Origin of the sequence: Enterococcus sp. BWR-S5 (assembly GCF_016745255.1) — a bacterium.
Classification (GTDB): domain Bacteria; phylum Bacillota; class Bacilli; order Lactobacillales; family Enterococcaceae; genus Enterococcus_L.
Map to the genome: position 1 here is coordinate 57672 of NZ_JADOEQ010000011.1, position 57671 is coordinate 115342.

53 protein-coding genes (2 of these 53 cut by a window edge) are annotated in these 57671 nt (G+C 41.4%); 13 read left to right on the top strand and 40 right to left on the bottom strand.

Annotated elements, in window-relative coordinates:
* On the top strand, positions 1-887 hold the 3' portion of the coding sequence (locus IW510_RS13140) for a hypothetical protein (protein WP_202060390.1). 13 nt of this gene lie to the left of the window's left edge; only the last 887 of its 900 coding nucleotides appear in the window; the start codon falls outside the window, past its left edge; the stop codon is at positions 885-887.
* 70 nt (positions 888-957) lie between these two features.
* On the opposite strand, the gene IW510_RS13145 is transcribed toward IW510_RS13140, so the two are convergent.
* A complete protein-coding gene (locus tag IW510_RS13145) occupies positions 958-3663 on the bottom strand; it encodes an ABC transporter permease (RefSeq protein ID WP_202060392.1) in 2706 nt (901 codons plus the stop codon).
* Positions 3664-3675: 12 nt separating this feature from the next.
* Positions 3676-4377: an ABC transporter ATP-binding protein gene (locus IW510_RS13150; RefSeq protein ID WP_202060395.1), complete on the bottom strand. Its 702-nt coding sequence runs from the start codon at positions 4375-4377 to the stop codon at positions 3676-3678.
* Between the two features lie 170 nt (positions 4378-4547).
* Between IW510_RS13150 and IW510_RS13155 the strand changes: the two genes are divergently transcribed.
* Positions 4548-5099, top strand: coding sequence for a TetR/AcrR family transcriptional regulator (locus tag IW510_RS13155; RefSeq protein ID WP_202060397.1), 552 nt, complete (start codon positions 4548-4550; stop codon positions 5097-5099).
* 116 nt (positions 5100-5215) lie between these two features.
* Here IW510_RS13155 and IW510_RS13160 read toward each other — a convergent pair whose 3' ends face one another.
* The 4 genes from IW510_RS13160 to IW510_RS13175 all read right to left on the bottom strand — a co-directional run bounded on the left by IW510_RS13160 (position 5216) and on the right by IW510_RS13175 (position 7403).
* Positions 5216-5602, bottom strand: coding sequence for a ribosomal maturation YjgA family protein (locus IW510_RS13160; protein WP_202060399.1), 387 nt, complete (start codon positions 5600-5602; stop codon positions 5216-5218).
* Between the two features lie 91 nt (positions 5603-5693).
* Positions 5694-6101, bottom strand: a complete 408-nt coding sequence (locus tag IW510_RS13165) for a hypothetical protein (protein ID WP_202060401.1) — start codon at positions 6099-6101, stop codon at positions 5694-5696.
* A 117-nt stretch (positions 6102-6218) separates the two neighbouring features.
* On the bottom strand, positions 6219-6371 hold the full coding sequence (locus IW510_RS13170) for a hypothetical protein (protein WP_202060403.1): 153 nt from the start codon (positions 6369-6371) through the stop codon (positions 6219-6221).
* A gap of 99 nt (positions 6372-6470) precedes the next feature.
* Entirely contained in the window at positions 6471-7403 is a 933-nt protein-coding gene (locus IW510_RS13175) for an LCP family glycopolymer transferase (RefSeq protein ID WP_202060405.1), read from the bottom strand.
* Between the two features lie 367 nt (positions 7404-7770).
* Here IW510_RS13175 and IW510_RS13180 point away from each other — a divergent pair, with 367 nt between their 5' ends.
* Both IW510_RS13180 and IW510_RS13185 read left to right on the top strand, forming a co-directional pair.
* On the top strand, positions 7771-8178 hold the full coding sequence (locus tag IW510_RS13180) for a VOC family protein (RefSeq protein WP_202060407.1): 408 nt from the start codon (positions 7771-7773) through the stop codon (positions 8176-8178).
* A gap of 87 nt (positions 8179-8265) precedes the next feature.
* A complete protein-coding gene (locus tag IW510_RS13185; RefSeq protein WP_202060409.1) occupies positions 8266-8703 on the top strand; it encodes a VOC family protein in 438 nt (145 codons plus the stop codon).
* A gap of 82 nt (positions 8704-8785) precedes the next feature.
* Here IW510_RS13185 and IW510_RS13190 read toward each other — a convergent pair whose 3' ends face one another.
* From IW510_RS13190 to IW510_RS13205, 4 genes are all read right to left on the bottom strand, one after another.
* Complete coding sequence (locus IW510_RS13190; protein ID WP_202060411.1) at positions 8786-9472, bottom strand: hypothetical protein; 687 nt, start codon at positions 9470-9472, stop codon at positions 8786-8788.
* Positions 9473-9643: 171 nt separating this feature from the next.
* Positions 9644-10159, bottom strand: a complete 516-nt coding sequence (locus IW510_RS13195; RefSeq protein WP_202060413.1) for a hypothetical protein — start codon at positions 10157-10159, stop codon at positions 9644-9646.
* 18 nt (positions 10160-10177) lie between these two features.
* Positions 10178-10909 (bottom strand): ABC transporter permease, encoded by a 732-nt coding sequence (locus IW510_RS13200; protein ID WP_202060415.1) that lies wholly within the window; start codon positions 10907-10909, stop codon positions 10178-10180.
* The gene (locus IW510_RS13205; protein WP_202060417.1) at positions 10906-11628 is read right to left on the bottom strand and encodes an ABC transporter ATP-binding protein; all 723 of its coding nucleotides are present in this window, start codon (positions 11626-11628) and stop codon (positions 10906-10908) included. Before IW510_RS13205 ends, IW510_RS13200 begins: the two co-directional genes overlap by 4 nt.
* 181 nt (positions 11629-11809) lie before the next feature.
* Between IW510_RS13205 and IW510_RS13210 the strand changes: the two genes are divergently transcribed.
* The 7 genes from IW510_RS13210 (at position 11810) to IW510_RS13240 (ending at position 18090) form a co-directional block, all read left to right on the top strand.
* Positions 11810-12559: a polysaccharide deacetylase family protein gene (locus IW510_RS13210; RefSeq protein ID WP_330932658.1), complete on the top strand. Its 750-nt coding sequence runs from the start codon at positions 11810-11812 to the stop codon at positions 12557-12559.
* Positions 12560-13534, top strand: a complete 975-nt coding sequence (locus IW510_RS13215; protein ID WP_202060419.1) for an ABC transporter substrate-binding protein — start codon at positions 12560-12562, stop codon at positions 13532-13534.
* Positions 13535-13848: 314 nt separating this feature from the next.
* Entirely contained in the window at positions 13849-15015 is a 1167-nt protein-coding gene (locus tag IW510_RS13220) for a hypothetical protein (protein WP_202060421.1), read from the top strand.
* On the top strand, positions 15012-15629 hold the full coding sequence (locus IW510_RS13225; RefSeq protein ID WP_202060423.1) for an MptD family putative ECF transporter S component: 618 nt from the start codon (positions 15012-15014) through the stop codon (positions 15627-15629). The genes IW510_RS13220 and IW510_RS13225 overlap by 4 nt, the downstream gene beginning before the upstream one ends.
* Positions 15604-16302: an energy-coupling factor transporter transmembrane component T gene (locus IW510_RS13230; RefSeq protein ID WP_202060426.1), complete on the top strand. Its 699-nt coding sequence runs from the start codon at positions 15604-15606 to the stop codon at positions 16300-16302. Before IW510_RS13225 ends, IW510_RS13230 begins: the two co-directional genes overlap by 26 nt.
* Complete coding sequence (locus tag IW510_RS13235; RefSeq protein ID WP_202060428.1) at positions 16299-17714, top strand: ABC transporter ATP-binding protein; 1416 nt, start codon at positions 16299-16301, stop codon at positions 17712-17714. Before IW510_RS13230 ends, IW510_RS13235 begins: the two co-directional genes overlap by 4 nt.
* 46 nt (positions 17715-17760) lie before the next feature.
* A complete protein-coding gene (locus tag IW510_RS13240) occupies positions 17761-18090 on the top strand; it encodes an antibiotic biosynthesis monooxygenase (RefSeq protein ID WP_202060430.1) in 330 nt (109 codons plus the stop codon).
* Positions 18091-18155: 65 nt separating this feature from the next.
* On the opposite strand, the gene IW510_RS13245 is transcribed toward IW510_RS13240, so the two are convergent.
* The 22 genes from IW510_RS13245 to arfA form a co-directional block, all read right to left on the bottom strand.
* A complete protein-coding gene (locus IW510_RS13245) occupies positions 18156-18773 on the bottom strand; it encodes a CPBP family intramembrane glutamic endopeptidase (RefSeq protein WP_202060433.1) in 618 nt (205 codons plus the stop codon).
* A gap of 200 nt (positions 18774-18973) precedes the next feature.
* Positions 18974-19669 (bottom strand): response regulator, encoded by a 696-nt coding sequence (locus IW510_RS13250; protein WP_202060435.1) that lies wholly within the window; start codon positions 19667-19669, stop codon positions 18974-18976.
* On the bottom strand, positions 19644-22319 hold the full coding sequence (locus tag IW510_RS13255) for a sensor histidine kinase (protein WP_202060437.1): 2676 nt from the start codon (positions 22317-22319) through the stop codon (positions 19644-19646). The genes IW510_RS13250 and IW510_RS13255 overlap by 26 nt, the downstream gene beginning before the upstream one ends.
* Before the next feature lie 11 nt (positions 22320-22330).
* Positions 22331-22858, bottom strand: coding sequence for a K(+)-transporting ATPase subunit C (kdpC, locus tag IW510_RS13260; RefSeq protein ID WP_202060440.1), 528 nt, complete (start codon positions 22856-22858; stop codon positions 22331-22333).
* Positions 22859-22875: 17 nt separating this feature from the next.
* Positions 22876-24909 (bottom strand): potassium-transporting ATPase subunit KdpB, encoded by a 2034-nt coding sequence (gene kdpB, locus IW510_RS13265; RefSeq protein ID WP_202060442.1) that lies wholly within the window; start codon positions 24907-24909, stop codon positions 22876-22878.
* A 13-nt stretch (positions 24910-24922) separates the two neighbouring features.
* Positions 24923-26602 carry a potassium-transporting ATPase subunit KdpA gene (gene kdpA / locus IW510_RS13270; RefSeq protein ID WP_202060444.1) on the bottom strand — a complete coding sequence of 560 codons (1680 nt, stop codon included), beginning with the start codon at positions 26600-26602 and terminating at the stop codon, positions 24923-24925.
* Positions 26603-26894: 292 nt separating this feature from the next.
* Positions 26895-29585, bottom strand: coding sequence for a cation-translocating P-type ATPase (locus tag IW510_RS13275; RefSeq protein ID WP_442896428.1), 2691 nt, complete (start codon positions 29583-29585; stop codon positions 26895-26897).
* Between the two features lie 350 nt (positions 29586-29935).
* Positions 29936-30472 (bottom strand): NADPH-dependent FMN reductase, encoded by a 537-nt coding sequence (locus IW510_RS13280; RefSeq protein ID WP_202060448.1) that lies wholly within the window; start codon positions 30470-30472, stop codon positions 29936-29938.
* A gap of 385 nt (positions 30473-30857) precedes the next feature.
* Positions 30858-32159, bottom strand: coding sequence for a serine hydrolase domain-containing protein (locus IW510_RS13285; RefSeq protein WP_202060450.1), 1302 nt, complete (start codon positions 32157-32159; stop codon positions 30858-30860).
* Positions 32160-32306: 147 nt separating this feature from the next.
* Positions 32307-33335: an aldose epimerase family protein gene (locus IW510_RS13290; RefSeq protein WP_202060452.1), complete on the bottom strand. Its 1029-nt coding sequence runs from the start codon at positions 33333-33335 to the stop codon at positions 32307-32309.
* Between the two features lie 190 nt (positions 33336-33525).
* Positions 33526-34950: an L-arabinose isomerase gene (gene araA, locus IW510_RS13295; RefSeq protein ID WP_202060454.1), complete on the bottom strand. Its 1425-nt coding sequence runs from the start codon at positions 34948-34950 to the stop codon at positions 33526-33528.
* Between the two features lie 83 nt (positions 34951-35033).
* Positions 35034-35729 (bottom strand): L-ribulose-5-phosphate 4-epimerase, encoded by a 696-nt coding sequence (locus tag IW510_RS13300; RefSeq protein WP_202060456.1) that lies wholly within the window; start codon positions 35727-35729, stop codon positions 35034-35036.
* 42 nt (positions 35730-35771) lie between these two features.
* On the bottom strand, positions 35772-37373 hold the full coding sequence (locus tag IW510_RS13305) for a xylulokinase (protein WP_202060459.1): 1602 nt from the start codon (positions 37371-37373) through the stop codon (positions 35772-35774).
* 153 nt (positions 37374-37526) lie between these two features.
* Positions 37527-37772 carry a DUF6171 family protein gene (locus IW510_RS21340; RefSeq protein ID WP_330932656.1) on the bottom strand — a complete coding sequence of 82 codons (246 nt, stop codon included), beginning with the start codon at positions 37770-37772 and terminating at the stop codon, positions 37527-37529.
* Complete coding sequence (locus IW510_RS13310; RefSeq protein WP_202060461.1) at positions 37765-39213, bottom strand: alpha-N-arabinofuranosidase; 1449 nt, start codon at positions 39211-39213, stop codon at positions 37765-37767. The genes IW510_RS21340 and IW510_RS13310 overlap by 8 nt, the downstream gene beginning before the upstream one ends.
* Positions 39214-39225: 12 nt before the next feature.
* Positions 39226-40194 carry a glycoside hydrolase family 43 protein gene (locus tag IW510_RS13315; RefSeq protein WP_202060463.1) on the bottom strand — a complete coding sequence of 323 codons (969 nt, stop codon included), beginning with the start codon at positions 40192-40194 and terminating at the stop codon, positions 39226-39228.
* Between the two features lie 9 nt (positions 40195-40203).
* Positions 40204-41724: an alpha-N-arabinofuranosidase gene (locus tag IW510_RS13320; RefSeq protein WP_202060465.1), complete on the bottom strand. Its 1521-nt coding sequence runs from the start codon at positions 41722-41724 to the stop codon at positions 40204-40206.
* Positions 41721-42290 (bottom strand): YesL family protein, encoded by a 570-nt coding sequence (locus tag IW510_RS13325; protein WP_202060467.1) that lies wholly within the window; start codon positions 42288-42290, stop codon positions 41721-41723. The genes IW510_RS13320 and IW510_RS13325 overlap by 4 nt, the downstream gene beginning before the upstream one ends.
* A 10-nt stretch (positions 42291-42300) precedes the next feature.
* Positions 42301-43164, bottom strand: coding sequence for a carbohydrate ABC transporter permease (locus IW510_RS13330; protein WP_202060469.1), 864 nt, complete (start codon positions 43162-43164; stop codon positions 42301-42303).
* Positions 43165-43176: 12 nt separating this feature from the next.
* A complete protein-coding gene (locus tag IW510_RS13335; protein ID WP_202060471.1) occupies positions 43177-44073 on the bottom strand; it encodes a carbohydrate ABC transporter permease in 897 nt (298 codons plus the stop codon).
* A gap of 188 nt (positions 44074-44261) precedes the next feature.
* Positions 44262-45536, bottom strand: coding sequence for an ABC transporter substrate-binding protein (locus IW510_RS13340; RefSeq protein ID WP_202060472.1), 1275 nt, complete (start codon positions 45534-45536; stop codon positions 44262-44264).
* Positions 45537-45563: 27 nt separating this feature from the next.
* Entirely contained in the window at positions 45564-47060 is a 1497-nt protein-coding gene (gene arfA / locus IW510_RS13345; protein ID WP_442896429.1) for an arabinosylfuranosidase ArfA, read from the bottom strand.
* A gap of 203 nt (positions 47061-47263) precedes the next feature.
* On the opposite strand from arfA, the gene IW510_RS13350 reads away from it, so the two are divergent.
* Positions 47264-48154 carry an ArsR/SmtB family transcription factor gene (locus tag IW510_RS13350; RefSeq protein ID WP_202060473.1) on the top strand — a complete coding sequence of 297 codons (891 nt, stop codon included), beginning with the start codon at positions 47264-47266 and terminating at the stop codon, positions 48152-48154.
* A 127-nt stretch (positions 48155-48281) separates the two neighbouring features.
* Here IW510_RS13350 and IW510_RS13355 read toward each other — a convergent pair whose 3' ends face one another.
* From IW510_RS13355 to rpe, 7 genes are all read right to left on the bottom strand, one after another.
* On the bottom strand, positions 48282-48860 hold the full coding sequence (locus IW510_RS13355; protein ID WP_202060474.1) for a hypothetical protein: 579 nt from the start codon (positions 48858-48860) through the stop codon (positions 48282-48284).
* 139 nt (positions 48861-48999) lie between these two features.
* Positions 49000-50082 (bottom strand): GntR family transcriptional regulator, encoded by a 1083-nt coding sequence (locus tag IW510_RS13360; RefSeq protein WP_202060475.1) that lies wholly within the window; start codon positions 50080-50082, stop codon positions 49000-49002.
* Between the two features lie 307 nt (positions 50083-50389).
* A complete protein-coding gene (locus IW510_RS13365; protein ID WP_202060476.1) occupies positions 50390-50779 on the bottom strand; it encodes a DUF805 domain-containing protein in 390 nt (129 codons plus the stop codon).
* Between the two features lie 246 nt (positions 50780-51025).
* On the bottom strand, positions 51026-52870 hold the full coding sequence (locus IW510_RS13370; protein WP_202060477.1) for a beta-glucoside-specific PTS transporter subunit IIABC: 1845 nt from the start codon (positions 52868-52870) through the stop codon (positions 51026-51028).
* 24 nt (positions 52871-52894) lie between these two features.
* A complete protein-coding gene (locus tag IW510_RS13375) occupies positions 52895-53824 on the bottom strand; it encodes a DUF7916 family protein (RefSeq protein ID WP_202060478.1) in 930 nt (309 codons plus the stop codon).
* Positions 53821-54270, bottom strand: a complete 450-nt coding sequence (rpiB, locus tag IW510_RS13380) for a ribose 5-phosphate isomerase B (RefSeq protein ID WP_202060480.1) — start codon at positions 54268-54270, stop codon at positions 53821-53823. The genes IW510_RS13375 and rpiB overlap by 4 nt, the downstream gene beginning before the upstream one ends.
* Before the next feature lie 94 nt (positions 54271-54364).
* A complete protein-coding gene (gene rpe / locus IW510_RS13385; protein ID WP_202060481.1) occupies positions 54365-55030 on the bottom strand; it encodes a ribulose-phosphate 3-epimerase in 666 nt (221 codons plus the stop codon).
* Between the two features lie 222 nt (positions 55031-55252).
* On the opposite strand from rpe, the gene IW510_RS13390 reads away from it, so the two are divergent.
* Positions 55253-56263 carry a LacI family DNA-binding transcriptional regulator gene (locus tag IW510_RS13390; protein WP_202060482.1) on the top strand — a complete coding sequence of 337 codons (1011 nt, stop codon included), beginning with the start codon at positions 55253-55255 and terminating at the stop codon, positions 56261-56263.
* 64 nt (positions 56264-56327) lie between these two features.
* Here the strand turns inward: IW510_RS13390 and IW510_RS13395 are convergent, their stop codons facing one another.
* A protein-coding gene (locus tag IW510_RS13395) for an AbgT family transporter (protein ID WP_202060485.1) crosses the window boundary here: on the bottom strand, positions 56328-57671 show its 3' portion. Its footprint extends 177 nt past the window's final position; the window shows 1344 of its 1521 coding nt (coding positions 178-1521); the start codon falls outside the window, past its right edge; the stop codon is at positions 56328-56330.

Sequence of the window (57671 nt, forward strand, 5' to 3'; positions counted from 1 at the left end):
GTTTATTGGGAACCGGAATAGTTGCACTGGGGATTTTAGGAGGATTGGGATTTGCTGAAACTGCATCAGCTTATTCTGGAAACGAGTATTGGGAGTATGTCAATGAACAAGTTGCAGGTCAGTATATTCAGATACCGTCACTTGATTTACGTTATGTTGTTTCAGGACATAATCGGCATGCCAGTGTCACCAACTCAGATTTATTCAAAAACTACGGCTTGATTACACCGGAATCTGCTTTAGAATATGAAGGGTTATTTTCTGAAGAGGTATGGTATATCGAAAGTCTGGAAGGGCTGGATCACTTCACAAACATCAACTACTTCGGTATCGATGGGTTGCAAGGCGTAACCGATTTTCGTCCATTGAGTAAATTGGTGAACTTGGAACGCTTACATTTAAATCATGCTAGAGTCTCTTCACTAAATTTTGTGAAGGATATGCAGCAGCTGCGTTCATTAAACATAGAGACAGATGGTGACATCTTCACCAGCGGCTATACTCAATCAGTAGAAGAAGCAGAAGAGACGTATAAATATGGCATACCGGAAAGTGTGGTTTTACAGGACCTGTCCCCGTTATCTGATTTGAGCAGCTTAGAATATATCTATATCGAAATGCTTAATGGTGAATTCGAACCTATTAGTATGAAAAACGGCTATAGAAAATATGAGGTGTTTGAACCCATCACCTTATCCACACAATTTGGTGATACCACTCTAACTTATAGCTCAACAGATACCGGCTTCTCTAACACAGATGGCGTGTTAAAATGGAATGCCGTTCCCTATGGGACAAAAGAACTCAACTTATCTTGGCGCGCAGAAACAGAAGACGGCGCTTATAGATATAATGGTTCTGCGGTAATCCCAATTATTTGGAAATAACATGAACCAAAGAAATCGCCTAGCTATCATATTTTGTGATAGCTAGGCGATTTCTTCTATAAACAATTACTTATTCATTTGCCTTCAATGAATCAATCATATCGATATGCTTCAGCTTAAAGTGGGTAACAAGCATCACGATAATCGTGAAGGTAATGGTTAACACGGCAGAAATCACATAGGCAGGCCAATGAATAACCAATGGGAAAATGATACTTTCCATAGAAGCCTGTCTGATGATAAAGCCTGTCAGAACATAACCAATGCCATACCCCACAACAATCCCCAACAGAGTAAAAATGATATTTTCACGAATAATATACATTGTAACTTCTTTATCGAAAAAGCCAAGGACCTTGATTGTAGACAGTTCTCGAACCCGTTCGGAGATATTGATATTTGTCAGATTATACAAAACAACAAAAGCCAGCAAACCAGATAGGACAACGAAGATTAGGACAACCGGATCAAGGTTATTAATCATGCCCTTTTGTGTTTCGATTTGAGAAGATAAGAAGCTAGTGTTCTTGACTTCATCTGTTGCGAGAAGCTGCTCTGCCAGACGATTCTCTTCTTTTGTTGTCATCGTCTCGGTTTTTAGCAGGAATCCATTGTTTTGATACTCTTTGCCGGTTACTTCCTCATAGTATTCCGCTGTGATATACACAAAATGCCCAAGGTAATTTTCTGCGATGGCATGAACCTTCATCTTGATTTCATTTTGATCCTCATCATAAAAAATCAGCTCATCGCCAACCTTTATATCAAACAGTGCCGCCAGTTTTTCAGAAATCACCGCACCATCATTCGATAACTGAATCGTTTTACCCTTCAACGAATTTAAATGTAGATAATCAGAAAAATCCTGCATATTATCAGGGACAGTCATAGTCACACTTTGTGTTGCCTGCCCTGCCTTTTTCAGTTCCAATACCTCGTTAATCACCGATAGTGACTGCTTGACTTTACTATCTTTTTCAAGGATTTCCTCCGTCTTGTCAAACGTACCATCATCCATTGTCACAACTGCCTGATAATCAATGATTGGGCCAAACTGCTTATCGGTCACCGCTTCAAGAGAATTTTTGATACCGAATCCTGCAACCATCAAACCTGTACAGCCCGCAATCCCAATGATTGCCATAATCATCCGTGATTTATAACGGAACAGATTACGATAGCTGACCTTTTGATTGAAGCTTAATCTTGACCACAGAGGGGTTATATATTCTAAAAATATCCGTTTTCCCGGTTTTGGTGCCTTCGGCTGTAGCAGCGCAGATGGCTTTTCAGTCAATTCCTTTATAAGCACGAGGATGACAGAGCCTAATGTTGCAAACAGAAAGGCTGTCCCAGCCTGAATAATCGGCACCCACTCATAGAACACACTAACCTGTTTGAAATTATACTGGTCACTCGACAGCTCAAAGACAATTCGCGGAATCGTATTCGTTCCAATCACAACACCTAGTGCTACTCCGATGACAGCTGCCAATACAGCATAGATGACGTACTTCTGAGAAATTTCATAGCGACTGTAGCCAAGCGCCTTCAATGTACCAATTTCTTTACGGTTCTCCTCTACCATTCGAGTCATTGTAGTAAAGGTGATTAAAGCTGCAATAAAGAAAAAGAATACAGGAAACACATTTGCGATTGCTGCAATCCGATCCGAAAGGTCGCCATAATCTTGAAAACCGATATTCTCCGTTCGTTGATTGAACAGATACGTCGGTGTTTTCAGTTCTGCCATTTCCTTCTCTGCATCACTGATTTCAGTCTCAGCCTCTTCCAGCTTTGTCTCCTGATCCGTAAGCTCCTGCTTGCTCGTATCTAGTTCCTTCTGGGCTTCATCCAATTGAGCGATAGCTGCGGCTGCCTGTGCCTCGGGCAGCTGTGCCAGCATGTCTCGGTTTGTGTCTAATTCCTGCTTTGCAGCAGTCAATTGTTCTTTGGCATCAGCTATCTGAGTTTGACCATCAGCTACTTCTTTTTTCGCCGGTGCTATCTCATCTTCTATCATTGCTTTCAGCTCTGCCAGACGCTCTTTAGAACGGTCTGCAAACTGCGCTTCGACCAGCTCTTGATTTTTCTGCATTAAGTCCTTGTATTCAGTGCCATAAGTATTCAAGCCCTTTACATTATCAAAGGTTATATACAGAACACCCAAAATATCTGAAGTGAAGTTTTTTATTGGAGCATAGGCAAAATAATCGACATTCCCGTCACCGACGTTGGTCATCCCTCGGTCTTTATTGCTAATGAACAAGGGGGAGCTGACAAAGCCAACAACCTTATATTCCTTTGTATCCAGTTGGTCCGCCTCATCAATTGTGTAGGTATCACCAATTTGATACCCTTCTTTTTCAGCAGCACTATCCAAAACCAGCTCATTTGCAGCTTTCGGTAAACGTCCTTTTTCAAGGACCAGCTGATTTTGTTTCTGTGTCTCATCATAAGAAAAAACGTGGACGACCTCGCCCTTTTCATCATCTGCATAATAGAACTGATAGCCGGACTCGACCTCCGCATTTGAAAGCTCTTTAGCTAACGCTTCATCCTTCTCTGTCAGACCACCTGTAGAAATAATCTGTAAATCTGATAAATTTTGCTTTTCCAAATAATCACTGCCGGATGTATTCAGTACCGGTCCGGTTGTTTTTACTCCGACAAATAGCAGTGTCCCTAAAAGAATGATTAAAATGATCGCAATAAAGCGACCTCTTGATTGCCAGATTTCACGAAAGCTGGCTTTTAGATAGGTCTTATTCTTCATCCACTCGGCTCCCTACCACACGATGTCGTCAATCGACATCGGTGAGTCATTAATCTCGATTGAGCGAACCTTCGCGTCATTGATATGGATTACTCGATCAGCAATTGGAGCAATTGCTGAGTTATGGGTAATAAGCAGCACGGTATTTCCTTGTTCTCTGCTGGCATTTTGAAGCAGCTTCAATACTTGTTTTCCTGTTTCAAAATCCAAGGCTCCCGTCGGCTCATCACACAGCAATAATTTAGGATTTTTTGCTAAGGCTCTGGCAATTGATACTCGCTGCTGCTCTCCTCCTGATAATTGAGAAGGAAAATTATTCAAGCGATGCTCTAATCCAACCTGAGTCAGTACCGCAACAGGGTCTAACGCATTCGGTGACACTTCAGTTGCCAGCTCCACGTTTTCCTTCGCTGTTAAATTTGGCACAAGGTTATAGAATTGAAAGACAAAACCGACGTCAGTCCTGCGGTAGCCAGTCAGCTGTTTATCTGAAAATTGCGCAATATCAGTCCCATCAATAATTACCTGCCCTGCATCAGGAGAATCCATTCCTCCTAAAATATTCAGCACTGTTGACTTCCCTGCACCACTCGGCCCAAGAATAACAGCCAGTTCTCCTTTTTCAACCGAAAAAGAAATATCGTTATTTGCTACAATCTCGGATTCTCCCATCTTGTAGCGTCTGTATTCATTCTTTACTTCAACATAACTCATTGTAATCCCTCTTTCGATTTATATTAACTAGACACGCTGTTGATTTTTTAACATGGTGTTAGTATACTAATTGCGTATCATTCGAGCAAGCCTCAATTTTAACGGATTTGTCATTAAATAAACACATATCGATAATCTGTTCAACTAATAAAACGAAGGGTGGCAATGACATGGTCGGTACACCAAATAATCGTCGAACATTGTATACAAAAAAAGTAATCCGAGAAGAATTTCTACAGCTTCTCCAAACGAAGGAGCTGGCCAAAATTACCGTAAAGGAGATTTGTGAAGCAGCCGATGTCAATCGCGGTACCTTCTATAAGTATTATACTGATCCATACGACCTGTTTCAAAAAATTGAAAGCGATCTTCTTGAGGATATATTAGGAAATATAAAAATAAACGAAAAAGAGCTGGACAATTGGCTCGTGAATATTCTTGTGATTCTCAGTGAAAATAAGGATGCCAGCAGGATTATCCTCAGTAGTAAATCAGAAAGCCGTTTAATCAGCTCCATGCTCAACAGAGTAAAGCCTGAAGCCTTTGAAAACTTCGTGTTGATTTTTGATGACTCTTCTCCGGATAAGTTAAATCTGTATTTTACCTATTTTGTCGATGGCACGATTGGCTTGATTGAAAACTGGCTGAAAAATTATTCGTATCTCGAACCAAAGGAAATTGCAGCAATGATTTTAACGATTCTTTCTACTAAAATCAAATAGCTGAAAAGCCATAAAGAAATAACTATTCTCTAAATCTGTTTCCAAAAGATGACGAGCTATCCTGTGTTTTGAAGACTGATATAGTTGAAGTGATTTTCTTTATGGCTTATTTATCATTATTTTTTTCGTCGAATCAAACAATAGTCCAGTAGGACGCCGACTGATGTTCCGATGGTATAGGCAAGAATATCTGACCATAGAAAGCCAAAACCCAGAATGAGCCCGCCCAGTGTTGTCGCTCTGACGGCATCAATCCAAGGGGCATGATACAATTGCGTAATTTCTATAAACCAACAGAAAAGTAATGATACCAACCAGACACGACTAGTTTTCAGTCGTGAAAAAAGAAAGGCCATTCCAAAAAAAATCATCAGTGCCCACAACGCATCGCCTAAATAGATGGTCATAAATTCAGGCAATAGAGTGGACGCTTTTCTTGAAAGAAGCCCCAGCAACATCACGGTAACCGTAGCAAAGGCATACACTTTGCGATTTCTTTTCATCTTTCCAACTCCCTTAATTGATAAATAGCCGCAGCCGTTCACTTCTCAAAAAAAGTTTTCCAAAAACCAACTTTAATCAAAAGACTGTTTGCTAATTTGATAGAAACTGTTTAATCTGCTGAAGCCAGATAGACGGATCTACAGTCTCAGCATTTTCTTGATATTCCGGTATGGTCAAGCGTTGCGCCTGCTCATTTCCTCTTTCTCTGTAGGCGCTAAAAAACTTAAGCATATCTGAAAGCCCAACATTCGTTTCAATACTTTTCTTCAATCTGCTGAACTTTCTGGGAATTGCCGTCAAACGTTTTTCTCGCAACAATTCATTTCTTATTAACCGCAGCGTATGCTCCTGTCTTTCAAATATTCCTTGGGGGTTGCTTTCATCTGACGGATAGGTCATAAACTCGCTTAGCCCTTTTTTATCTACCGTGATTTCGCCCTTGCTAAACGTCGTTTTTCCTGCACCATAAACAAAAGCTTGGGGATTCTCGATAGTCATAGACGTTCTGTCCTTTAGTAGAAAATCGATGATTTTTTCCTTTGTTCCAATGATGTAGTCCTTAACCTCTACATGGGTCATCCCGTGTAGCAAACGTAAAAAGTCTGTAATGGACAGCTACATATATTTCTGCGCCAAGCTCTCTCCGTCCGGTAATTGAAGATTTGGGGAAAAGCGCAGCAGTTTCTTCTTTCCGCCTTGCAGCAAATATAAGTAAAACGTTGTTTGGAGTCCATCTTCAATAACAAAGAGCATTCTCAATCTTCTCACGTCCTTTTCCCTGATTCTATTTATAAGCATGCCTATAGTAAAATCAGACCCGACTGGATGTTCCTGCGAACACAAGTCAGAGCCTGATTTTTTTAATCTCTATTCAGCTAAACCAAGCTGGTCCTTCAATTCAGTTTGAACTCTTTGCAGTTCTTCTGTACTTACTCTCTGATAAGAAACGCCGTCCTGCATGAAGCCCTCGCCCTTCAGCTGGTCCTGTTTAACAGCACCTAATGCTGAACGGTAGTCAAAAGCAATCGTCTTTAGACTATCAAAGCTCAAATCCGTTTTCACGTGATCGCTAAGCGTATCCAGAACACCTTGGTACTGAGTAACACCAGACATAGACAGCATCTTTCTTACAATTGCGTCGACAATTTTCCGTTGCCGTTCCTGACGTCCATAGTCCCCATTCGGGTCTTCATAGCGCATACGAGAATAGGACAGTGCCTGATCCCCATCCAAATCAACTTTCCCTACTTTGAACGTATAATCATCCTGTGTAAATTCTAATGTATTACTGATACTGATTCCGCCGACTGCGTCAACAAGCTCCTTCAAGCCCTCCATATTGATTGACACATAGTGGTCAATCGGAATATCCAGCATTTTTTCTACTGTGTCCATTGACATTGCAGCTCCGCCAAAAGCATACGCATGATTAATTTTATCCTCTGTACCGTATCCGACAATTTCTGTATAGGTATCTCTGGGAATACTGACAATCGTGGTTTGATTGTCTTCTGCATTAACGGTTGCAACCATCATCGTATCTGACCGTCCTTGATCGACACGGCCATCTGTTCCTGTATCAATTCCCATTAAGAGAATTGAAAAAGAATCCTTTTTCTTCAAGTCAGCCGCTTCCTCACGTTTTGTTTCTGCCGGCTGCTGTCTTTCAACTGTTTCATAGGTTTTTGCGGCAGTTTTTGAAATATCTGAATACAGCTTAGCAGCTAAACCAATTGTTCCGACAACTAAAACTACAACAACACCTGTGATGATTAAGGCAATTTTCTTCCCTTTTGACAAATCATTTCCTCCTTGCTTTCTACAACGAAAAGAATACAACAGACCCTTTCCATTAAATTCTACTTTGTAACTCGAGTGAAAGCAATAGCTAGTTTCCGCTGTTAAGACTATATTAACGTTTTCTACGATTTCAACGAAACATTCTTCTCCTTATAACTGATTGGTCATTCTGTCCGCTTAGCCACTGGCTCATTTAAATTTTTCCTTTTTGTTCGCTTGTTAACCCCCGCTTTTCTGTGCTAGCATAAAAGAAAGAGCTTTCAAAAAATGATACGGATAAAAAGAATTTTCGATATCCAGAGTCACAAAAATGGTTATAATCGTCCATTTGATTCATCAGCTCTAATAAAAAACAGGAGGAAACAGAATGAAATTTGATAAAATGACCACACGTATTCTAGTAAGAAAGGATTACGGTGCTTGCTTTGATTTTTATACAGAAAAGCTAGGATTGATAGCCGTCTGGGGCGATCGTAAAGGGCCTTATACTTCTTTTGCAGTGTCTAAGGATGCAGCGCCTTGCTTTGCTATCTTTCTAGGTGACAACATGACCATGTTTTCCGGCTACGAACAGCCGGCACACCAAGAACAATCGGATACGGTTGTCGGAGTTATTCCTTCAGAAAATCTACAGGAAGACTACGAGAAACTAAAGGCTGCCGGTGTAGAATTCTTAGGTGAGCCGCAGTATGTCAACGAATGGTATATGACCTGTGTCTATTTCAGAGATCCTGAAGGAAACCTATTTGAACTGAACGATGCAACAACAGTATAAAAATGAACAGGGAATCAATCATTGAAAAACGGCTGATATCTTTTTCAGCTCTAATTTACTGATTGATACTGGGAAAGGAGCAACTGAATGAATCGAATCAATCTTATTTGTCTCGGTGTGAAAGACATGGCTTGCTCATTAAAATTCTACCGAGCACTAGGTTTTAAAACCTACGAAACTACCGATGCACCACCAATTGTATTTTTTGATACTCAAGGAACCAAGCTTGAGCTTTTTCCGCTGGAATCGTTGGCAAAAGATATCAATGAACAACATCCCCCGGCACTTAGTACAGGGGGCTTTGGCGGTATCACATTAGCAATCAATATGAAATCAGTCGATGAAGTCGATCAATTCTTTGCGCTTGTTGAGCAACAAGGCGGGAAAATTGTTAAGCCTCCGGCTAAGCCCGCTACATGGGATGGCTATAGCGGCTATTTCAGCGACCCAGATGGGTATTATTGGGAGGTCGCTTATGGTAAGAACTGGCGTTTTGACGAGAACAACATGCTGATTATTGATTAAGCTCGGCAGTCAGTCTGCTTAGGATAATCCTTATCAACAGCAAAAAAGAGCAGAAACAGCACCGTTTCTGCTCTTTTGGCTTTTATGGTAAATACTCCAGCATAACATCACTTTCAGATTCCATGACATTCCCTGCATAGTTTGGTGTAGCTAAGGACAGCGTTCCACTGGCGTTCGTAAACACATAAAAATTACCGGCGTCAAGTGCCCCGCTGGAACCAGCCAGATACTCAATAACAAGTTCAGTATTCACGTTTACTGTACGAATATCATTACTACCCGTTCCTCCTGCTGAGAATACTCGAATAGCTGTTGTTGGTATCAATCGATACTGTGCTGTATAGTACTCCGCTCGTCCGCCATTGTAGACAAGACCGACTGAGCCGCTATCTTCTGTAATAAATGATACTAAAATCGTTTGTGGGATGTTCATTCCCGTTTTCGTAAATGTTCCGGCTTTTACAATATCCATCATTGATACGCCAAATGGATAACTGTTTTTATCAATCGTCGGTTCTGCTGGTACATCCGCTGCCGGTACAGAGCTTTCTGTCGTCGCTTCAGCCGATGAGCTGCTGGAAGTTTTTGTTTCTTCCTTTGCCTTCTCTTCACTTGAATCCTTTTTCGCCTCTTCAACAGCCTCATCAAAGGCACCCAACAATGCTTCTTTTTTTTGTTCCGATTTTGAGTCGGACTGACTGCCTATCAACGGCGCACAGCCTGTCAGTAGTAAGGCTAAGCCAACAACTATTATACCCTTCTTCTTCATCCTTTTCTCTTCCTTCCAGCTTGAAATTCCTACGCTATCTACATAGCTATTATAGCATAGGACGCGGTAAAATTTTGTCCGCTTTCCTTATCAAAAATGTCTAATACTTGCTGCATCATTAATAAAAATTCAGCTTGTTTTTAACGATAGATTTTATAGATGAAACTCCATCTACTTATCATTACAGGCATGACAACCGTACAGGCTTAATAATAATTGATGCTCTTCACAACGCGGAAATCCAGTAACAATCGGATCATCCTCTTTAGCCGCCATCAGCCATTCAACTGCTGCCGCCTCTTCGATTAGCTCCTCGGTTAGCTGTTCAGTTAGTTGAATCAATCGATTGACTACAGGAAACAGCAGTTCTTTCTCTGGTTCGTAGTCCAGCGTCTGCCAGCCAAGCTCCTCCTTAATACCTGACAAAGTCTGTAGAAAGAACGCCTTATCCTGTTTAAAGGTCTGTCTCCTCCAAGGCAGCTCCGACAAAGCAAAGCCAACATTGCCCCGTCCAACACAGCTCTGATCCTTCTCCAGCATAAACACCGTCAGTGCTTTTTGAGTCTCCGTCTCCGCAAAAATAGTAGCACTTAAGCCAAAAGTAGTAATAAATACCGCCGTTAAGCCGTTTGACATAGGAATCTCATCAAAAGAATTTTCTTCACTGGTTAATGAAATCCAATTCATACCTTTCCCTCTTTTCTTCTACTGATATCGGCATACTCTTCTTTCAAGAAAATCAAAGAAGCTGAAAAGCAAATAGCCTAGAAAGCCAATCATCAAAATACCGGCAAACATTTCTTCATAGTCCATTTTTGACCACGCACTTAAAATCAAGTAGCCCAGTCCATAGGTTGTATTGTAATTTTCGGCAAAGAAAAGCGAGGCTAATGAAATCCCTGTACTAATCCGCAAACTTGCCAATAAGCCGGGCAACAGTGCCGGTAGAATTAAAAATTGCAGTTCCTGTACTTTACTGCTGTGATAATTTCTCATTACCTGATAATAGCTTTCCGGTATGCGATTCACACTATCTCTAATTGACACAATGACCTGAATGGAAATAATTGAAAAAATCAGTAACACCTTAGAGGTATTACCTAATCCAAAAAATAGCATAAAAACCGGTAAGAAGGCTACTTTAGGTAAGGGATAGAGAAAATAGAGCAGCGGTCCAAACAGTTTATCTGCCACTGAGCGCCGACTGAACATAATTCCTAACGGCACACCGAAAAGCAAAGACAGCAGTAAAGAAATCATAATACGCAGGGTACTCGCTCCCGTGTGTAAAAGCAATTGTTCTTTTATTTCCCAACCACGTTTCAAGGTAATAAATGGATTCGGGACAGCCCGATTGTTCGTAAGGAGTGTCAGGAGCTGCCATAAAAATAGTAAAGACACTACACCAACAATCAAGGAGCCAATTTTTCTTTTCATTGACCGTTCTCCTCTTTTAAAAAGCTTCTAAGCTTGATACAGAATTCATAAAACACGATGGAATCTCGACGTTCTGAATGCTGAAATGTTGGATTTTCAAAAATGGAAAAGCCACCTGCAGTCATAATCAAGATGATTTCACCTAAAAAAACAGCTTCCTCAACATCATGGGTAACTGTTATCACTGTATTCTTTCTCCGTTCCTGTTCTGATAAAATCAACGCTTGTGCCAGCTCCTTGGTCTGAGGGTCCAGTGAAGAGGTTGGTTCATCCAGCAAAAGAAAATCCGGTTCTGTAATCAGACCTCTTGCCATCGCTGTTCGCTGCTTTTGTCCCCCACTCAGTTTAGTGGAAAATTTGTTTGCATAATCTGTCAGCTCCAACTCCTGCAATAGATTTGCTACTTTTTCTTTACGCGCAGTCTTTGGCAGCTTCTTTATTTTTAGCGGCATTTCCACCGCTTGAGAAACTGTCTGCCAAGGAAACAGCTGCTGATCCTGAAAAACAACTTCAACCAGCTCCTCTGAGGTCTGCTCATAGCTGATTTTCCCAGCTTCTGGTTGTTGGAACCCCTTCAGTAAAGAAAGCAAGGTACTTTTTCCAACTCCTGAGCGTCCCAACAAGGTATACGTTTTATTGTTTTCAAATGTAAAGTTTACATGTTCAATAATTTTTTCTGTCCCATAACTGAAGGATACATCTTCCAGCCTGATTCCCATTGCCATTCTCCTTTAACTGTTTTGAACAATTCAATCCATATATTTTTATGTCTACAGCGTTTCATCTTCAGCCGCTATCACTTAGGTATCCCTTTCATTTAAGGCTTCCGCTACACAGCTCCTTATCGTTGCGAGATATGATATACTTAGCTGTATTATTGAAGAAAGTAAGGTGAAAATAGTGTTTAGAACACTTGTATTCCACGAGGTTCGTCCTGTGGAGGAACTGTATGAACAGCCTCGCCCAATCCTTGTTGCTGATGGGTACGAAGATGCACTGCCATTACCTCTTTTTGATAGTTTACCTCTTTTTCAAGAACAAATAAACTATCTAAAGCAAGAAGGCTTCCATTCCTTAAGCATCTCTGAGGTTCGTGCATTTTATGAACAAGGACAGCCGCTTCCGGAAAAATCAGTGTTACTGACCTTTGACGACTGTTACCAATCATTGAAGGAATATGCGTATCCTGTATTGAAAGAAGCCGGATTTCAGGCTACTGTTTTTGTCGCTGCCGGCTGGCTGTTTCAGACCCCGTCACGCTATCAGCCAGAAGTCTCCAAGGTCCTTAGCAAAGAGGAGCTTAAAGAAATAGCAGATGTTTTTGAATATGCCAACCACACGACACACTTCCATGAACGTAGAGGTACCACACAGTCCAGACCGATGTGGGAAACCGCAGAGCACTTCAAAAAGGATCTTCTCTTATGTAACGAGCAGGTCGCTCTTACAGATGTTTTTGCGTATCCTTTTGGACTCTACGACCAGCAGACAGTCGATGTGTTGAGAGAAATGAACTTTTGTTTGGCCTTTACGACAAAATCGGGAATAAACACCCCTGAAACAGCTCCACTGGAACTGCATCGTGAGGTCATTCCATATACAATGCCGATCGAAGTATTCAAAACTATGATGGAAACTGAGGGAAAATAAATGAAAAAGATAATCACTGTTGGCGCACTTCTTTTATTGAGTATAACCGCTTTAGGCGCTTGTGGAAAAAATGAAAAAAAAACAGAAAGCAGTTCTACGGTTGATAGTACAACCGCAGCCGTAACAGACCAGACATTGAATGTTGGTATCTTACCTGCTGAATCAGCTATCCCGATTATTTTGGCAAAGGAAGAAGGCTTTTTTGAGAAACAAGGTCTGAAGGTAGAAATCAAAGCCTTTACCTCGCCAAATGACAGAAATGTTGCTATTCAAGCACAAGAATTAGACGGTACAATCAGTGATGTCATGACCGAAGCAACCTTTAAAAAGAATGGCATTGATTTGACCATCACATCGGACATCTTAGAGGATTTCAAAATTCTGGCTTCTCCCAAGTCAGGGATTACAGACATGAAGGGGCTCAGCGGTAAGAAAATTACGCTCGTGCCTAACTTCATTTTGGAATACATCATGGATGAATTTGCGAAGGAAAATGATTTTACTTATGAAATTGTGGATATTCCGTCCTTTTCTGCTCGTTCTGAAGCCTTGCTGAATGACCAAGTGGATGGCGCTGTTTATACTGAGCCTCAAGCCAGCATGTTGGCACAAGAAGGTGCAATTGTTCTAGGCAGTTCCAAAGCACAAGGAATCAAAGGCGGGACCATTCAATTTACAGATACCGTCCTAAGCGAACGACCACAAGATATCACAGCCTTTTACACAGCGTATAATCAAGCAATTGATTTTATGAATAAACACAAGGCTTCTGAATATGCTGATATTCTATCTAAGTACCAGTTTCCAGATGCCATGAGTCAATATTTAGACAAGCAAACGGAAAAATATCCTTATGCACAGGAAGTACCAAAGGATCAATTTGAAAAAATCATTTCATGGACCAAAGAAAAAGGTCAAATTGATAAGGAATACACCTATGATGAGTTGACAGATTTCAGTTATTTGAACAAATAAGGTCAGGGGTTATGGCATTTATGTCATGGCCCTTTTTTTCTTAAAACTGAACAAAAGGGATTCCAACCCTGTATACTTCAAGAATTGTAGGTCTCGTAGAAACAGCAGCTCGCTGCGCTTCAGTCTCATCACCCTACACATGGTCGAACAGCTAAGTATTGGAAAGTCTGGTTGTCGAGCCAAAACACTTCTGTCATCCCCTTCTAAACAAACATCTTCCTATTTTCCAAATTTTTTTATTCAAAAAACAAAGAGAATGATTATCATTCTCAATTAGTTATGATATAATTGCTAAAAAACAAAGGAGGTCATTTATGGTCCACACACTAACCATTGATCATTTTTCAATCTATTATGATTCTCATAAAACAGAACAATGCCCAATACAGCTGTATCCTTCCCTCTACATTGAGGACATCACCCTTCCAGCCTGTATCATAGGAACTGCAACTATGTCTGCCGAGCTGTTTTATCAAGCAGATTGTTCAGAATTAAGCTGCGAAGACTACCAGCTCAGTGAAAGCTTTCAACAAATTCTGAAACGGTTTCCTCATACCAATCAGAAGCAAGTACAGTTTCTCTTAGAGGATGGCTATCATTGGAAAGATGTCCCTATTTATATTGAGACAAAGGATTATCTTATTGGTAAGCTGCTTCCGGAAAAATTTCCTGCAATGCATCAGCAACTAGGAACTATCCAACAGCTTATCCCCATATTTGCAGAAGAGCTTCCTGCCTTGAACAGCTACAAACGTAAGCGCCTCTTTATAAGTGGTCGCTATGGTCCACGCGAGCTGCTAAGCTCTGAGCATGCAGCTCATGTTCAGCCAATCCAACAAAAGCTGCGATATGTCAATGAATTGTATGCTTTTGCTCACTACAGCTATGCTGCGATGATTGAATTTCTGCCTGAGTATGGAATAACCTCCTACGAAGCGTTTCATGAAGCTTACGGAAAATACATTTATAGTTTCACAATCACAAGGAACCAACAAACTATTCCACTTCTTTGGCCGGATTATCTTTACCATCAGCCTGAAAACCACTTGGAGTTTGGTATGCTGAATTCACCGTTAACGCGATATGCAGCCTTTAATGATTGGCAGGCTGGGGAAAAAGTCACCATTGAAGTGTTGGCAGATGGCTTTGAAGATGTACGTTTTACCACAACGTTGAAAAAGCAGCTCCAAGCACCACCAAAATTATCACAATCAAGCTATCATTTAAAAGAGACACTCACTGTATCAACGGCTGAGGATATTCTCCTAGAACTGAAAACGCAAGAGGCTTACCTTGAGCTGCTTGATCCTCAAAAAAACATAATAACGATGGAACAATTAGACTGTCAGCTTGATAAGAACAACCTTTTTATTCCTTGCTGCCAATTTACAGAAACCGGTCGTTATCAACTGAAAATCAACAGCAACACACATGGGCAATTATTACTTTTATTCGCTTTAACAAAGGAGGACAACAAATGAAAAAACTGAAAATCCAAGATGTCATTTCTGTGGGTATCTATACAACCATTTATTTTCTAATCGTATTCTTGTGCATGATGGCATTGCGTTTTACAATTCCTGCCTTCAATTCCATTCTTATTCCCGGTGTTACAGCACTCTTTTCCGGGGTCGTTTACCTGTTGATGTTGAATCGAATTCCCCGCTTTGGCGCAATCACAATCATGGGAAGTGTCATGGGACTGTTCTTTTTGGTCTCCGGTCATTTTCCACTATCTTTTGTACCAAACATCCTATGTGCTATTTTAGCTGATGTCATTCAATACAAAACAGCAATCAACCAAAAAGTGCGGACCTACCTCAGCTATATCGTATTCAGTTATGGTTTGACAGGACCTGTACTCCCTCTTTGGTTTATGAAGAATGCCTATATAGACTCTTTAGTTGCCAGAGGTAAGGACGCTGCTTATATTGAGAGTGTTTTTGCACCAATCACTACATTTAGTCTTTATTTGTGCATCTTCTCTGTTATTGTTGGCGGAATTTTAGGCATAACGGTTGGATATGCCCTCTATAATAAACATTTCAGTAAAACTGAGGATCATCGTTATGACTCTGCTGCAAGTGAAATTTGATCCAAGAAGCAAGCTGTGTACCATTTTGTTTGCCAGCTTTTCATTGATGGTTTCTTTTCCTTTTTCCTTGGAAATTCTGTTTGTCAGCTTGCTCTGCTTCTTATTTATCCTTTCAGGAAGCTGGAAAAAAGGGGTGGTCTTTTATTCAATCTTCTGGCTATTGGTACTCGGAGAGCATCTATTGTTTTTATACTCTGACCAGCCGCTGCTGACCTTTTTTTCTTTTCTTTTTGTTGGAAATCGCAGAATGCTTCCGACAGTTATGGCCGCCGCATTTGCCATGGATAAAACGAAAATCAGTGAATGGATTGCTGCCTTGCAAAAATGGCGAGTTCCGTTTTACATTTTGATTCCATTGACTGTATTATTTCGCTTTTTTCCAACCTTAATTCAGGATTTCAAAAGTATTCGTAATGCGATGAAATTCCGCGGCATTGCCGTTTCGACTGCGGCTTTGTTTTTGCATCCTTTTCAGACAATGGAGTACATCATCATTCCTGTTCTAATGTCCGCAGAAAATACATCACTTGATCTCTCTTCTGCTGCCTTGGTTAGAGGATTGTCCAACACGGGTACTCATACAAGCGTCTATGCATTGCGCCTAAGAATTCAAGATTATCTGCTGTTATCTGTATTACTTCTTTTAGTAATTGGAAGGAGTTGGTTGGTATGATTGAGCTGCAAAACCTGTCATTTTGTTACCCTAACCAACGAGCATTACTGGAAAATATTGATTTGTCTGTTACTTCCGGAGAGGTCGTTGTATTATGCGGTGCCAGTGGTAGTGGAAAATCTACGCTGTTGAAAATTTTGAATGGGCTGATACCTGAGCTTTATGAAGGAACATTGGAAGGTACTGGAACCATTTTAGAAAATGAATTTCTCAGTATGGACTTTGTCTCCTATGTAAAGGATATTGGCGTTGTTTTTCAAAATCCTAAAACACAGTTCTTTACGACAGATGTTTATTCTGAGTTGGCCTTTTCTTTAGAAAACTACAGTGTTCCTCGACAACAAATTATAGAAAGAATGCAGGAACTTGTTGAAGCACTAGGCTTGGAAAAATTATTGAATAGCAGTATGTTTGCCCTATCGGGTGGACAAAAGCAATTGATTGCATTTGCCTCGGCCTGCATGTTGGAGCATAAGCTGTTTTTGCTGGATGAACCTTCCAGCAATCTTGATGATCAAACGATTGAACAGTTAAAACACTCTATCAGTCACTTGAAGCAACAGGGCTGTACAATTATCATTGCCGAGCATCGTTTACACTACCTGACAGAGTTAGCCGATCGCTATTTAATTATGGCTGACGGAAAAATCATCCGAGATTATTCGAAAGAAACAATGCTTCAGCAAACAGCAGACGAGCTTTCAACGTTAGGGCTCCGTGCACTGACTCCAACAGACATTCAGGTAAATAATGAGCAGCCAAATCTAAGTAATGAGTTGGGATTACAGCTGCACTGTAAAGACCTTCACTTTCATTATCGTGGAAAAAAATCAGGGGTTGCCATACCAGAGCTAACACTGAACAGCCAGCAGATTATCGGAATCACAGGCAGCAATGGAGCTGGAAAGTCTACCTTATTCAATCTTTTATCAGGTATTACCAAGCCGAAAAGCGGCACAATTTGGTTCAATCATCAAAAAATGACTGCTCGGCAACTGATTCGAGAAAGCTTTATGGTTATGCAGGATGTCAACCTTCAGCTGTTCTTCGAAACAGTAGAAAAGGAGATTACTGCTAAGGCCGCAGATTTGAGCCTTTTTGATACAACTGTTGAGCTGCTGAATTTGAGACACCTGCTTCATCGTCATCCACAAACCTTATCAGGTGGTGAAAAACAACGCGTCGCAATCGCTACTGCTTTATTATCCGGCAAGAAAATCATTTTTTTCGACGAGCCAACCAGTGGGCTGGATTTAAAGCATATGGATGAGGTCAGTCAAACGATTCGGTCTCTCCACAATCAGCATGTACTGCTCTTAATCATCACCCATGATAAAGAGTTTTTAGAAAAAACCTGCCAGCGAGTACTGACACTCGAGCATGGACAGCTTACAAATGATTACTTTATTTAATGGCTATTACAGATTAACGTTGATAATTATAATGGGAGGGAATTCTATGTTTATCGTCACAAATACAATCCAAGTAACTACTGCACATGCAGACAAAATGATTGAACGCTTCCGTTCCACACATACTAACGAGCGGATGACAGGAGTCACAGGCTTTCTAAATTTTGAGGTCATGCATCGTACACTTCCGGAAAACTCAGAAGTCACCGAGCTGGTAGTGCTGAGTCGTTGGGAATCACAGCAGGATCAGGAAAACTGGACAGCAAGTAACTCTTTCAAAGACCTTCACAAAGGGAAAAAAGCAGAGCAGCCTAAAACAACAAAAGAGGCTTCACCAGTCTTAGGAAATACTATCGCAAAATATCATTTAGCATAGCACTAAAAACAGACCTGTTTAACTCAGTAATTTACGCTGAATCAAACAGGTCTGTTTTTATACATTTATTTCGTAAAAAATTGAACAAAGCCCAAGCAATCATATAAGAAATGACAAATCCAGCTAACCCAGATACTGTCTGATTTTTTCCAGACATAGTTTAATACTAGGCGAAGGGGCAGCAGCGTAATCAACAGCTGTGCAATATGCAGTCCGTAAGCCGGAATGTGCCAGAGGGCAAACAACACACCACAAATTAGACTTGCCCAACGAAAAGGCAGTCCGGCTTTTTCCAAGCCCAATATCAAATTAGTACTCAACAACTCTTCACCGATGAGCATAAATGGTACTTGAAAAAAAATCATTTGCAGCGAAATCACGTCACCAACAGAATTTTTAGTTGCCGCACCAAACAGCTGTTGATACAAAATGCCGCACGATACCCCAACAAAAAGTGTCAATGGTAAGCCCCATGCGAGAGTTTTCCAATTAAAATGCTTGAATTGCTCCGTGAATCGGTCTTTCAAAAGATAATAGCCTGCAATTCCACACAGCAAAGCATTCCAAATGGTTCCTACGGCCGAACCAAAGGGCAGCATACCGGGGATAAACTGATAACTGAGCCCAATTAAAATGGTTACAGCGACTAGCCATAAGCCTGTTTGATTTTTCTTTTCCGTCATAACATTCCCACCTTTGACTTTGTTTTTTTATTCTTTATCAATGTTGTACTCAACAAGAGTATAATCAATGGGAACATTATTTAAAAATCATATGTTCAAGAAATAGAAAAAAATCAAGAAGCCTCTCTATCAATTACTGTGTCGTGAATTCGCAACACAGTAATTACCAATAGAAAACAACTTGATTTTTCGAAAACAGTCTATTGTCCTTCTCTTAAATCCTTCATCCGATAGCCGACACCGATTTCGGTTAGAATGTATTGTGGTTCAACCGGGTCTGTTTCTATTTTTTTGCGAATATTGGACATGTTCACACGCAATACCTGCGTATCTCCTACAGCAAAAGGACCATACAACGCGCTCATTAATTGTTTATAGGTGACGACCTTACCAACATTCTCACCCAATGTCTTCAGCAACAAAAATTCATTTTTGGTGAGATGAATCTCTTCTCCTGCTTTTTCCACCAGATGCTTGTCATAGTCAATCATCAGCTCGTTGTTGACCAGTGTTTGACTATTTCTAACCGTATTGCGAGAATGCCTTAAGGCTGTCCGAATTCTCGCCAACAGCTCCTGAGTGCCGAAAGGCTTTGTCACATAATCATCTGCACCAATATCAAGGGCCTCGACCTTCCCAACTTCATTATCCCTTGCCGAAATAACGATGATTGGTGTTTGATATTGTTTTCGCAGAATTTTTAACAATTCCATCCCATCCATATCAGGAAGCCCTAAATCCAGTAAAATCAAATCGATTTCCTGTGACTGAAACAGCGTGATACCCGTCATGGCAGACGCTGCCTGAAAAACAGTATAATGTTCTCGTTCTAAAACTACTTGAATAAACTCCGCAATGATTCCATCATCCTCAATCACCAGAATACTCGATTTCATTTTTATGCCCCCTCTGTTTTGGTATGGTAAAAATAAATGTTGTCGCTTGTTTGTTATTCTCTACACTGAAGGTTCCTTGATGCGCCTTGATAATTGTTTTAACAATCGTCAAACCAATTCCCAAACCATTTTTTGAGTCAATTGGCTTCTCTTTATCTGTCGTCAAATTAGATAGTATCCGATCAAACTGCTCCTCACTCATACCGATACCACGATCTTCTACAGAGAAAACAACTTGTGTTTGCTGATTTTCCACAGTAATAAAAATCGGTTCCTCGGCTTTGCCATGCCGAACAGCATTATCAATCAAATTGAACAATGCCTGCTCAATCAGAATCGGATCGACAGAAAGAAAAATCAGCTCCTCCGGCAATTCAGCAGTCAGACGAACCTTGGGATAGACCTTACGTACTCTGCGAATGGTTGATGAAATAATTTCTTCAATCGGCTCTTCTGTCTTTTTGATGGCTGTTGTATCTGAGCTGATTCTGGTAATAGATAACAGATTCTCAACCATTTGTATCAGCCATTTCGATTCATCCTGAATATCCTTTAATAGCTTCACACGAATCTTTGCGTCCATCGTACCGGTTGTTTCATCATTGATGATTGTTTCAATTAAACCGGAGATGCCTGTTAGCGGTGTACGGATATCATGAGAGACCGCCCGCAATAAATTCCCTCGAACGCGCTCTTTTTCCGTATCGACCAGAATTTTTTGCCGTTCTTCCTTCAGCTCCATCTGTTCGACCGCTGTCGCCAGCTGTGCCACCACTAAACGCAGATAGTTCAATTGGTTGTTATCTATAATTTTTTGCGCACTTCGTTCCAGCCCCAACACGGCTTTCGTGCGCTTTTCAAACACGACAGGCAGGTAAAAACCTTTTGCACCAATCAAGGTATCTGTACCAAAACCAGCTTCCTTTTGATTCCGTCCGGACCAATAAGCAACACCGTTTTCTTCCTTCGTTCCGAGCACTTTTTTGTCCTTTTCAGGAGAACTGAAGCTGTTCATTTTTCCAGTCGAATCATAAACCAGCACTTCTCTATTCAGCAAAACAGATAGATAGTTGGCTGTTGAACGATATAGGTCTTCCACCTTTACAGCAGCTACATAACGTTTGTTCAACTCGTAAAGAATTTCAAACTGCTGCTCCTTCTCCATAGATATCCGCGCCTTTCTCCTGATTTGCACAACGAGATTACTTATCAAAAGTGACACAATCAGCATAATAATTAAGGTTATCGGATACCCTTGTTTATAAACAGTCAGCGAGTATAGCGGCTCAACGAAAAACCAGTTGAAGGAAAGAACCGAAATCACCGCAGTCAGCGAGCTCCATAAGTAGCCTGTCGTCGAACGAGCAGTGAGAACAACAAACAGAATATACACCAGCATCAGATTTTGATCGCCAAAATGAAGATACTGCATCAGCTCTGTAACAATGGTTGCTGCGATAACCGCACTAATGGAAATAATAAAATCCTTTGTTCGGCTTTGAAAATATTCTTGCAGGCTCTTAAACGGTGTTTGTTTTCGTTTTTCTTTATACGGAATCAAATGGATTTCCACAAATGGAAGTCTTTTAAGCAGCACATCCTCTGTATCCTCGATAAACAGTTTATTTACCCACGTCTTTTGCAGACTTTTTCCCATAACAATATCCGTTATACTTAACAGCTTCACATACTCCACTACCGTATCAATAAAGCTTTCACTTTCCAAAGAGACTGTTTCAGCACCCAGCTTTTCTGCCAACTCAAGAATATCATCGTTGCTTGTATCGCTATCCTCTGAATCAGAGTTCAGCTTTAAAACAATCCATTCCGCGTTCAAGCCTTGCGCCAGACGAGAGGTCCAACGAATACAGCGTTCACTCATTTTAGGGTATTCCTCATCAATAATCGTCAAAAGCTTCGTCTGAATCTTCACATTTCTATTTTTGGAATAGGACCATTGATTAATATGATCCGATGTACGTTGAATGGCCAGTCCACGCAAAAAGCTCAGCTTTTCATCAGTGAAAAAATTTTGCAATGCTCTTTTGCTATTCGTATCGGAATAGATTTTTCCCTCTTCCAAGCGTTGAATCAGCTCTGTCGGCTCAAGATCAATTGCTTTCCAAGAGGCATATTTCAATAGTGTATCCGGTACCGTCTCCTTTACCGCAATACCTGTGATTTCCTCGACAATATCATTCAGACTTTCCAAATGCTGGACATTCATCGTAGTATAGACATCAATCCCCGCATTCAGCAACTCCTCTACATCCTGATATCTTTTCCGATTTCTTGAGTTCGGACTGTTCGTATGTGCCAGCTCATCAACGAGCACGATATCCGGATGCTCTTCCAGGATGGCATCGACGGCCAGCTCTTCAAGCATAAGGCCTTTGTACTCTGATTTCACCGTGGGAATTTCCGGAATACCTTCTGACAGCTTGATGGTTTCAGGACGATCATGGGGCTCAAGATAGCCTATCTTAACATCTTTACCAATCACTAGCTGCTCGTGGGCTTCTTGAAGCATTCTATAGGTTTTCCCAACTCCCGCAGCATAGCCAAAGAAAATCCTGAGCTTGCCAATCTCAGAATTTTCCTTTTCAAACGCCGAAAGTAATTTCTCCGGGTCCAGTCTTTCCTCTTCCATCCGTTCCACTCCTATTCCAAACGATTGAGAGCGGCATTCACTACTAATACATTAATATACTCATTGCCGGTCAACAGATCCTTTTCCTTGTTTGCCTCAATTATATCATTGATACGCTGTATTTCGACATTTCTGCTATCGGCAATTCGTTTCGCTTGATAGTTCGCCCCTGCTACTGAAATATGAGGGTCAATACCGCTTGCGGAGCCCATTACTAAATCAGCTGGAACTGCTGATGTTGAACCATTTTCCTCTTGAATCGCTTGTGTTCGTTCAGTAATCATTTCTTTATATTCCGATGCATAAGGAGAAAGCTGGCTGACCTCCGATGGACGACCATGGAAGTATGACTCGTCTGTAAAATTTTGTCCAATCAAGCTTGAACCAATTACCTTAGAATCCTCCTTCATCAAGCTACCATTCGCCTGATGCGGGAAAACAAGCTGAGCCACACCCGTGACCGCCAAGGTATAAACGCCTCCGCAAAGAACGGTCATCAATAGGAAAAAGCGCAGACCACCTAAAATCTCTTTTTTCATTTCTTTTTCCACCTTTCTTACCCAATAAGCAACGTCAACAGCATATCAATCCCTTTGATAGCAATAAATGGCGCGATGATTCCACCCAACCCATAAATCAACAAATTATCTCTCAAAATTTGACTGGCCGGCTTCTCTTTATAACGTACACCCTTTAATGCCAAGGGAATCAGTGCAACAATAATCAGTGCATTGTAGATAACTGCTGAAAGAATTGCCGTCACCGGACTGGTCAGTTGCATAATATTCAACGCAGACAGCTCTGGATAGATACCATAAAACAAGACAGGAATAACCGCAAAATATTTAGCGATATCATTGGCAATACTGAACGTCGTCAACGCACCACGTGTCATCAGCAGCTGCTTGCCAATCTGTACTACCTTCAATAATTTTGTAGGACTGGAATCTAAATCAATCATATTCCCCGCCTCTTTTGCAGCTTGTGTACCTGTATTCATTGCAACGGCAACATCCGCCTGTGACAGTGCCGGCGCATCATTTGTACCATCTCCGGTCATTGCCACCAAGTGCCCTTGCTCTTGAAATTCCCGAATCATTGTCATTTTATTTTCCGGTGTCGCTTCTGCCAGAAAATCATCTACACCGGCTTCAGCAGCAATTGCTGCGGCAGTCAGAGGATTATCACCAGTAATCATAATGGTCTTAATCCCCATTTTGCGCATATCAGAAAATTGTTCCTTCACACCATTCTTCACGATATCCTTTAGGTATACAACACCCATGACTTGCTTGTTTTTCACTACCACCAAGGGCGTTCCGCCTGCTTTTGCGACATGCTCAACGAGGCTGTCGCATTCTTCCGGATAAGTACCGCCAATGGACAGTACATATTTTTTGATTGTATCCGCAGCACCTTTACGAATCTGATCACCTTGGTAATCAATTCCGCTCATTCTGGTTTTAGCCGTAAACTCTATAAACGTAACCTCGGCGTTGCTTAATTCTCTCGAACGAATATCAAATTTTTCTTTCGCAAGAATGACAATACTGCGTCCTTCAGCTGTTTCATCAGCTAGAGAAGAAAGTTGTGCTGCATCCGCCAGCTCCAGCTCTGTTACCCCGGCAACCGGCAAGAATTCACTGGCACGTCGGTTCCCTAACGTAATCGTTCCGGTTTTATCTAATAAAAGGATATCCACATCTCCTGCTGCTTCAATCGCCCGTCCACTCATTGCAATGACGTTTTCCTTTGTCAAACGGCTCATACCGGCAATTCCGATGGAGGAGACCAGCGCACCAATTGTTGTTGGTGCAAGACAAATCAACAATGCAATAACGATTACAGCTGAAATGGCCTCCCCTGATTCAGCCAGAGTACTGGCAAATGAGGTGAAAGGAATCAAGGTCAGAGCGACTCCAAGGAAAATAATCGTCAGCATAATCAAAAGAATTTGCAAACCAATCTCATTTGGTGTTTTCTTTCGCTGTGTTCCTTCAACCATCGCAATCATTTTATCCAGAAACGATTGACCGTTTTCAGAAGTCACTTTAATGACCAAATAATCTGAAACCACTGTCGTGCCTCCTGTTACTGCACTGCGGTCACCTCCTGATTCTCGGATAACTGGTGCTGACTCTCCGGTAATCGCACTTTCGTCAACAGAAGCCGCACCTTCAACCACATCACCGTCGGCTGGAATCTGCTCTCCGGCTTTGACGTAAACTAAGTCGCCTCTTTTCAAATCGGAGGAACGAACTTCAATCAGCTGGTTTTTCTTTCTATCATCCAACGACTTGATTTTATACGTCAATACATCTTTCTTCGCCTGCTTCAGACTGTCCGCCTGTGCCTTTCCCCGCCCTTCAGCAATCGCCTCGGCAAAATTGGCAAAAAGCAGTGTCAGCCATAGCATGCCAGCAACAGCAATCGTGAACCAGCGTGGGACATTCTGATCTGAAAAAATAAGAATTGTAGAAGCTGCTGCACCTAAATAGACCACGAACATCACTGGATTTTTTATCTGAATCCTCGGATCTAATTTCTTTATCGACTCAATAAGAGCCCAAACATAACCATTTTTTTCCATTTATTATCCCTGCCTATCTATTTTGAAAAAACTCAGCAATTGGCCCAAGTGCCACTGCCGGAAGGAAGCTCAATGCTCCTACTACCAAAATAATAATAATCAGCATAGTCACAAATACCGGATTGACAGTAGATAGCGTTCCTTCACTGACTGCACTCTGTTGCTTTTTGCTAAAGCTGGCTGCCATATATACCACAGCTGCCATTGGTAAAAATCGAGAAAGCAGCATCAGCACACTACCTAAAATATTTAGAAAATCTGTATTTGCCAACAAACCGCCAAAGGAACTACCGTTATTATTTGCTAATGAGGTTGCACCATATAATATTTCTGAAAAGGCATGCGGTCCGCCATTTGTCAGCCACGATAAGATATCTGGGTGGAGAACCAGTACAGCCGCACCAAATAGTGTCAGAAGTAATGGAGCCAATACAACAATACTTGCCATCTTCATTTCGAAAGGCTCGACCTTTTTTCCAAGATATTCCGGCGTTCTTCCCACCAAAAGTCCGGCAATAAAAACGGTTAATAAAATGAAGGTCAGCATACCATACAGGCCACTGCCGGCACCACCAAAGATGATTTCTCCAAGCTGCATCAGGAACATTGGAATCAGTCCGCCAAGTGGTGTAAAGCTGTCCAGCATACTATTGACGGAACCATTTGAAGCAGCCGTTGTACTCACTGCCCATAACGCCGACCAGTCAATCCCAAAGCGAACCTCTTTTCCCTCCATATTGCCTGTTGTCAGTACATGAAGGAACTCTGGACCGGCGAATTCATTCATCGCAACAATCACGAAGCCTGTTATTAAAAATAGAAAAGACACAATAGCGATTGTTCGTCCTTGCTTCCACTGCTTGAGCCAAAAGCCCAAGGCGAAAATTAACGCTGCCGGAATCAATAAAATACTGATGGTCTCAATAAAGTTGCTGAAAACAGTTGGGTTTTCAAACGGATGAGCCGAGTTTGCACCGAAGAAGCCGCCACCGTTGGTTCCCAATTGCTTGATTGCTACCTGACTCGCTGCTGTTCCTAACGGCAGCCATAACGACTGACCATTCAAACCTTCATAGGCAATACCACTTGAGAAAGTCTGAACGGCTCCTTGTGAAACCAACAGGAGCGAAACAATAAATGATAATGGCAACAGAATATAAAGGATAGTTCTTGTAATATCCTGCCAAAAGTTACCCAGCCCTTTTTTCTTCTTCTGAACAAAACCTCTAATCAACACACTTAAAACAGCAATACCTACTGCTGCTGAAAGAAAATTCTGCACCGTCAAGCCAAAAATCTGTGAAAACAGGGATAGCGAATCTTCTCCCGCGTACGCCTGCCAGTTTGTATTTGTTACGAAGCTGACCGCAGTATTGAATGCCAAGGTAACTGACATCCCTGAAACTTGTTGGTCATTTAATGGCAGCCACTGCTGTGAGAGCAGCAAAATGAATAGGCCGACTAACGAAACAAATGAGAGGGAGAAAATAGATAATAGATACTTTTTAGCTGACATTTCTCCTGTCGCAGGTTTACCGATTACTTTATAAACAAATTTTTCTACAGGCGCTAAGAATCGAACATATCGTGGTGTTCTCCCCTGTAAAATTTCAGATATATATTTTCCGAGAGGGATGGCTAAAAGCAGCAATACCAATAAAAAGATACCTCCGCTGATTATCGTACTATTCATTGCTCTCCCTCCTTAAATAAAAACCAAAATAAATAGCCAAGTGTCGCTATACCGATAATGCCTAAAAAGATTTCCATAACATCCAGCTCCTTCTTTCTATCAAGAGCATAGCATCTGCTGTCTAAAGACAGTATTAAGGTTCTCCGATTTTCTTTATACAATCTTTATACCGACGAATTGAAGAAAAACTCATGCTAGCAATCAGCTGGATTTGTCTGCCAATTTTGTTAATCAAAAAAGAGACAGCCTCTTTCAAAGCTGTCTCTTTCTTGTATTCTTATTTAACGCAAAATTATTCTGCGCCTTCTTTTTTAAAGGCAACGAGGATTAATTTTGTCACTTCCATTAGAACGGTCGCACCAAGTGCCAAACCGATACAAACCATTATCTGTTCCAGTCCAAACGCCGCCGGAATGGCAAAGACCTCTCTTAATCCCGGAATCAATGTCACACTATAAAGCACCGCACATACCAGCATAGCCAGTAAAGCCATTTTATTCGAGAAGAAACCAGCTTGTAGTGCTGTCTGTGTGTTTGAACGCGCCGGCATCGTTTGTAGTGTACGACACCAAATCAAGGTTGAGAAGGACATTGCGACACCCATTTCAGCCGATTGCTGCATCCCTAACCACTGGGCAAAAATGACTGCGACTGCAATCAAAATACCTCGATAGGTAACAGAAATCAACGTATTCCCGGTAAAAATCCCGGAATTTGGATTCCGCGGCTGACGTTTCATGATTGTCGGCTCACCTTTTTCCATTCCTAAAGCAATGGCAGGCAGTGAATCATTGACTAGATTGATGAACAACAGTTGCAACGCAGTGAATGGATTTGACCAGTCAGCAATCAAAGCAAAGATGATTGAGATGATTGCGCCAAGGTTTCCGGCAAACAGATAAGCAATCGACTTCTTGATGTTGTCAAAGACATTTCTTCCGACTTCAACCGCACTGACAATCGACACAAAGTTGTCATCTGTTAAGACCATCGCTGCTGCATCCTTGGCAACGTCTGTTCCAGTTCCCATTGCAATACCAATGTCCGCTTGCTTCAATGCCGGTGCATCGTTCACACCATCTCCGGTCATCGCTGAAATATGCCCCATATTCTGCCATGCACGAACAATCCTAATTTTATTTTCAGGAGAAACACGTGCATACACACTAACCTTTTTCAATACATCAACCAACTGCGGCTCACTCAACTCATCAAGTTCTGTACCTGTTAGAGCCATGTCGCCTTCTTCAAATATCCCAATCTCCTTAGCAATCGCAACTGCTGTCGTCTTATGGTCACCAGTAATCATAATCGTCTTAATTCCCGCTGATTTTGCTTCTTCAACGGCTTGGAACACTTCTTCCCTTGGCGGGTCAATCATCGCAACCAGTCCGGCAAAAATCAAATCATTCTCGTCATCAAAGCTAAGCTCCTGCTGTGTGATTGGTTTATATCCAAAAGCAAGAACACGCAACGCACGAGTAGAAAACAGTTCGTTTTGCTCCTGGAATTTCTGACGAAGCTCTGCTGTCATCGGTACAACTTCACCGTCTAACAACACGCGATCACAGCGATCAAAAACAATATCCGGTCCACCCTTTGTCATCAACAATCTTTCACCATCAATTTCATGAACAGTCGACATCAGCTTCCGATCAGAATCGAAAGGCAGTTCATTTTGACGTGGGTAAGTTTTCCGGATTTCACGATAGCTTTGATTGTTCGCCTCACTGAAATCAATCAACGCAACCTCCGTTGGATCTCCCAGCTTGCTGCCGTCCTCCGCAATAATCGCGTCGTTTACTAAAACATTAATTTCAACCAAACGTCTCTCACCAATCGACCAGCTAGATGGCTCCTGATTAAAGTCACCAGTTTCACCGTTTGGTAAGTAGTAATCAACAACCGTCATTTTATTCTGTGTTAAGGTTCCTGTCTTGTCTGTACAAATAATACTTGTAGAGCCCAGTGTCTCAACTGCGGGAAGCTTACGAATAATGGCATTCTTTTTCGCCATCGTCTTCGTTCCGATAGATAGTACAATCGTCACGATTGATTGCAAAGCTTCCGGAATCGCTGCAACAGCTACCGCTACGGCAAACATAAACGCCTGAACCACACTCTCCGTCATATCACCTGATTGATCGCCCATAAACAAACGAGCCAGCTGGATACCCAAGATAACCAATGACAAAGCCAAAATTGCCAGACTCAGTTTTTTACTGAAGCTGTCTAAGCCTTTTTGTAGAGGGGTTTTGTGCTCATCCGTTGATTCCAACAATCCTGCAACCTGACCAATTTCTGTTTGTCCCGCAACCGCAGTAACCAGAACCTTCGCACGTCCATAAGTAACAATCGTACCGCTGTGAACCATATTCACACGATCCCCGATAGGAGCTGTCCCGTCAATCTCCGTCACTTCTTTTTCAGCGGAGGTGGACTCTCCTGTCAGCATGCCTTCATCAACCTTCAGAGAGCTTGCCTCCAGCAAACGCCCGTCAGCCGGAACATAATCCCCAGCTTCCAGTAAAAACACATCTCCAACGACTAAATCCTTGGCTGCAATTGTCTGTTCCTTGCCATCACGTAACACTCTGGCATCCGGTGCAGATAAACTCTTCAATGCTTCCAATGAACCTTCCGCTTTTTTTGTTTGAATCACGCTGACTACCGAGTTCATTAACAATACAATAAAGATAACCAACGACTCAACATAAGCCCCCATTACCATTTGTACAACTGCCACAATCAGCAGAACAATAACCATTGCATCCTTAAAAGTTTCAAGAAATAGCTGTAGGCTTGATTTCTTTTTCTTTTCAGCCAGCTGGTTGTAGCCGTTAACTCTCAATCTTTCCGCTGCTTCGCTTGCTGAAAGTCCATTTTCTGTACTTTTCGTTTCCTTTAGAACCTCAGCCAGCTGCTGCTTGTACGTACCGCTTTTTTGATTTACCTGTTTTTCTTCCAATCGATGACCCTCCAATTTATTATCTGTATAAATCCTGTTAAAGTACTGCTTGTATCAAGAGTGCCTTTTGCTTAACCTACAGGCAAAAGAACCCATGCTACAAACCGTTCTCTCGTTGGACTTATCCATCTGATATCCCCAGCCTCTTTTCCTCATCTTAAGTAAAAAAGAGACCTAAGACAAGAGAAAAGCTGCTTGTCTTAGGTCTCACCATTTCATATAATACCAGAAAATCATTTCCATGATTAACTTACTGTTGATATTATCGCAACAAAGTTTGCTGCTGGTTACTCCCCCAAGGGAAATATCTGATTGATAAATAGTTTAACTTAGGTGACATCATTTTGCAAGAGATTCATTTAAAATCAAGCGGTAATTTTTTCACGGATTGTTTCAAAGGCTGTAGACCATTCAACTAGCTCATTTAACATGTCCTTCACACCAGCCTCCATGTGTGCACCGGGATTGAAGGTAGAAAAGTTTTCAAAATCAGTAAATAGGTTGAAGGCCGGGTTGGTCCGAACATCCGCTACTTTTTGTTCTCCCAAAACCATTCGTAATTGTTCTGCAGCACGAATACCACCGCCTGAACCATAGCTGACGATTCCGGCAGCTTTATTGAACCATTCCTCGCGAGCGCTATCCAGCGCATTTTTCAAAGAAGCTGACATGCCATGATTGTATTCCTGTACGACAAATACATAGCCATCCATTTCATCAATTTTCTTGTTCCACGCTTCATTTGGTGTGCCTGTTCCCAAAAATGGTAAATCGTACTCTTTCACATCAATAATTTCAAATTCGTGTGTTGATGCTTCATCAGCAATTCTCTTTATGTATTCTCCTACTTGCGGACTAACGCGACCTTCTCTTGTACTTCCTAAAATAATCCCAAATTTCATGATAATTGCTCCCTTACTGTTGTTTTTTTAATATAGCCTTACTATACACACTTATTTTTAGTAAGTAAAATAATATGCTTACTAAAAATAAGTAGAGCGTATGAGACATAAATTACATCTCATACGCTCTTGGTTATCATCGAATAAATGAGAAAGAAAAGGGCTTTAACAACGCATTAACTCTCTGAGTTCCAGCCTTTCTACTCGGATAAGAACATTTATCTCTTCATATTTCAGTATTCATCAAACGTTTCTAACAAGTGAATGCCAGTAGTTTGAAGTTTTTCTTCGGAGAATGCCACATTGTTTACTTTAGACTGATATTTAGAATCTTGTAAATCTTATAGGCAAGGAAGCTAGAAAGAAGCTAGCCCCATGGCACTGTCTAAAGATTAGGGATGTCCTCAGTCTTTCTGAATTGAGAAAGAATGCCATTTACATCTTTATAAATCAATGCATCTTTAGTTATCCTCAATGTTTCATCAATTTTAGCCGCACGAAGAAATGTAAACCCAGAGGCGGATTTAAGCAAAACAAGCTCAAACTTATAAAGCACATCATATTTTTTAGGAATCTGTAGATACAGGCGGTCATTCGTTGAGGTAAGCTCAAAGGAAATATCCGTATTGTCGGAAACATATTTGCCAACCAATTCCGCTTGCAGCTCTTCTGGTAAATCCAGCTTTTCTTCTATTGGCGCTGTATATTTTTTCCCGAAACGTATCTCAGCAATTTGCTTTGTGATGGTAGTCACCGGTATTACTGCCTGGTTACTAAGAAAGATGACTGTGAAATCCTTTTCAGGAAACTGTCTAATCGAGCTGAAGAAGCCGTCAATAACGCCCATGTACTGACGACAATACTGCCCCATTAATTGTCCAATATCCCAACCACAGGCATACGTATCTCGGAATGGTTCAAACAACTCATTAGAGCTATCTTCAGTAATTAGCTGATTCTCCTGTGTCGCCTGGCTCCAAAGTTGTAAATCGTGAAGTGTTGAGTACATGCCGTAAGCACCTAAAGGAAAGGACAGATTTGTTTTGGCTGTTTTGATTTCCTTTTCCCAATAGCTATAGCTATCCGCTAAATCATCAACAACTCTCTGTTCATTCAAGCAGCCTGTATCCTTCATTCCAAGCGGTTCCAAAATATATTGCTTCAAGGCCGCTTCATAAGAGACGCCTGTGACCAGTTCAATTATCTTCGTTAGTATAAGATAATCAGACGAGGAGTAGCTATACTGTGACCCTGATTCAAATAATCTCTCCTTATCCTTAAAGCCATCAATCATCTCATCCAAAGTTTGCGGGAGGCGCATTTCCTTTTTCCAAAAATCATCGGAAGCAGTAAAATCAGGAATCCCGGTTGTGCATGTCAAACAGTGGTAGATTGTCATTTCCGAACTATTCGGAAAATCTTTTAAATATTTTTGTACTGGCTCATTAATCTGCAGCAACTCCTGCTCTTGAAGAATAAAAATCAGCATAGAGGTAAACGACTTTGTCAACGAACCAATCATAAACTTTGTTTTTGAACTATTTTCAATACCATACTCTAGTGATGCAAGCCCATAGCTTTTTCGAATAATCGGTTCTCCTTTATCCAAAACCAAAAGATTTCCCTGTAGATAACCGTTTTTCTCATAAAAATCCAAATACTCCTGTAGCGAATCTATATATGCCATATTCTTTTCACCTCCCCCTTAGCATAACACACCCGTGAAAACAAAACGGCAAAAAACATGAGATTCTAAGGAATCTCATGTTTCAAACACCCATTTTGGTCATTTTTCCTATACTTATCCGTTTGAGTACAAGCCGATTTCATTGCTTTACTCTTCTACTACGACCTTAAACACTGTTTCTTGCTCAAATGCTTCATCTGGTCTGAGAACAACACTGCCCCATTCCGGATAATCAGTTACCCCAGGCGGTACCTGTGTTTCCATCGTAATACCCCCATGATCTGCCAGCTTAGTTCCACGCATGGCAGGACCATTTTCGCCAAAGTTTGCGGTAAATACAACAACGGATGGACTATCAGTTGTCATCTCGACGGTTACCTTCTTATCCGGGGAAGTCAACGTAACCTGCGGCGCATCCTCCGTTAAAAGGAACGGGTGATCCAGACCATCTATTCCGCTGGCTTCAGAAGCAACTCCGGCAAAAAGCTCAGACATCTGCTTTCCAGTTGTAAAATCAAAAATCGTTCCTTTTACATCCACAAGTTTTCCAGTTGGGATTACATCTCCATCAACTTCCACGTAGCGATTTGCATTCATTTGCAGAACATGCTCATCAATCGCCTGAGACGGGTCACCGGTCAAATTGAAATAGACATGATTTGTCGGATTGTAAATTGTTGCCTCATCTGTCTTTGCAGAATAGTGGACAACCCATTCATTCTCGTTGGTCAAACTATATTTGACTGAAACAGACAGGTTCCCCGGAAATCCTTCATCACCAGCCTTGCTTTCCAAAGTGAAAATGACAGATACTCTATCATCCTCAACCTGTTCAGCGGACTGCCAGATATACTTGTCAAAGCCGTAGCCTCCGTGAAGATTGTGTCCGGTTTCCGGATCAACAGTCACTTGATACTCTTTGCCATCAATAGAAAACTTGCCGTTCTTAATTCGACCCGCAAAACGCCCAACAGATGAGCCGATATACGGATCTTTTTCCGAATATTCTTCGGCTGAATCAAAGCCCAAAACGGTTTCTCGCAGCTTTCCATCGACCAGTACCTTTAAAGAAACGATTCTAGCACCCTGATCTGACACAGCCAGCTCAGTTCCTTTATCATTTTTCAAAATAAACAAGTTCGCTTCTTTGCCAAAACTCTTTTTGATGATTTCCATTTCTTCCGTCCTCTCTTTTTTTGCTAAAGCCATTATACAACAAAAGGAAATGAAAGGGCTTAATCGACAGCCGACCTTGGACAATCTGCTGTAGCAAATCGGGCAACTTGCACAGTCCCCGCTCCTTTCATTTCCGACTATGAAAGGCGGAGCTATCCGCCTGTTTCCGAATACCTCCGCCACACTAAGTCTATTTGATTGTTACAAATTCAAGCGCTACCAGCTTCGCCCAAGTTTCAATTTGGTCAGAAGTCAGGTTAAGAGACACAACAGTATGATGGCCACCACCTGTTTCAATCCAAGATTTAATTCCTTCGTGGAAATCTGGTTTTGGTTTCCACATTACTCGGGCTACCGGAAGCTTCGGTGCCGCTTCGGTCGGTTCAAATAAATCGACTTCGTTAATAAGCAATTTATAATGTGTCCCAAAATCTGCCATGGAAACAACAACACCTGCACCTGCTTTTCCATCAAACACCAAACGTGCCGGATCTTCACGATCCCCCATAGAAAGCGGTGAAACAACGATTTTCGGTTTATTGTTCGCCAAGCTCGGATCAACCTCCATCATATGCGATTGCAGGATTGCTTCCTGTCCTGCCGCCATTTCGTAGGTGTAATCCTCCATGAATCCAGTATTTTCGTTTCTAGCCATAATTTTCATTAAACGATCAATCGCAGCTGTTTTCCAGTCACCTTCTCCGGCAAAGCCGTAGCCTTCAGCCATCAAGCGCTGTACAGCCAGTCCGGGAAGCTGCTGCATGCCATATAAATCTTCAAAATTTGTAGTGAAGGCATTGTAGTTTCCAGCCTCTAGGAAGCGACGCAAGCCGATTTCCTGACGAGCCTGAGCTTTGACATGTGCCTCCCATTTATCCTGAGCATAATCTCCGTACACAAAATCATACAGCTCCTTGTATTCCTCAAAGAGTGCGTCAATTTCTTCCTCTTTTACGGCATCGACATATTGAACCAAATCACCAATCCCAAAGTAATCAACGACCCAGCCAAATTGAATTTGTGCTTCTACTTTGTCCCCTTCGGTAACAGCTACATTCCTCATATTATCTCCAAAACGGGCAACCTTAATATTGAAGCTTTCGTTGAAGGCCACAGCGACATCCATCCACTCAGCAATTTGCTTTTGAACCTCTGAGCGTTTCCAATAACCAACAACTACTTTGTTTTGTTTTTTCAATCGGGCATTGATAAATCCATATTCTCGATCCCCATGGGCTGCCTGATTCAGGTTCATAAAGTCCATATCAATCGTCTGCCATGGGATACTTTCGTTATATTGCGTAGCCAGATGCAATAAAGGCTTTTGCAGTAACTTCGTACCGCGTATCCACATTTTTGCAGGGGAGAAGGTGTGCATCCATGTAATAACACCGGCAACCTCATCGCGATAGTTGACCTCTTTCATAATCTTCGTGATCGTATCGGGAGTAACTGCTAATTCCTGCAGCTTGATTGGATAAGGCAATGCCTTGCTGTCATTCAGCGACTTCACCATTTCCTCCGCATGTGCGCGTACTTCTTGAAGGGCTTCTTCTCCATATAAGTGCTGAGAACCTACGACAAACCAAAATTCTTTCTGATCGATTGTTAACATATTTTTTCTTCCTTTCTATAATGGGCTTTACTATTCTGCTTTTAAAGAGGAACAACATCACTCAAATTCAGGATTCATTCTCTCTATTTTTGTCCGTAATACGCATCCTTGCCATGCTTGCGCAAGTAGTGCTTGTCTAAAATCCGTTGCGGCAGCTCTTCTGAGAAATGGTTCAGCTGACGGGCAAACAGATTCATCTTGCAGACTTCATCCAATACCACAGCATTCATTACTGCGCTATCGGCATTTTTTCCCCAAGTAAATGGGCCATGACCATGTAGAAGAACTCCCGGAACGGCCATCGGGTCAATTCCACGTTGCTCAAAGGTTTCAATAATCACATTTCCAGTCTCTTTCTCATAGCCCTTGTCGATTTCTTCCTGTGTGAGGAATCGTGCACAGGGAACAGAACCATAAAAAGTATCCGCATGAGTGGTGCCCATTGCCGGCACGTCCAGCCCGGCCTGTGCCCAGATTGTTGCCCACGCAGAATGAGTGTGGACAATGCCGCCGATTTCAGTATATTTCTTATAAAGAACGGCATGGGTTGGCGTGTCTGAAGATGGATTCATCTCCCCTTCAACAACATTTCCTTCTAAATCGCAAACCACCATATCCGACGGTTTCAGCGTCTCGTAATCAACACCGGACGGCTTGATAACAAATAATCCTTTTTCCCGATCAATGCCGCTGACATTTCCCCAAGTATATTTAATCAGTCCTTGTTTGGGCAATTCCAGATTTGCATAGTAAACTTCTTCTTTTAATGCTTCCAGCACGTTGTTTTCCTCCTTCTTTGTCTAGTCACAACATTTCTTTTTCTATTTCAAAAACTCGACTGCCGCTTTTTCGATTGGCAAGCCGGCCTCATAACGCTTAATAAATAAATTAAACCCTTCAACATCTGCTGGATCAGGCTCGGCTTCAATCCCCTTATTCTGCCCAAACACTTGATTATCCAAATAATCGGCCAGTGTTCGTCCATCCTTAGCATGCTGCAAATAGTCAGCCAGAAGGGCAATTCCCCAAGCGCCGCCTTCACCCGCAGTTTCCATTAAGGCCACCGACGTATTCATCGCAGCTGCCAGTATCTTTTGTGCCACACCTTCTGTTTTGAAGATGCCGCCATGTCCCAATACTTTATCAATCGCTACTTTTTCCTCCTCTACAAGGATTTTCATCCCCATATGCAGCGCACCAAAAGCAGAGAATAGATGGACACGCATAAAATTGGCTAAATCAAATTTGCTGTCAGGTGTCCGTACAAATAAAGGTCTTCCTTCAGGCATATGTGTGATATTTTCTCCTGAAAAATAACCATAAGACAGCAAACCACCACAATCCTTATCTCCTGTTAATGCCTGACGGAACAATACTTCATACAATTTTTCTGTACTGATATCGAAGCCGCTTATCTCCGCAAACTCACGGAAGATATTGACCCACGCATTAATATCCGAGGAACAATTATTGGCATGAACCATTGCTACAAGCTCTCCAGACGGTGTTGTTACCATATCCAGCTCCGGATGAACCTTTTTCAATTCTTTTTCCAGAACAATCATCGCAAAAACAGATGTTCCGGCTGAGACATTTCCTGTTCTAACAGCCACACTATTGGTTGCAGCCATTCCTGTACCTGCATCTCCCTCCGGCGGACATAGCGGAATGCCTGCTGTTAAACTACCTGATGGGTCAAGAAGCATTGCCCCTTCTGCAGTCAATGTTCCTGCCGCTTCTCCCGCAACCAGCACTTGAGGCAGAATATTTTCCAATTTCCATGAGTAATGATTATCTGCTATTTTTTGATTGAACGTGGTAATCATTTGTTCGTCGTAATTTTTTATTTTCGGATCAATCGGAAACATTCCGGAAGCATCACCAATTCCAAGTACCTTTTTCCCCGTCAACTTCCAATGAACATAACCCGCCAAGGTCGTAAAGAAAGCAACATCCTTCACGTGTGCTTCTTGATTCAAAATTGCCTGATACAGATGGGCAATACTCCAACGCTGCGGAATGTTGTAATCGAATAATTTCGTCAGCTCTTTTTCAGCCTCTGCGGTGATAGAATTCCGCCAAGTACGGAAAGGAACCAGCAATTCATCTGATTGATCAAAGGCCATATAGCCATGCATCATTGCACTAAAACCAATGGCACCGATTGTTGTCAAATCCGTCTCAAAATTCTTTTGAACCTCATCCTTCAGCTTCAAATAGCTGTCCTGCAGCCCTTGCCAGATTTCCTCCAAGCTGTACGTCCAGATGCCGTCAATCAATTGATTCTCCCACTCATGGCTGCCTGAAGCGATAGGCTGTTGTTTTTCGTCAATCAGCACCGCCTTGATTCGAGTGGAGCCAAGCTCAATTCCCAGAGAGGTTTTTCCCTGAATAATCGACTCTTTTACTGTTTTCGTATCCATAACGCTCCTCCTGTATCCGTTTTCAATTTAATGTAAAAAAAATTCCTCCTGAAAGAGTTTACCCCTTCTTTCAAGAAGAATTATATCATTTATGTACGTACATGTAAATGATTTAACTAAATATTTGTACGTACTTTTACCCGAAAATACGAATCACCATCGTCCCACGGGGCACTTCTTAGAAGGAAGTGCCGCTCGAAATGCATAGTAACAGCCGCAGCTAGTGCACGTATGGGCTGACCGTTTTGGACACTGTTCACAGAGAAGGATTCTCTTCTGTCTTATGTCTACCGAAACGACTGTTGGCTCAAATGCCAGTTGCTCTAAAATCAGCTCTTCAACATCCAGCCTTGCAGCTTCTCTCTGCCCCTCACAATGAATGCAGCCCACCTCAATCACTGACTTCCAATTGAATGGTTAGTACTGATTTTGCCGGAATCGTAAGTGTCAGCTTGTTTTCTTTATATGAATAATCCTCAAATGGCTTGATAAGAACTTCTTCCGGACAGTCAAAATCATTGTGGCTGTCCATCGCTTTTCCAGAAATAAACCGACTTGATTGAACATTATTAATGACAGATTCAAACTGGAAGTCAATGGTTTGATTCCCATCAAGAGCATAATTACACAGTGATAGATTCAGCACACCCTCCTTTTGAGAAATTGTATAGGATAGATGCTCAGCACTATCTCCATAGCTGTCTATGCGTTGGGCCTCCTGATGCACCTGATACAAGTCAAACACATAATAGCTTGGCGTTTTAACCATTGCTTGCCCTTCTGTTAAAAGCATTGCCTGAAGAACGTTAACCGTTTGAGCAATATTCGCCATTTGAACTCGTTCGGCGTGCTTATGGAAAATATTCAAGGTCACTGCGGCAACCATCGCATCACGAATCGTATTCTGCTGATAAAGAAAACCAGGATTTGTACCAGGCTCAACAGCCAGCCACGAGCCCCACTCATCGATAATCAAGCCCACTCGCTTTTCCGAATCATAGGCATCCATAATCGTTGAATGCTTGGTAATCAGCTCATCCATCTTCTCCGCACTCTGAATCAGCGACCACCAATGCTCTTCAGCAAAATCCAAAGCCGGCCCTTTATCCTCCCATGCACCGGTTAGCGCATAATGATGCAGACTAATCCCATCCATGAAGGCAGAAGCATTTTTCATCACTTCTTCCATCCACTCATAGTCATCGACATTCGGACCACAGGCAATTTTGTAAATTTTTTCATCACCATATTGACGAACATAGGTCTGATAACGGCGGTATAAATCTGCGTAATACTGCGGAAGCATATTTCCTCCGCACCCCCACGACTCATTCCCTACACCGAAAAACTTAACTGCCCATGGCTCTTCTCTGCCATTTTCACTGCGTAACGCTGACATCGGCGATGCGCCCGCCATAGTCATATACTCAATCCATTCCTGCATCTCCTGAACAGTTCCACTGCCAACATTACCGTTGATATATGCTTCACACCCTAGCTGATCAATCAGCTCGAAAAATTCATGCGTACCAAAATGATTCGTTTCAGTCACACCACCCCAATGGGTATTGACGATTTTTTTACGCTTCTCTTTCGCACCAATACCATCCTGCCAATGGTATTCATCCGCAAAGCAGCCGCCGGGCCAACGCAGAACCGGAATATTAATTGCCTTTAATGCCTCTACGACATCAGTACGCATGCCATTTTTATTCGGAATCGTTGAATCAGGACCCACGTACAGCCCTTCATAAATACAGCGCCCCAGATGCTCCGCAAAATGACCATAGATATATTTACTGATGCGTGGGCCTGCTTTTCTATTCAATACAGTTATCATTGCTTCACCTGCTTAGATAGTTTTCGTATAGCCTTCTGGTTCTCCAAAAATAGGAAATCCCTCTTCATCCCATGAAAATACTTGCGCATTGGCATGTCGGTTTGGATTATCCAAAGGATCGCCTACCTTGTTCTTTTCCGGACGAGCATGATAAATTAAAACATCCTCTTGACCATTTTCACTCTTGGTAAATGAATTATGTCCCGGTCCAAATTGATGATTTTTCTCCGAGGTCACAAATACCGGTTCAGGCAGTTTGTGCCAAGAATAGCCGTCCAGCAAGTCGGCATTCTCCTCTGCCCACAGCAGCCCCATTGCATAGTTCTCATCTGTAGCACTTCCTGAATAGGTGATAAACACCTTTCCATTTCTAACCAACACCGCTGCCCCTTCATTTACAGAGAAGCCGATTTTTTCCCACTCATATTCCGGAATCGACAACAGTACCTGTTCGCCCTTTAAGGTCCATGGATTTTCCATTTCTGAAATGTAGAGATTGGAATTACCGGGAATACGCGGGTCCTGCTGAGCCCAAACATAATACAGTCGATTTTGGTGTTGGAATACCGTACCGTCTAAGCTGAAGCTGTCAAATTTTGTCTTCAGCTGGCCTTTTTCAGTCCAATTCGTATTCATAGGATCTGCCTGTTCATTCTCAATCACAAACATCCGATGGTGATGATGCTGATTCCGAATTTCCGCATCATCACTCGCGGCGAAATAGATATACCAACGGTCATTGATGTAATGGATTTCCGGTGCCCAAATCAATTCACTCATCAGCCCTGTCTCCGGTGCATGCCAAACCAGCAGCCGTTCTCCCTCTTCTAACGCATCAATACTTTTAGCTCTCCTCAGTTCAATTGCCTGATAGCCGGGCACTGAACCAGTGAAATAATAAAAACCATCTGTATGCTTATAAATCCACGGGTCTGCCCGCTCAATAACAATTGGATTTTCATATGTTGTCTTTTCTGTCATAAGCCTTCCTCAACCCTTTTTTATTTTAATTACGTTCCAAGAATAGCTGTCAAGTGCAACGACTAGCTTCTCTTTATCTGGAAGCTGTATTACCTTTGACTGAGGAACGATTTTATTTGGTGTTTCCCGTAAGTTTTTGTCTAGCAGCTGCTCACTCTTCAATACGATATGCTCACCTTCAGAGGTCAAATCGAAGTCATGATCCAAACTGATAGTCTGCTCCTGTGCTCCTCGATTGACACAGAACAGAACCAGCTCCTCTTCATTTTCAACAATCACGCTGTCTACCATCGGAACATTTTTGACCTTCTCACAATCATAGGTTGGCCCTTCAACGTTTTGTCTCAGTACTCGACCTTTAGCATATTTCGATAAATGTGCCATAATATGATACGTTGGATTGCACCATGCATTCCCTCCTGCATCGGTTAAAATAAGCGGAATCGTATTGACAAGCAGAGACTGACAAGCGATTTTCACTCGATCCGCATGCCGCAAAATGGACAGTCCTAATGACCCAAATAGCAAGGCATCCTCCATCGTGAAGTAGCACCAGTCAATCGGGCTGCCGATTTGAAAGTCATCATGTGTCTTTTCCGGTTGAGAGTGGACATTCCATTCATCGAAAGCTAGATACATGGTCTTCTCACTTCGCAAAGCGCCTTTTACATAATCACAAGCAGCAACCACCTCTTCAATCTGACGATCAAAACGATAGGATTTTGCCAAATAGGTTGGCGTATCATCTCGTTCATTTTTCGGCGGCTTTGTCAAATCATCTTCATCATATTTATCAATGTAATTGTGTAACGCCAGATAATCGACATTGTCATAAGCTTGTTCCAAAGCAATCCGATCCCATTCCGGATAGCTTGCCAGCCTTGGCGTAGAGCTTCCAACCAAAATTGTTTCGATAGAATCATCCACCAGCTTCATCACCTTCGATGCTTCGTTCGCTAGTCGGCCATATTCATAGGCGCTCTTCGCACCAATTTGCCATGGGCCATCCAGCTCATTTCCTAAGCACCAAAGCTTGATATCAAATGGTTCTTCCTGACCATTTTCTCTGCGCAAATCACTCCAATAGGAATCTTTGGGAAAATTACAATATTCAACGATATTTCGTGCATCATCAATCCCTTTTGTTCCCAAGTTCACTGTAAAAATCGGCTCTGCATTGGTGTGCTTCAGCCATTTAAAAAATTCATGAATTCCAAATGTGTTGGGTTCGATTCCTCGCCATGCAAGATCGATTTTTTTTGGACGCTGTTCTACCGGTCCAATCGTATCAAGCCAATCATAGCCGGAGGTAAAGTTGCCACCGGGATATCGAATTACTCCCAGATCCAATTCTTTAATTAATTCCAGAACATCTAAGCGAAAACCATGTTCGTCTGCTTGCGGATGCCCCGGCTCATAAATTCCTGTATAAACAACACTGCCCATGTGCTCGATAAATGAACCAAACAGCCTTGGACTGATGTCACCTACCAGAAAGTCTTTTCGTATTTTTATCATCGATTTATTCATTCAATCACCCTGCGTTTTCTAGATAATATAAGATAAAGCAGCTTCCACACCGCTCCTGCAAAGAGGAAAATAAATGGTGGAAACACAAAGATTAGTAAGGTAAAAAAGATAATTAATAGTGTACAGCCTAGATTTCCCACAAAGAAAACCATCAAATCCAGTGCACTCTGCTCAAATAGCTTGAAGACAGAGAGTTTTTCATCACGGCTGCAATTATCTATCCAAGAAAGCAGAAACATCAGATAGATAATTGACACAACATACCCGCTGATTATTAACACCTGACTGCTCTCCTGCAGCAGTGAGTTTGTTGCTGCGAAAATCCCGACGGTCAACAGACTCGCCAATAGATTAATGAAGAAATGTTTTCTGATTCCGGTAAAAAAGTGAGCAAAAATACTCCCTGTTGTCCCATCCTGCCATTGCCGTAAAACATACAACACCGCAGTAGATGCCGGTACCAAGGTAACAATCGGCAACGAGACAATCACCCATAACAACCCCAACAACAAGTAATCTGAAATCACTATTAGCTGTGCATAAATTTTCGTTTCTACCAGTTTCATGTCACTCACCCTATTCTTTCATTCCTGACATTGCGGTTCCCTGAACAAAGTATTTTTGTGCAAAAATGTAGATAATTAACAGCGGCAGCATGGATATAACTGTTCCAGCCATAACCGGGCCATAGAAGGAAATATTTTGCCCCGTGAACAAAGCTAAACCAGCAGGCAATGTCCGCATTTTCGAGCTGCTCGTCAAAATCAATGGATAGAGCAGGTCGTTCCAGCTATTCATTAATGTAAAGATTGCCAGAGAGAGCAAGGTCGGTTTACTTAGCGGAAGCATGATTTTCCAAAAAATACCGAATTCATTCAAGCCATCGATACGTGCCGCCTCTTCTAAGGATGCCGGCAGTGTAATGAAGAAGGAACGCATCATGAAAATCCCAAAGGCTGTCGTCATTCTCGGAATAATCAGTCCGGCATAAGTGTCCAGCAAGCCCAATAAATTGACCTCAATAAACAATGGAATCATAAACACCTGAAATGGAATCATCATGGTCAAAAGAACAAAATAGAACAAAGCGGATTTCCCTTTAAAATTCATTCGAGCAAAAGCATAGCCTGCCAACGAATCAAAGAAAATTGAGGTAATTACTGTACCTCCGGCGAAAATCACCGTATTTTTAATGTAATCCAACAATGGAATCGTCGACCATACCTTGATATAGTTATCCAAGGTGTAGTTATCCGCAAAAATTTTCGGTGGAAATGAAATGATGTCCTTCTCGTACTTAAACGAAGAAAGAATCAACCACAGAAAAGGAAAAGCGATGATAAACAGTACCAGCAGCATGCCTATGATACTGAGGACTTTTTTCACACTGACTTTTTTTCGTTTTTTCTCAACCGTTACGATTGTACTTTCAGTTACCATTCGTTTCCCCTCCTACTTCATTTGTTTTTCTTTACGGGACATGTACAGATTGGTGGATATCGCTATTGCGGCGATAATCACGAACAACACGGAAGACAAGGCAGAAGCATAGCCCAACTCATATGGAGCAGTAAAGCCTCGGCTATAGATATACTGCACCGCAGTCTCTGTCTTGAACTGAGGTCCGCCCGCTGTAGCTACATACACTTGGTCGAACACCTGCATCGAACCAATCAGATTCGTCAAAATACAAAAACCCAAGGACGGTACAATTTGCGGCAACGTGATATTAAAGAACTGTTGGCGACTGGTTGCCCCATCCATCTCCGCAGATTCATAAAGAGAAGGCGATATTCCTTGAATTGCTGTTAACAGAATCGTCATCGTCACCCCAAAGTTTTTCCAAACAGTCATAATTGCTACTGTCGGCATTGCCAAAGTAGGATCTCTGAAAAATTGTGGAATTGGCAGACCTAATTGAGAAAATAGGTACGGAATCGCACCGACATTCGGGTCCAGCAGCATAGAGAAAATAATAGCAATAGAAGTTAGTGAACAGATAACCGGTATATAAAATGTTGATCGGCAAAATCTGTTGAACTTCGTATTTTTCGAAAGAATTACTGCCGCAAATAACCCAACAATAATTTGCAGCGGCGTTTCCAATATGGTGAAATATAACGTATGTATCAGTGAATTAATCGCCCGCTCATCACTAAAAATTCGCATAAAATTATCAAGCCCGACGATATTTCTGTTCGTAAAGAAAATGTTTAAATCGGTAAAACTGATGGCGAATGTTCCCAACAATGGAACAACCGTAAACATCAGCAGAATCAAAAATGATGGTGCTAAAAACAAGTAGGCCGCTCGGCTTGGTCTGTTCCAATATCTGGCTAATGATTTCAACGTATACACCTCTCTTTAAAAGATTCTGAATAGAGTAAGACAGGAGGAGTTGCAAAAAGCATCGCATTGCAGGACTTTAGCAATCCATGCTGAGTTTATACAGCAGCCTTCTCCTGTTCTCATCTTTTCTATTCAGATAATAAAACCCTTTATTCCTTTTTTCGCCTAGTCTTCGATGCTCTTACAGCTTATTGACTCAATAAGTCGTTGATTGCTTTGTCCGCATCCTTCATCAGTTTTTCAGGGTCGTCTCCTGCCAACAGCTTCTCAATCAGAGGGTTGATGATATCATTATTGATTGCCGCAATCTTCGAAAAGCCTGGTAAGAACGGCTCTGCATAATCCATTTGCTTGGAAAGCTCAGAAACGATTTCATTGTTCTTCACTTCATCGTCTTCTGCTACAGAATTCAGATATGCCGGGAAGCCGTTCTCCACACTCCATTTTTTACCGATTTCTGTTGTATTCCAATATTTCAAGAATTCATAGATTGCTTCTTTCTTGCTACTGTCTGTACTTGCCGGAATGGCATAGCCAACACCATCAAGGATAGCTGTTTTTTCACCATCTTCAGTTGCTTGAGGTAAAGTTGTCACACTATAATTGATTTCATTCGCTTTCAACCCATTGTTCAGCCAAGGACCATTAATTTCAATTGCCAGTTGTCCTGCATTCATCAAATTATCCATTTCAGCACCGGAGATAGATTCCGGACCTGCTTTATCAACATGAATCATCTTTTGGATAGCTTTTAGCGTTTTCAAATTTTCAGGAGAGTCAAACTCGGATTTTGTATAATCATCACTTACCAGCTTCCCACCATTCGCAAGCATCCAGTTATAGAGTGGTGCGGTACCATCCTTGTTAAATACAAAGCCAGATACATTCGTACTGCTATCTGCCAGCTTAGGTGCCATTTCCGTCAGTTGTTCCCATGTTCTTGGCGGCTCTTCCGTATCCAAGCCGGCCTTTTCAAATAAGTCTTTATTCCAATACATATACATGCCCTGTACCTGCATCGGGATGAAATATTGCTGTTCGTTCACAACGCCGAGGTCAACCGCTGTTTCTGTAAAATCTGATTTATCTACACCGTCATAGTCCCAGAAGTCATCCAATGTTTGAACTGCTCCATTTTCTACGTATTGTGCAAAATCGGCATAGTTCAGTGCAATAAAGTCCGGTGCTGTTTTGGAAGAAATCGCCGGCGGCAGCTTCTCATTCAAATTTGCCCAAGTCATTACATCCATTTCAATCGTGATATTCTTATCATTTGTTTTGTTAAAATCATCCACGATGTCCTGTAATATTTCACCATCAGAAGCTGTAAACCCATTCCAGAATGTCAATGTCACTGCATCTCCTGAATCTCCACCGGAAGGCGAACCGCCTCCACCGCATGCTGCGAGTATACCTGCTGATACGAGTGCCATTGACCCTAATAAAAACTTCTTAAATCTCATTTGGAAATCCCCCTTGAATTTTCTTTTTTACTTTAATGTGCATCTGATCATATTCCAAGACAACGGTTGCAAGTGACAGTTGATTCCAGCATCGCTCAATCTGTATTCTTCTGACTCAACAGGCTTGACATGCCCGCTTTCCTCAGTGTTTACCTCTTTGATATCAAACCCGCTCATTTGAGAAAACTCTTTAACTGTTTCGACAGCCAAATCGCCGAAACCGATTTCAAAATCCAATACATCACGGCTGCGGTTTACTGCGAAAATAACTAGTTCGCTTTGTTCTTCATTCAGTACAGCGATCGATTCAAGATAAGGAACCTTTTCAAAATCCTTCGTTGCATATGTTTCCGATTCGATTAACGGCTGCAGCACAGTTCCTCTGCCATAATTGGATACCTGCATAAATGGATAGAAAATCGTCTGCTTCCATGCTTCCCCTTCCGAGTTAGTCATAATCGGTGCAATCACATTGACAAGCTGTGCCAGACAGGCAATTTTCACTCGATCACTGTGTTTTAACAAGGTAATCAGCAGACAGCCCAGTAAAAGGGCATCTTCAAAATTGTAATGATCCTCAAGTAACGGCGGTGCAACCTGCCAAGGTTTGACCTTTTCATCATGTTCATTGCTGTGGTACCAGATATTCCACTCATCAAAAGAAAGATTCATCTGTTTCTTGCTGTGTTTTTTCGCTTTTATTGCATCACACATTGCAGTTACTCCGGTGATAAACGCATCCATATCCAAGGAGCGAGCAAGATAATTTTCAAGATTATCTTCCTGATTCCCATAGTATTGATGTAAAGAAAGATAATCGACATACTCATAAGTATGCTCTAGAACCTCCAGCTCCCAGTCACCAAATGTTGGCATATGGCTATGCGAGCTGCCGCAAACCACCAATTCAATCGAGTCATCGACCAGCTTCATTGCTTTTGCCGTTTCAGCTGCCAGTCGTCCATATTCTTCTGCTGTTTTATGTCCAATTTGCCAAGGACCATCCATTTCATTACCAAGACACCAAGTCTTAATATTCAGTGGTTCCTCTAAGCCATTCTGTTTCCTCAGGTCGCTCCAATAACTTTCACCATTATAATTGCAGTATTCTACTAAATTTCTTGCAGCATCGATTCCCCGAGTTCCCAGATTGACAGCCATATTGATTTCTGTATCAGCTTTTTTCGCCCATTCGTAAAATTCGTGCAGCCCAACCTCATTTGTTTCCGTTGTTCGCCACGCCAGATCGAGTCTTTTTGGTCTCTGTTCTACAGGTCCTATCCCGTCTTCCCAGTTATACCCGGATAAAAAATTTCCCCCGGGATAACGGACAATCGGCACATTCAATTCCTTTACCAGCTCTAAAACGTCTCTTCTAAAACCATTTTCATCAGCTGACGGGTGATTCGGTTGATAAATTCCTTCATAAACCGCTCGACCCATATGCTCAATAAATGAACCATATAGTCTTGTATCTACCTCAGAAATAGAAAAATGCTTATTAATCGACAATTTCGCTTTCAAAACCAGCCCTCCTTTAATATTTATCTAAATAATAAAACAAATTGCAAACGCTGTCAATAATATTAATGTTAAATAAATAAAAATATATAAGTTAATCGTTAACATTTTTATTAATTATAGTTTGACTACTAGAATATCATTTTATATAATTAACATATATGCTAAGATATAAAGATAGAAGTTAAAGGTCGTGAGGTGACAATATGCAATTAGAAGTCAACGAAGAATCCTTACCTGTTTACGAGGCGTTAGCAAGCAAGGTGCGGATCAATATTATTCAACTGCTTTCAAAAAACAAAATGAGCGTGAAGGAATTAGCCAATGCATTAGGTTTAAGCAGCGCTATCATTACCATGCACATCAAAAAATTGGAAGAAGCCAACATCATCAAAACAGAAAAAGTCGGGCAAAAGAAAATTTCCAGTCTGCGGGTAGATAAAATTGATATCAACTTCCCAGAAAAAATCTTCAACGCTTTCGATTTCAAGGAAACATTTATTCCAGTCGGTCACTATACAAATTATCTCATCGAACCAACCTGTGGACTGGCAACAATTAACGAGTTTATCGGGGATGTCGACGAGCCTAAATACTTTATGGATACACGAAGAATGGATGCCCGTATTCTCTGGTTTACTAAGGGGTTTGTGGAATATCAAACGCCAAATTTTCTTTCTAAAAACGAAAAACTGGAGATGCTGGAAATCTCAATGGAAATCTCGTCAGAATTCCCTTTTGCCAACGATAATTGGCCTTCTGACATCACCTTCACACTGAATGGGGTAGAGTTAGGCACATGGACAAGCCCTGGGGATTTTGCGGACATTAGAGGAAAGTACACACCGGATTGGTACCCAGACAACCTTAATCAATATGGTTTGTTGAAGACGATTCGAATTACAAAGCATTTGACAAACATGGACGGTGTTTCCTTATCAGACATCACCATCGCTGATATTCCAAGCAATGAGGATACATGGCACTTACGAGTAGAGGTTAAAGAGGATGCCAAGAACGTCGGCGGCTGCACCCTATTTGGCCGTGGCTTTGGGAATTACGACCAAGACATCAAAATCAAAGTTTTTTATAGTTAGAAAACTAGAAAAGTGCAACGAGTCGGGAGCTCATGAGGCTAGAAAAGCAGAACGTACTTGGTCCGACTTGACCAAATACAAAAAAGGACAGAAGCGTCGATATGCTTCTGTCCTTTTATCGTTAGTCTTAATTCTGTTCAGTTATTATCTCGTCTTTTATAGTTTTCTCAGATTTTTCCTTCCACTCATTCAGCTGCTCGTATAGCTCATCCAAATCACTCCGTTTTTCATCCGAGGCAAAGCGGAAGACTCTATCTGGCATCTTTAAGGAAAGTGTACATTGATTAACTACCGCTGCTTTTCCGCTCTTTCTCAAAATACGGACTTTTTCTATTTCATTTTTTCGATACGTAAACTGATCCTCTTCAATCTTTAAAGTAAACGTTTCTTTATCAGAATCAATGAGCGAGACCTTCTTGCAGAAGAGTTTGTTGAACAGTTTTTTTAGCGGATTGGCAACAAGAAATATTACCATAGGAACTGAAATTCCAAGGAATAAAACCATATGCAGACTATTCGTTGAATTATTTTCAATTGGAAAAAATGCATTCACAATAGCAAAGCAAATAGCAGTACCTGTTACACCAACAATTAGAAATAACGTACCTACAGCAATTCGTAAAAATGGCGTACTACTGTACCTCAACCTTCTATTCTCTATAACCATTTTTTTGTATGAGCGATTTTTACTATCAAACCGTGCCACAAAAGTCCCCCCTTTTATTTTCTATCTTACTCAACATACTCACGCTCCTCAGGACAGACCAACCTCTGTCTTATAACGCGCTGTTCTTTCAGACTGTCGTCGCCATGTTTCTAAAAATTAGAAAATGTCGATACTTTCTTCATTTTTTTCTCTTTGTCGATTGTCGTTCAATCACTTGTGGTTCATATAGGATCGTTTCACTGATGATTTTCTTATTAATGGCTTGAATCATCCACGCTGCAGCATCCCTTCCAAGCTGTTCCTTTGGATGACTGATTGTTGTTAACGGAATTTCACCGGCTGTACTTAAGTAGGAATCATCCTGTCCAATAACTGCAAAATCTTCCGGAACTCGCTTACCGGAAGCAATCAATTGCTGTGTGAGCGAATTGGCAATTTCATCGTTATAGCAGACGATTCCCTCAATGCTGTTTCCATCAGTCAGAAGCTTCTGAACAACTCGTCCAATGACTTGTTGTTTTTCTTCAGTTGTATACGTAAAAATATTGGCAGAATCAAACATCATTTTTTTCTCTTCAAACGCTTCGATAAAGCCTTTCATCCGCAATTTTCCTTGTAAGTCATCTATCTTTATAATCAGTGCCAGCTGTTCAATCCCTTGGTCAAGCATAAATGAGGTGGCGACAAAACCAGCTTTGACATCATCCAAACTAATATATGGAATATCCAATTCTTCATAGCGGGAATTAATCATCACTACAGGCGTACCTGATTCCTTTAGAGATAGATAGTAAGACAGATTCGGATTGTACTGATTACTTCTCGTCGGTTCAACAATCAGACCATCTACCTGCTGAGCAATCATACTTTCCAGACACTTTCGCTCCTGCTGAGGGTCATTGCCGGTACTCGCCAGCAACAAGGAATAGCCGTTTTCTCGAAGCGTTTCTTCAATCCCTCGAATAATCGATGGAAAAATGTAATCTGAAAGATAGGTTGTGATAACACCAATCGTTTTTGTTCGTTTTTCTGAAGCTTCCTTTGTTTTGAAACGATCATCCACATAAGTACCTGAACCCTTTTCTTTCCGAAGGAAGCCTTCGTTTGCCAATAAGGCAATCGCTTGACGAATTGTGTGGCGACTAACCTGATAGCTTTCCTGAAGCTTCAGCTCAGGGGGTATCACTGTGCCTACGGGGTACTCTTCATTTAAAATTTTCGTGCGAATCTCGTCCGCAATTTGTTGGTATTTGGCTGCCATTTTCTTCCTCCACAAAAAATTTGTACGGTCATCTTTTATAATAGGGCTTTTTCCGAAAGGAAGCAAGTGGGATTTTTATTTAGAAAAGCGGAATGAGTCGCTCAGCTTATGTGCGATATAGAAAACTGACTCAGTGGTGCTCTTTACCACTGAAGGCAGTTTATCTTATCGTCAAATGAGCCTCGCATTCCATTCTACTAGCAGTTCCTACACTAGTAGAACTGGCATTGCTCTTTATAGCAAACAAAAAAGACCTGCCCTGAGCGAACAGGAATCAGGTCATTATTTTTTCGAGCAGGCTTCTTTCTTAAGAAAGCTCTGATTGATTTACACGCCAGCGTGAATAAGATTTACCCGGCAAAATCATAAAGACAAACATGATAATTGGACCAAATAACGGAATAAGATACAACAGAATCCACCAATTGCTTCGATTGGTGTCATGCAAACGGCGTGCTCGAACGGTGAAATTTGCCAGCCAAATTGCAAAAGACAGACCCATAAAAATAAACGCGTAGATATTCAGCTTGATAAACTCCTGTGTTTCAAAATTATAGTATTGGGAAATGTTCGTAATCATCCCATAGATAAACAGAACCAAGTAGTTCAATAGCTGAGGCCACCAATACTGCCCCCGTGTCGCTCTGGCATTCATTACCGTCATATTGCTCCAATATTCTTTATATGCTTCTATCATTTTAATCCTCTCCTCTCCATTAAATTATCCTCAATTTTATAAAACGATGCAATTGATAGGCTCAAGATAATGTTTAAAGAAGAGCAGCAGCACGTTAAGTTGGAAAAACAGATTGTTTCCCATCTACCGCGATAGCGGGTCATTACAGATAGAATACTTCGGTAAGTTGATACAAAAATAGAAACCTGGAAGCATTATAGCTTGCAGGTTTCTGCCCATTCTCGTTGTATAATCTTTCTTTCCTAATTAAGTGGTCAATGTCAGCAAGTTGCTTCCCACCTCTGCAAAATCGGCTGAAGATACATCAATTTGCTGGTATTGATTGGAGTTCGTTATAATAACAGGTGTGATTGGATTATAGCCAGCAGCCTTTATTTTTTCCAAATCAAAGCTTACCAATAAATCTTCTTTTTTCACCTTATCTCCTACTTTGACCTTTACATCAAAATATTCTCCCTCTAACTCCACTGTATCTAAGCCAATGTGCATCAATACTTCAGTTCCCTTATCAGTAATCATGCCAACCGCATGACCGGTTGGAAAAGCAACGGTTATTTCACCATCCGCCGGTGCAAGGAGCCTTCCGTCTTCCGGAATAACGGCAAATCCGCTTCCCAGTCCGCCTGTTGAAAAGACCTTATCGGGTACTTCACTTAAGCTGATAATTTTTCCAGTCAAAGGACTCGCTACCAAATCTTTTTGGTTCGGTAAAATCATTTCTGCATGACTTTCTTCCGGGATAGCGCTCTCAATTTTTTCAGGATTGTAGCCAAATAAATAGGTCCCTGCTGCTGCAATGATAAATGCCGCAGCAATTGCTATCAAAAATGATACGAAGCCTTCCCCCATAAATACAGGAATCGAAAGCAAGCCGACAGGTCCAGCTGCCAATGCAGCACTATTACCTGCTCCTGCGATTCCACCAGCTATCCCTCCAGCAACCAAGCCAATATAAAAGGGCTTCTTAAACTTCAAATTGACACCATAAATTGCTGGCTCAGTGATACTGAACAGTGCTGTTATCGAGGCAGACAATGCCATTTGGCGAATTTTTACATCCTTAGCCTTCAAAAATACACCGAATGCTGATCCAGCCTGAGCAAAGTTCGATGGGCCGGTCATTCCGTTAATTGTATTTCTGCCATACAATGCTAAATTATTGTAGCCAATGGGGACAATGCCCCAATGTAAGCCAAATACAACAAGAACTTGCCATACAGCACCTAAAATCACACCGCAAATAATTGGATTTAGTCCATAAAGAAACTCGTATGCACCACCAATTCCGCTGCTTAAAGTAGAGGTTACAGGTCCAATCAGAAGATAGGTCACAGGAACAACAATCAGCAGGCTCAGCATTGGTGTCAACACATTTTTCACTACAGGATGAATGTATTTATTACATATAAATTCTACCTTCGATAAGAAATACACAGCAAAAATAATTGGCAGCACCGAACTTGTATATCTTGCGAGCACTAACGGAATTCCAAAGAAATCAAGAGCAGACCCATCGGTAAATGCCTGCACTAAAGATGGATAAATCAATGCTCCCGCGACAGTTGCTGCAATAAACGGATTTGCTTTGAACTTTTTAGCTGAAGTATATGCCAGCAGTATCGGCATAAAATAGAACACTGAATCTGCCGCTGCATTCAATACCATATACCCGCCACTATCTGCAGCTAACCCTAAATTGGCTGCAATCATCAGTAAACCCTTAATCATCCCGCCGCCAATCAATGCCGGTAATATAGGAGTAAAGATGGAGGAAACCATGTCAATTGCACGATCCATCAGCTTCTCATTATGACTATCCTGTTTATCTGACTGAATGCCTCCATTAATGCTGCTATTTGCTTCAATCGCTTTGAATACGTCTGAAACTGTATTACCAATAACAATTTGAAACTGTCCACCACTCTCAACAACACTGACAACCCCCTCCAGCTTTTCAAGTGCTGAACGATTCGCCTTTTTGTCGTCCTTAAGCTTGAAACGCAACCGTGTTGCACAATGAACTAAAGAGCGCACATTCTCTTCTCCACCAACATCTACAATAATTTCTTTTGCTAAATAATCAAAACTCATGATTTTTACCTCCTGATTCGCCCTTTATCTATTTCGACTGGCCATTCTAAAATACGTATACGGCTTCCCTTTCAAAGAAATTGACAGCTGCATGACATTTTCAGGTGTCGTACAACCGGAAAAACCACCATCACCAATTGCATGGATATCCGCACCTGTTTCCTTCATCATCAACGCAATCATACGAATTGTATCCTGATCCGCACCTTCAACTGAGCTGTTTAAAAATGACATCGCCAACGTACCCGGCTTATAGCTATGAACAAACTGAACCAATTCCTGAATCATATGCACACTGATTCCATGTCTTGAACCCGGTGCAGGCAAATCAATCACATCTGCTCCCGCATCTATCAACTCCTTGATAATTTCTTTAGCCTCTCGTTTTGCCAACGGGTCGCCTAATACCTTTTCATCGATTCCATCCTCCCACTTTCCTGAGAAAATCAGCAAGTCTTCACCGACAAGCTCCCGTGCCCGCTTTGTCGAACGAATAATATCATCAATAGATGTCCCTGATCCCGGATTGCCGCCAAGGACAATAAAATCAGCACCTAATTCTTTCGCTTTTAAGATGTGTTCATCTGTTGCCAACATTCCCTCTGCATCGTACAACTTCTTCTCTGTAATTTTATTTTTTCCCGGACAGCCAAGATAGATGCCCACAGGAATATTGACTCTGCTTTTCAGCTCCGAAAGTGTTAGTCCCTGGAGCCCCGGATTATTACTGACTTCATTCAAATTAAAGGTATTCAGCATTACCATATCTGCTCCAAATGCAGCCATCAATTCTGTATTCGTAACACCTCGAACCAATCCCTCACTGGCAAAAAGTAAATGCTGAGCCATTACTACTCTTCCCTCTGATTTGAAAATCGACCGCTTCAACTCTCTACCGGACATCTTCTCAAAATCACTTTTAGAAGCACTTATCAGTCTAACTACCTCACTCATATCTGTTCCTCCCTTTCTACCTTTGCAATCATTTCAACGCGATTGGCATGACGACCACCTTCAAATGTTGCCGATAGCCACTCCCTGACAATCATTTTAGCCAATTCAGAACCAACCACACGTGATCCAAAAGCCAAAATATTGGTATTATTATGCTCCTTTGATAGCTTTGCTGAATAAGGTTCGCTGCAGACCACCGCACGAATTCCGTGAACTTTATTAGCTGTAATCGATATGCCGACACCTGTTCCGCAAATCAAGATACCACAGTCATAATGCTTAGAAGCAACTTCCTCCGCTACTTTTTTCCCGTATATCGGATAATCTGTTCTATCAGATGAATTTGGGCCAAAATCAGTCACCTCATGTCCCAGTTCTTTTAAATACTCTATAATTGCCGGCTTTAGCTCAAAACCGACATGATCACTACCAATTGCAATATTCATCTCAATTCTCCCCTCTGATTATGTATTTCTAATTCTCTTTTATATTTTTCACAGTGCATAAAACGAGTCTTCCATTACTATAATGATTTTCTTATTATACATTGATTCTTGTCTGCTTCGTCTCTTGAATAATTTCTTTATAGGATTTTTCTTTCCCGAATAACGTCGATGTTCCTAATACGAAGCCCGTTACACCAAGCTTAGAAAGCTCCACAATCTTCTCTGGAGAAATAGCACCATCCACCATCAGCTCAAACTCATATTTTGATTTTACAGCAGCTAACTCCTCTAATTTTCCATTCACAAACTCAAGATATTTTTGACCGGCAAAACCGGGGTTAACCGTCATTACCATCACATAATCTACCAAATATAACAGTTCCTTGATAGAAGCAACCGATGTACCGGGATTAATGGCAATACCGGGAATTTTTCCCAATGTACGAATTTTTTCCAATGTTCTGGTCGGCTGTTGATCGGCTTCTGGATGTATATAAATGATATCTGCGCCCATATTTGCAAACAGCTCAACATAATTTCCCGGATTGTTAATCATCAAATGAACATCGACTTGCTTCTGTGTAGCCGATCGAACGAATTCAAAATCCTGAATCCCCATAGAAAAGTTAGGTACAAACGAGCCATCCATAATATCCATATGAAAAATATCAACACCTGCTTTATCTAACAGCTTTACTTCTTCTTGTAATTTTGAAAAGTCCGCACACATCATTGAAGGACATAGTAATACGTCGTTCATAATAAAATCTCCTTTCGAGTAAACGATTACTCAAGCGAATAAAAAAATAACTCAGTAATTTTGAGTAATCGTTTTCCTTTTTTCGAGTTAAATATAGCACCTTATCTTTTTATTGTCAATAAAAATTTATTTTTTTCTGCTTGATTAATAAAATGAAACATGGGAAAATAAAGAAAATATAGAAGAAAATGAGTTATCGTTTACTCAGAAAGGTTCCTGACAATGAAAAAGGTTTCTATAAAGGATATTGCCCAATTGAGCGGCGTCTCTGTTGCAACAGTTTCACGCGTAATAAACAATAATGGTCGTTTTTCCGAGGAAACACGAAAAAAAGTGTTAGATGTCATCAAAGAAACGGGCTATCAAATGAACTTCAGCGCTAAAAGTCTGCGAATGAAAAAATCCTTTTCAATTGGTGTTCTTGTCCCGGATATCAGTAATTATTTTTTCTCAGATGTGGTTCAACAAATTGAAGAAATCTTATTTGAAAAGGATTACTCTACAATCATCTGTAATACTGCACGAAATGCTGACAAAGAAGCTGCTTACTTACAGATGCTTGAAAGTAAGATGATTGATGGCCTTATTGTTATTTCAGGAGCAGATGAATTCGGCTTTGACTACAGTAAATCGGAAAAAGACATTCCTTATATTTGTATTGATCGAGAACCAAAAAATAGTGAACAGACGATTTTTATTTCATCCAATCACTATCAAGGCGCGTTTGAAGCTGCCGAAGCGCTGATTCATTCCGGTAGTAAGCAACCGATAATTGCTATGCACAAAAGAGCCTCCTCTTCTGCAAAGGAGCGCTTCAAAGGCTTCAAGGATGCATTAAAAAAGAATAACATCGTCTTTGATGCAAAAAAAAATCAGCTATTACTAAATAGCGACAACTCCTATTCAGACACGTTAACAGCTTTCTTAAATCGTGTACCAGAGGTGGACGGCATTTTTGCAATCAATGATAATATCGCAATGGAGCTGTTACTGGAATTGCGAAGAGCAGGAAAACACATACCGAAGGATATCAAAGTGATTGGCTTTGATAATACGCCACAAACAAAGTATTCAACGCCTAGTCTCTCTTCAGTAAAGCAAAACACTCAAGGTATTGCTAATAATGCAGTGGAAAGCTTATTAGAGCTGATTAACCATCCTCATTCTGATAAAAAGGGCCAGTCCATTCTTCTGCCCGTCGAATTAATTCTTCGAGAATCCATTAACACTTGAAAGTGAATCGCCATTTGAAAATAAAAAAACGGAGGCTGCGGCCTCCGTTTTTCTGTCTATTCATTTAAATCCCAAACGGTAACCCTGTCAGCATCCAACCTAAGAAGAAGATTGTCCAGCCAACCAGAACACTTAAGGAATACGGTGTCATAATCGACATCAAATCACCAATCTCAAATTTCGGTGAATATTTCTTCGCAGCAATCAGCACAACCCCCATATAAGTCATCAGCGGTGTGATAATATTGGTAGAAGAATCGGCTAAACGATAAGCCGCTTGAATCACATCAGGCTTCAAGCTGCCATTCGATGCACTGTCTAACATTACGATAAAGATTGGCGCAAGCAGTGTCCATTTCGCACTGGCTGAGCCCATAAACAGATTGATAAATGCCGACAACAGGATAAACAGCAGAATCAAAACAAAATCATTTTGAATGTTCAAGCTAATTAGTCCTTGCGCCCCATGGTTGGCAATAAACTTGTCTAATCCTGAATAAGAGAAAATAGCCAGGAAATTACCGGCAAAAATGGCAAAGACCATGATATAAGCCATATCCATCATTGCTTTTGTTGTCACTTGAATGTACTCTTTCCCTGAAGTAATTGCGCCAACCGTACGGCCATAAGCAATAGAAGGAAACAAGAAAAGGCAGATCATAATAACAATGATATTATCCAAAATCGGATTAAAGGTTTTAATGGTTCCTGCCTCATCAATCACAGACTCATAGCTTTGCAGGATACCTGTGAAATACATAACAACAAATACGGCAATCACTACTAATAAAGCAATTCCAGCAGCTCTTAAACCTCTCCGCTCCTTGTCAGTCAATTCACCAACCTCGATTGCATCTTCTTTCGGAATCACGATTTCATGATGTTGTGCACGTTTCTCGATAAAACGATTTGTCACAACAGTCAATAGAACGGTTAAAAAGAAGGTTGATACAATCATAAATACCAAGTTCATCGTCACTGCATTAAACTCGAATTTTTGTCCCATTGTTTCTTCAACTACGTTTTGAGTAATGGCACCTAACAGTCCATCACCAGGTGTAGGGATTAACGCAGCCCCAAAGCCGGCAGATACTGAAGCGAAGGCCGCACAAATACCAATCAGGGGATTTTTACCTAACCCGGCATACAACGCACCTGCTAAAGGCACCAGCACAACATAGCCTGCATCTGATGCAATAGATGAGTTGATTCCTACAAAAACAATAACCGGAAGAATGTATTTCTCCGGTGTGGAATGTCCAACTTTCTTGATGATCGTTCCCAGCAGCCCGATTTTCTCCGCAAAGCCAAAACCGATAACACCAACTATAACGATTCCCAGCGGCGGATAAGAACGGAAGTTTTCAATGATATTGTACAACAGCCATCTGATTCCTTCAAAAGACAG

Excerpts from the sequence above, each read along its gene's own strand:
- kdpA (WP_202060444.1), bottom strand. The coding sequence starts at position 26,602 with ATGAATAGTACGATAATCAGCGGAGGTATCTTTTTATTGGTATTGCTG.
- IW510_RS13390 (WP_202060482.1), top strand. The coding sequence starts at position 55,253 with ATGAAAAAGGTTTCTATAAAGGATATTGCCCAATTGAGCGGCGTCTCT.
- IW510_RS13200 (WP_202060415.1), bottom strand. The coding sequence starts at position 10,909 with ATGAAAAGAAAAATTGGCTCCTTGATTGTTGGTGTAGTGTCTTTACTA.
- IW510_RS13310 (WP_202060461.1), bottom strand. The coding sequence starts at position 39,213 with ATGATAACTGTATTGAATAGAAAAGCAGGCCCACGCATCAGTAAATAT.
- IW510_RS13160 (WP_202060399.1), bottom strand. The coding sequence starts at position 5,602 with ATGAAAAGAAATCGCAAAGTGTATGCCTTTGCTACGGTTACCGTGATG.
- IW510_RS13370 (WP_202060477.1), bottom strand. The coding sequence starts at position 52,870 with ATGAGTTTTGATTATTTAGCAAAAGAAATTATTGTAGATGTTGGTGGA.
- araA (WP_202060454.1), bottom strand. The coding sequence starts at position 34,950 with ATGTTAACAATCGATCAGAAAGAATTTTGGTTTGTCGTAGGTTCTCAG.
- IW510_RS13245 (WP_202060433.1), bottom strand. The coding sequence starts at position 18,773 with ATGACGGAAAAGAAAAATCAAACAGGCTTATGGCTAGTCGCTGTAACC.
- rpe (WP_202060481.1), bottom strand. The coding sequence starts at position 55,030 with ATGAACGACGTATTACTATGTCCTTCAATGATGTGTGCGGACTTTTCA.
- IW510_RS13305 (WP_202060459.1), bottom strand. The coding sequence starts at position 37,373 with ATGGATACGAAAACAGTAAAAGAGTCGATTATTCAGGGAAAAACCTCT.
- IW510_RS13315 (WP_202060463.1), bottom strand. The coding sequence starts at position 40,194 with ATGACAGAAAAGACAACATATGAAAATCCAATTGTTATTGAGCGGGCA.
- IW510_RS13320 (WP_202060465.1), bottom strand. The coding sequence starts at position 41,724 with ATGAATAAATCGATGATAAAAATACGAAAAGACTTTCTGGTAGGTGAC.
- IW510_RS13225 (WP_202060423.1), top strand. The coding sequence starts at position 15,012 with ATGAAAAAACTGAAAATCCAAGATGTCATTTCTGTGGGTATCTATACA.
- rpiB (WP_202060480.1), bottom strand. The coding sequence starts at position 54,270 with ATGAATATTGCAATTGGTAGTGATCATGTCGGTTTTGAGCTAAAGCCG.
- IW510_RS13190 (WP_202060411.1), bottom strand. The coding sequence starts at position 9,472 with ATGAAGAAGAAGGGTATAATAGTTGTTGGCTTAGCCTTACTACTGACA.
- IW510_RS13235 (WP_202060428.1), top strand. The coding sequence starts at position 16,299 with ATGATTGAGCTGCAAAACCTGTCATTTTGTTACCCTAACCAACGAGCA.
- IW510_RS13155 (WP_202060397.1), top strand. The coding sequence starts at position 4,548 with ATGGTCGGTACACCAAATAATCGTCGAACATTGTATACAAAAAAAGTA.
- IW510_RS13290 (WP_202060452.1), bottom strand. The coding sequence starts at position 33,335 with ATGGAAATCATCAAAAAGAGTTTTGGCAAAGAAGCGAACTTGTTTATT.
- IW510_RS13215 (WP_202060419.1), top strand. The coding sequence starts at position 12,560 with ATGAAAAAGATAATCACTGTTGGCGCACTTCTTTTATTGAGTATAACC.
- IW510_RS13180 (WP_202060407.1), top strand. The coding sequence starts at position 7,771 with ATGAAATTTGATAAAATGACCACACGTATTCTAGTAAGAAAGGATTAC.
- IW510_RS13150 (WP_202060395.1), bottom strand. The coding sequence starts at position 4,377 with ATGAGTTATGTTGAAGTAAAGAATGAATACAGACGCTACAAGATGGGA.
- IW510_RS13375 (WP_202060478.1), bottom strand. The coding sequence starts at position 53,824 with ATGAGTGAGGTAGTTAGACTGATAAGTGCTTCTAAAAGTGATTTTGAG.
- IW510_RS13250 (WP_202060435.1), bottom strand. The coding sequence starts at position 19,669 with ATGAAATCGAGTATTCTGGTGATTGAGGATGATGGAATCATTGCGGAG.
- IW510_RS13195 (WP_202060413.1), bottom strand. The coding sequence starts at position 10,159 with ATGAATTGGATTTCATTAACCAGTGAAGAAAATTCTTTTGATGAGATT.
- IW510_RS13340 (WP_202060472.1), bottom strand. The coding sequence starts at position 45,536 with ATGAGATTTAAGAAGTTTTTATTAGGGTCAATGGCACTCGTATCAGCA.
- IW510_RS13285 (WP_202060450.1), bottom strand. The coding sequence starts at position 32,159 with ATGGCATATATAGATTCGCTACAGGAGTATTTGGATTTTTATGAGAAA.
- IW510_RS13220 (WP_202060421.1), top strand. The coding sequence starts at position 13,849 with ATGGTCCACACACTAACCATTGATCATTTTTCAATCTATTATGATTCT.
- kdpC (WP_202060440.1), bottom strand. The coding sequence starts at position 22,858 with ATGAAAAAAGAGATTTTAGGTGGTCTGCGCTTTTTCCTATTGATGACC.
- IW510_RS13240 (WP_202060430.1), top strand. The coding sequence starts at position 17,761 with ATGTTTATCGTCACAAATACAATCCAAGTAACTACTGCACATGCAGAC.
- IW510_RS13205 (WP_202060417.1), bottom strand. The coding sequence starts at position 11,628 with ATGGGAATCAGGCTGGAAGATGTATCCTTCAGTTATGGGACAGAAAAA.
- IW510_RS13165 (WP_202060401.1), bottom strand. The coding sequence starts at position 6,101 with ATGACTATCGAGAATCCCCAAGCTTTTGTTTATGGTGCAGGAAAAACG.
- IW510_RS13360 (WP_202060475.1), bottom strand. The coding sequence starts at position 50,082 with ATGGCAGCCAAATACCAACAAATTGCGGACGAGATTCGCACGAAAATT.
- IW510_RS13255 (WP_202060437.1), bottom strand. The coding sequence starts at position 22,319 with ATGGAAGAGGAAAGACTGGACCCGGAGAAATTACTTTCGGCGTTTGAA.
- IW510_RS13350 (WP_202060473.1), top strand. The coding sequence starts at position 47,264 with ATGCAATTAGAAGTCAACGAAGAATCCTTACCTGTTTACGAGGCGTTA.
- IW510_RS13145 (WP_202060392.1), bottom strand. The coding sequence starts at position 3,663 with ATGAAGAATAAGACCTATCTAAAAGCCAGCTTTCGTGAAATCTGGCAA.
- IW510_RS13185 (WP_202060409.1), top strand. The coding sequence starts at position 8,266 with ATGAATCGAATCAATCTTATTTGTCTCGGTGTGAAAGACATGGCTTGC.
- IW510_RS13280 (WP_202060448.1), bottom strand. The coding sequence starts at position 30,472 with ATGAAATTTGGGATTATTTTAGGAAGTACAAGAGAAGGTCGCGTTAGT.
- IW510_RS13365 (WP_202060476.1), bottom strand. The coding sequence starts at position 50,779 with ATGATAGAAGCATATAAAGAATATTGGAGCAATATGACGGTAATGAAT.
- kdpB (WP_202060442.1), bottom strand. The coding sequence starts at position 24,909 with ATGGAAAAAAATGGTTATGTTTGGGCTCTTATTGAGTCGATAAAGAAA.
- IW510_RS13230 (WP_202060426.1), top strand. The coding sequence starts at position 15,604 with ATGACTCTGCTGCAAGTGAAATTTGATCCAAGAAGCAAGCTGTGTACC.
- IW510_RS13325 (WP_202060467.1), bottom strand. The coding sequence starts at position 42,290 with ATGAAACTGGTAGAAACGAAAATTTATGCACAGCTAATAGTGATTTCA.
- IW510_RS13330 (WP_202060469.1), bottom strand. The coding sequence starts at position 43,164 with ATGGTAACTGAAAGTACAATCGTAACGGTTGAGAAAAAACGAAAAAAA.